General features: G+C 60.5%; 52 protein-coding genes and 1 pseudogene (2 of these 53 cut by a window edge). 28 read left to right on the top strand and 25 right to left on the bottom strand.

Going from position 1 to position 57,671, the window contains the following annotated elements:
• The 7 genes from fghA to N1937_RS25755 form a co-directional block, all read right to left on the bottom strand.
• Positions 1-45, bottom strand: partial view of an S-formylglutathione hydrolase gene (gene fghA / locus N1937_RS25785; RefSeq protein WP_170259551.1) — the 5' end (the start) only. The gene continues 792 nt to the left of window position 1, outside the view; 45 of the gene's 837 nt are visible here — the first part of the coding sequence; its start codon is at positions 43-45; the stop codon falls past the left edge of the window.
• Between the two features lie 3 nt (positions 46-48).
• Positions 49-1,176 (bottom strand): S-(hydroxymethyl)glutathione dehydrogenase/class III alcohol dehydrogenase, encoded by a 1,128-nt coding sequence (locus N1937_RS25780; protein ID WP_260059212.1) that lies wholly within the window; start codon positions 1,174-1,176, stop codon positions 49-51.
• Positions 1,177-1,324: 148 nt separating this feature from the next.
• Positions 1,325-2,020, bottom strand: a complete 696-nt coding sequence (locus N1937_RS25775) for a dimethylsulfoniopropionate lyase (RefSeq protein ID WP_260059211.1) — start codon at positions 2,018-2,020, stop codon at positions 1,325-1,327.
• Between the two features lie 15 nt (positions 2,021-2,035).
• The gene (locus N1937_RS25770; RefSeq protein WP_260059209.1) at positions 2,036-2,965 is read right to left on the bottom strand and encodes an electron transfer flavoprotein subunit alpha/FixB family protein; all 930 of its coding nucleotides are present in this window, start codon (positions 2,963-2,965) and stop codon (positions 2,036-2,038) included.
• Between the two features lie 25 nt (positions 2,966-2,990).
• Entirely contained in the window at positions 2,991-3,752 is a 762-nt protein-coding gene (locus tag N1937_RS25765; RefSeq protein WP_260059208.1) for an electron transfer flavoprotein subunit beta/FixA family protein, read from the bottom strand.
• A 19-nt stretch (positions 3,753-3,771) separates the two neighbouring features.
• Positions 3,772-4,377 (bottom strand): dimethylsulfoniopropionate lyase, encoded by a 606-nt coding sequence (locus N1937_RS25760; RefSeq protein ID WP_260059206.1) that lies wholly within the window; start codon positions 4,375-4,377, stop codon positions 3,772-3,774.
• Positions 4,378-4,425: 48 nt separating this feature from the next.
• Positions 4,426-6,462: an NADH:flavin oxidoreductase gene (locus N1937_RS25755; RefSeq protein ID WP_260059205.1), complete on the bottom strand. Its 2,037-nt coding sequence runs from the start codon at positions 6,460-6,462 to the stop codon at positions 4,426-4,428.
• 145 nt (positions 6,463-6,607) lie between these two features.
• Here N1937_RS25755 and N1937_RS25750 point away from each other — a divergent pair, with 145 nt between their 5' ends.
• The 6 genes from N1937_RS25750 to N1937_RS25725 all read left to right on the top strand — a co-directional run bounded on the left by N1937_RS25750 (position 6,608) and on the right by N1937_RS25725 (position 13,366).
• Positions 6,608-7,237 carry a TetR/AcrR family transcriptional regulator gene (locus N1937_RS25750; protein ID WP_260059204.1) on the top strand — a complete coding sequence of 210 codons (630 nt, stop codon included), beginning with the start codon at positions 6,608-6,610 and terminating at the stop codon, positions 7,235-7,237.
• Positions 7,238-7,248: 11 nt separating this feature from the next.
• Complete coding sequence (locus tag N1937_RS25745) at positions 7,249-8,043, top strand: pyrroline-5-carboxylate reductase family protein (protein WP_260059203.1); 795 nt, start codon at positions 7,249-7,251, stop codon at positions 8,041-8,043.
• 67 nt (positions 8,044-8,110) lie between these two features.
• Positions 8,111-9,112, top strand: coding sequence for an ABC transporter substrate-binding protein (locus N1937_RS25740; RefSeq protein WP_017967582.1), 1,002 nt, complete (start codon positions 8,111-8,113; stop codon positions 9,110-9,112).
• 207 nt (positions 9,113-9,319) lie between these two features.
• Positions 9,320-10,207: an ABC transporter permease gene (locus N1937_RS25735; protein WP_170256650.1), complete on the top strand. Its 888-nt coding sequence runs from the start codon at positions 9,320-9,322 to the stop codon at positions 10,205-10,207.
• Positions 10,200-11,279: a quaternary amine ABC transporter ATP-binding protein gene (locus N1937_RS25730; RefSeq protein WP_260059202.1), complete on the top strand. Its 1,080-nt coding sequence runs from the start codon at positions 10,200-10,202 to the stop codon at positions 11,277-11,279. The genes N1937_RS25735 and N1937_RS25730 overlap by 8 nt, the downstream gene beginning before the upstream one ends.
• 1,085 nt (positions 11,280-12,364) lie before the next feature.
• Complete coding sequence (locus N1937_RS25725) at positions 12,365-13,366, top strand: AraC family transcriptional regulator (RefSeq protein WP_260059200.1); 1,002 nt, start codon at positions 12,365-12,367, stop codon at positions 13,364-13,366.
• A gap of 51 nt (positions 13,367-13,417) precedes the next feature.
• Here the strand turns inward: N1937_RS25725 and N1937_RS25720 are convergent, their stop codons facing one another.
• The 7 genes from N1937_RS25720 to N1937_RS25690 form a co-directional block, all read right to left on the bottom strand.
• Complete coding sequence (locus N1937_RS25720) at positions 13,418-13,702, bottom strand: hypothetical protein (protein WP_260059198.1); 285 nt, start codon at positions 13,700-13,702, stop codon at positions 13,418-13,420.
• Positions 13,699-15,984 carry an FdhF/YdeP family oxidoreductase gene (locus N1937_RS25715; protein WP_260059196.1) on the bottom strand — a complete coding sequence of 762 codons (2,286 nt, stop codon included), beginning with the start codon at positions 15,982-15,984 and terminating at the stop codon, positions 13,699-13,701. Before N1937_RS25715 ends, N1937_RS25720 begins: the two co-directional genes overlap by 4 nt.
• An 81-nt stretch (positions 15,985-16,065) precedes the next feature.
• Entirely contained in the window at positions 16,066-17,994 is a 1,929-nt protein-coding gene (locus tag N1937_RS25710; protein WP_260059195.1) for a diguanylate cyclase, read from the bottom strand.
• 236 nt (positions 17,995-18,230) lie between these two features.
• Positions 18,231-19,670 carry a coniferyl aldehyde dehydrogenase gene (locus tag N1937_RS25705; RefSeq protein ID WP_260059193.1) on the bottom strand — a complete coding sequence of 480 codons (1,440 nt, stop codon included), beginning with the start codon at positions 19,668-19,670 and terminating at the stop codon, positions 18,231-18,233.
• 21 nt (positions 19,671-19,691) lie between these two features.
• Positions 19,692-20,798, bottom strand: coding sequence for an NAD(P)-dependent alcohol dehydrogenase (locus tag N1937_RS25700; RefSeq protein WP_260059192.1), 1,107 nt, complete (start codon positions 20,796-20,798; stop codon positions 19,692-19,694).
• A gap of 57 nt (positions 20,799-20,855) precedes the next feature.
• On the bottom strand, positions 20,856-21,680 hold the full coding sequence (locus N1937_RS25695) for a p-hydroxycinnamoyl CoA hydratase/lyase (RefSeq protein ID WP_260059707.1): 825 nt from the start codon (positions 21,678-21,680) through the stop codon (positions 20,856-20,858).
• Between the two features lie 56 nt (positions 21,681-21,736).
• Positions 21,737-23,323, bottom strand: coding sequence for an AMP-binding protein (locus N1937_RS25690; protein ID WP_260059190.1), 1,587 nt, complete (start codon positions 23,321-23,323; stop codon positions 21,737-21,739).
• Positions 23,324-23,522: 199 nt separating this feature from the next.
• Between N1937_RS25690 and N1937_RS25685 the strand changes: the two genes are divergently transcribed.
• The 10 genes and pseudogenes from N1937_RS25685 (at position 23,523) to N1937_RS25640 (ending at position 34,482) form a co-directional block, all read left to right on the top strand.
• Complete coding sequence (locus N1937_RS25685; protein WP_170259533.1) at positions 23,523-24,008, top strand: MarR family winged helix-turn-helix transcriptional regulator; 486 nt, start codon at positions 23,523-23,525, stop codon at positions 24,006-24,008.
• 212 nt (positions 24,009-24,220) lie between these two features.
• Positions 24,221-26,893, top strand: a complete 2,673-nt coding sequence (locus N1937_RS25680) for an HsdM family class I SAM-dependent methyltransferase (RefSeq protein ID WP_260059189.1) — start codon at positions 24,221-24,223, stop codon at positions 26,891-26,893.
• A gap of 102 nt (positions 26,894-26,995) precedes the next feature.
• Complete coding sequence (locus tag N1937_RS25675; RefSeq protein ID WP_260059187.1) at positions 26,996-27,133, top strand: hypothetical protein; 138 nt, start codon at positions 26,996-26,998, stop codon at positions 27,131-27,133.
• A 3-nt stretch (positions 27,134-27,136) separates the two neighbouring features.
• Positions 27,137-27,853 (top strand): hypothetical protein, encoded by a 717-nt coding sequence (locus N1937_RS25670; protein WP_260059185.1) that lies wholly within the window; start codon positions 27,137-27,139, stop codon positions 27,851-27,853.
• 415 nt (positions 27,854-28,268) lie between these two features.
• Entirely contained in the window at positions 28,269-28,934 is a 666-nt protein-coding gene (locus N1937_RS25665; RefSeq protein WP_260059184.1) for a molybdopterin-dependent oxidoreductase, read from the top strand.
• A complete protein-coding gene (locus tag N1937_RS25660) occupies positions 28,888-30,294 on the top strand; it encodes an adenylate/guanylate cyclase domain-containing protein (RefSeq protein WP_260059183.1) in 1,407 nt (468 codons plus the stop codon). Before N1937_RS25665 ends, N1937_RS25660 begins: the two co-directional genes overlap by 47 nt.
• A 625-nt stretch (positions 30,295-30,919) precedes the next feature.
• Positions 30,920-31,868 (top strand): IS630 family transposase gene (locus N1937_RS25655; RefSeq protein WP_085991549.1). Its coding sequence is split into 2 segments (ribosomal slippage): positions 30,920-31,255 and positions 31,257-31,868, totalling 948 coding nucleotides; the frame shifts between segments, so codons are not numbered across the junction.
• Between the two features lie 81 nt (positions 31,869-31,949).
• On the top strand, positions 31,950-32,285 hold the full coding sequence (locus N1937_RS25650; protein WP_260059182.1) for a DUF2958 domain-containing protein: 336 nt from the start codon (positions 31,950-31,952) through the stop codon (positions 32,283-32,285).
• Between the two features lie 377 nt (positions 32,286-32,662).
• Positions 32,663-33,047, top strand: a pseudogene (locus N1937_RS25645) (site-specific DNA-methyltransferase); the annotation flags it as partial.
• A gap of 1,036 nt (positions 33,048-34,083) precedes the next feature.
• Entirely contained in the window at positions 34,084-34,482 is a 399-nt protein-coding gene (locus N1937_RS25640) for a hypothetical protein (protein WP_260059181.1), read from the top strand.
• 418 nt (positions 34,483-34,900) lie between these two features.
• On the opposite strand, the gene N1937_RS25635 is transcribed toward N1937_RS25640, so the two are convergent.
• Positions 34,901-35,800 carry a helix-turn-helix transcriptional regulator gene (locus tag N1937_RS25635; protein ID WP_260059180.1) on the bottom strand — a complete coding sequence of 300 codons (900 nt, stop codon included), beginning with the start codon at positions 35,798-35,800 and terminating at the stop codon, positions 34,901-34,903.
• A gap of 248 nt (positions 35,801-36,048) precedes the next feature.
• Between N1937_RS25635 and N1937_RS25630 the strand changes: the two genes are divergently transcribed.
• The 10 genes from N1937_RS25630 to N1937_RS25585 all read left to right on the top strand — a co-directional run bounded on the left by N1937_RS25630 (position 36,049) and on the right by N1937_RS25585 (position 46,573).
• The gene (locus N1937_RS25630) at positions 36,049-37,512 is read left to right on the top strand and encodes an aldehyde dehydrogenase (RefSeq protein WP_260059179.1); all 1,464 of its coding nucleotides are present in this window, start codon (positions 36,049-36,051) and stop codon (positions 37,510-37,512) included.
• Positions 37,513-37,578: 66 nt separating this feature from the next.
• The gene (locus tag N1937_RS25625) at positions 37,579-38,898 is read left to right on the top strand and encodes an ABC transporter substrate-binding protein (protein WP_260059178.1); all 1,320 of its coding nucleotides are present in this window, start codon (positions 37,579-37,581) and stop codon (positions 38,896-38,898) included.
• A gap of 6 nt (positions 38,899-38,904) precedes the next feature.
• Positions 38,905-39,660, top strand: a complete 756-nt coding sequence (locus tag N1937_RS25620) for an ABC transporter ATP-binding protein (RefSeq protein WP_260059177.1) — start codon at positions 38,905-38,907, stop codon at positions 39,658-39,660.
• The gene (locus N1937_RS25615) at positions 39,657-40,385 is read left to right on the top strand and encodes an ABC transporter ATP-binding protein (RefSeq protein WP_260059175.1); all 729 of its coding nucleotides are present in this window, start codon (positions 39,657-39,659) and stop codon (positions 40,383-40,385) included. Before N1937_RS25620 ends, N1937_RS25615 begins: the two co-directional genes overlap by 4 nt.
• Positions 40,382-41,296, top strand: a complete 915-nt coding sequence (locus N1937_RS25610; RefSeq protein WP_162116215.1) for a branched-chain amino acid ABC transporter permease — start codon at positions 40,382-40,384, stop codon at positions 41,294-41,296. Before N1937_RS25615 ends, N1937_RS25610 begins: the two co-directional genes overlap by 4 nt.
• Positions 41,293-42,330: a branched-chain amino acid ABC transporter permease gene (locus N1937_RS25605; RefSeq protein ID WP_260059173.1), complete on the top strand. Its 1,038-nt coding sequence runs from the start codon at positions 41,293-41,295 to the stop codon at positions 42,328-42,330. Before N1937_RS25610 ends, N1937_RS25605 begins: the two co-directional genes overlap by 4 nt.
• 40 nt (positions 42,331-42,370) lie before the next feature.
• Complete coding sequence (locus tag N1937_RS25600) at positions 42,371-43,156, top strand: coniferyl-alcohol dehydrogenase (protein WP_260059172.1); 786 nt, start codon at positions 42,371-42,373, stop codon at positions 43,154-43,156.
• A 24-nt stretch (positions 43,157-43,180) separates the two neighbouring features.
• The gene (locus tag N1937_RS25595) at positions 43,181-44,626 is read left to right on the top strand and encodes an aldehyde dehydrogenase (RefSeq protein WP_260059171.1); all 1,446 of its coding nucleotides are present in this window, start codon (positions 43,181-43,183) and stop codon (positions 44,624-44,626) included.
• A 364-nt stretch (positions 44,627-44,990) separates the two neighbouring features.
• On the top strand, positions 44,991-45,338 hold the full coding sequence (locus tag N1937_RS25590) for a DUF488 domain-containing protein (RefSeq protein WP_260059170.1): 348 nt from the start codon (positions 44,991-44,993) through the stop codon (positions 45,336-45,338).
• Positions 45,339-45,619: 281 nt separating this feature from the next.
• The gene (locus N1937_RS25585; protein ID WP_260059169.1) at positions 45,620-46,573 is read left to right on the top strand and encodes a sulfonate ABC transporter substrate-binding protein; all 954 of its coding nucleotides are present in this window, start codon (positions 45,620-45,622) and stop codon (positions 46,571-46,573) included.
• Between the two features lie 66 nt (positions 46,574-46,639).
• Here N1937_RS25585 and N1937_RS25580 read toward each other — a convergent pair whose 3' ends face one another.
• The 6 genes from N1937_RS25580 to N1937_RS25555 are packed head-to-tail and all read right to left on the bottom strand — an operon-like array spanning position 46,640 to position 51,698.
• Entirely contained in the window at positions 46,640-46,963 is a 324-nt protein-coding gene (locus N1937_RS25580) for a YciI family protein (protein WP_260059168.1), read from the bottom strand.
• Positions 46,960-47,808 carry a dioxygenase family protein gene (locus N1937_RS25575; RefSeq protein WP_017967613.1) on the bottom strand — a complete coding sequence of 283 codons (849 nt, stop codon included), beginning with the start codon at positions 47,806-47,808 and terminating at the stop codon, positions 46,960-46,962. The genes N1937_RS25580 and N1937_RS25575 overlap by 4 nt, the downstream gene beginning before the upstream one ends.
• A 19-nt stretch (positions 47,809-47,827) precedes the next feature.
• Positions 47,828-48,886, bottom strand: coding sequence for a maleylacetate reductase (locus N1937_RS25570; protein WP_260059167.1), 1,059 nt, complete (start codon positions 48,884-48,886; stop codon positions 47,828-47,830).
• Between the two features lies 1 nt (position 48,887).
• Entirely contained in the window at positions 48,888-49,868 is a 981-nt protein-coding gene (gene tsdA, locus N1937_RS25565) for a gamma-resorcylate decarboxylase (protein WP_017967615.1), read from the bottom strand.
• A 47-nt stretch (positions 49,869-49,915) separates the two neighbouring features.
• The gene (locus N1937_RS25560; protein ID WP_017967616.1) at positions 49,916-51,148 is read right to left on the bottom strand and encodes a flavin-dependent monooxygenase; all 1,233 of its coding nucleotides are present in this window, start codon (positions 51,146-51,148) and stop codon (positions 49,916-49,918) included.
• 10 nt (positions 51,149-51,158) lie between these two features.
• Positions 51,159-51,698, bottom strand: a complete 540-nt coding sequence (locus N1937_RS25555; protein ID WP_017967617.1) for a flavin reductase family protein — start codon at positions 51,696-51,698, stop codon at positions 51,159-51,161.
• Positions 51,699-51,898: 200 nt separating this feature from the next.
• Here N1937_RS25555 and N1937_RS25550 point away from each other — a divergent pair, with 200 nt between their 5' ends.
• The gene (locus N1937_RS25550; protein ID WP_017967618.1) at positions 51,899-52,351 is read left to right on the top strand and encodes a MarR family winged helix-turn-helix transcriptional regulator; all 453 of its coding nucleotides are present in this window, start codon (positions 51,899-51,901) and stop codon (positions 52,349-52,351) included.
• A gap of 181 nt (positions 52,352-52,532) precedes the next feature.
• On the top strand, positions 52,533-53,834 hold the full coding sequence (locus N1937_RS25545) for an MFS transporter (protein ID WP_260059164.1): 1,302 nt from the start codon (positions 52,533-52,535) through the stop codon (positions 53,832-53,834).
• A gap of 192 nt (positions 53,835-54,026) precedes the next feature.
• Here N1937_RS25545 and N1937_RS25540 read toward each other — a convergent pair whose 3' ends face one another.
• The 4 genes from N1937_RS25540 to N1937_RS25525 form a co-directional block, all read right to left on the bottom strand.
• Positions 54,027-54,926, bottom strand: a complete 900-nt coding sequence (locus tag N1937_RS25540; protein WP_260059162.1) for a carbohydrate ABC transporter permease — start codon at positions 54,924-54,926, stop codon at positions 54,027-54,029.
• 11 nt (positions 54,927-54,937) lie between these two features.
• On the bottom strand, positions 54,938-55,870 hold the full coding sequence (locus N1937_RS25535; protein ID WP_260059161.1) for a carbohydrate ABC transporter permease: 933 nt from the start codon (positions 55,868-55,870) through the stop codon (positions 54,938-54,940).
• Between the two features lie 85 nt (positions 55,871-55,955).
• Entirely contained in the window at positions 55,956-57,260 is a 1,305-nt protein-coding gene (locus tag N1937_RS25530; protein ID WP_260059160.1) for an ABC transporter substrate-binding protein, read from the bottom strand.
• Positions 57,261-57,407: 147 nt separating this feature from the next.
• Positions 57,408-57,671, bottom strand: partial view of an ABC transporter ATP-binding protein gene (locus N1937_RS25525; protein ID WP_260059159.1) — the 3' portion only. 804 nt of this gene lie beyond the right edge of the window; the window shows 264 of its 1,068 coding nt (coding positions 805-1,068); its start codon lies off the right edge, out of view; the stop codon is at positions 57,408-57,410.

Genomic DNA, 57,671 nt, shown 5'->3' with positions numbered 1-57,671 from the left:
GCCCTGGGTGCCGCCATGAGAATTTTCGGTCGAGATCGTCTTCATCGCTCAGTACACGACCACGCCGCGGATGCTTTCGCCCTTGTGCATCAGCTCGAAGCCCTTGTTGATGTCTTCGAGCGGCATGGTGTGGGTGATCATCGGATCGATCTGGATCTTGCCTTGCATATACCAGTCAACAATCTTCGGCACATCGGTGCGGCCGCGCGCGCCGCCGAAAGCGGTGCCCATCCAGTTGCGGCCGGTCACCAGCTGGAACGGACGGGTGGAGATTTCCTGGCCGGCGCCGGCCACGCCGATGATAACCGACTTGCCCCAGCCGCGATGGCTGGCTTCCAGCGCCTGGCGCATCACCTTGGTGTTGCCGGTGCAGTCGAACGTGTAGTCGGCGCCGCCGATCAGGTCGCCGTGGCGCTTGGTCAGGTTGACGAGATAGGGCACGATGTCGTCGCCGACCTCCTTCGGATTGACGAAGTGGGTCATGCCGAACTTCTCGCCCCAGGCCTTGCGATCAGGGTTGATATCGACGCCGATGATCATGTCGGCACCAGCAAGCTTCAGACCCTGAAGCACGTTGAGGCCGATGCCGCCGAGGCCGAAGACGATCGCCGTGGCGCCGATCTCGACCTTGGCGGTGTTGATGACCGCACCGATGCCGGTCGTCACGCCGCAGCCGATGTAGCAGATCTTGTCGAACGGCGCGTCCGGGTTGACCTTGGCAAGGGCGATCTCCGGCAGCACGGTGAAGTTCGAAAAGGTCGAGCAGCCCATATAGTGATGGATCTTGTCCTTGCCGATCGAGAAGCGCGAGGTACCGTCCGGCATCACGCCCTGGCCCTGGGTTGATCGAATCGAGGTGCAGAGATTGGTCTTGCGGGAAAGGCAGGAATAGCACTCGCGGCATTCCGGGGTGTAGAGCGGAATAACGTGGTCGCCCTTCTTCACCGAAGTGACGCCGGGGCCGACATCGACGACGATGCCGGCGCCCTCATGGCCGAGAATGGCCGGGAAGAGGCCTTCGGGATCGGCGCCCGACAGGGTGAAATCGTCGGTGTGGCAGATGCCCGTCGCCTTGACCTCGACCAGCACTTCGCCGGCCCGGGGGCCCTCGAGCTGCACGGTCATCACTTCGAGCGGTTTTCCGGCCTGTGTGGCCACGGCGGCGCGAACGTCCATTTTGATATCCTTCCTGTCAAATTGAATTCTGATGCTGCATATTCGAAGGGGCCAGCTCTCGCCGATCTGCTGCTGCTTCACCGCGAGACTTCACGCTCTCGCGTTCGGCTTTTCGTTCATCTCAGGCTCGCTGTTGCCAAGGACCCTATCACCTCTCCCGCTCAATCTGGCACCAGACCGCCAGCAGCGGCCGGGCTGTGCATCTTATCGCGAAAGATTCGCCGGCGTCGTTCGCAAAGACCGTACCGACACCAGCAGAGAACCACTCGGAATCGCCAAGGCGGATTTCACCCGGCGAAAGCAGGATGAAGGCTCGGGGCTGCGTCTGAACATGATCGGGAAATCTTGTATAGCGATCCATATAGATCACGCCGACCCTCAGATCGGCGCGCTCCTCCATGCCGCCGGGGCCGACCATGACTGCATGGGAATGCGTATCGCCGAAATTAAGGCTTGCAAACGGACCGGAACGGCCGCGTCTCCAGAGCAGCTTGTCGGCGAGACTACGGAACTGGCTGGCGATCGCCTCGTATTTCTGTCCCGATTTTGCAAGATGGCCGATCGCGTCATCCAGCCCTTCCGGCGCGCCGGGAAGAGGCCCGCCCTCCGGACGCACCTTGCCGGTCTTGAGCAGCCTCTGGAGGACCTTGCCCGCGACGAAGCTGGCGACGGCAGGAGCCTCCGCCGACAGCATCAGGCCGCCGATGTCATTGAGAAATTCCTGCAGCGGCCGAGAGCGCCTCTCTCTGCCGATGTCGTGCAGCCGGATGTATGCCGGCTTCTCGTCATCGTTGAGAAGAAGGTCGGCACCAGGTTTGATTGGACGTCCCACGACGCGCGCCACGTTCGGTCTCCCCCGCTAGAGCGCCTTTTGCAATTCCGGTAAGACATCGAAGAGATCGGCGACGAGGCCATAGTCGGCGACCTGGAAGATCGGCGCCTCCTCGTCCTTGTTGATGGCGACGATCACCTTCGAATCCTTCATGCCGGCCAGATGCTGAATGGCGCCTGAAATGCCGCATGCGATATAGAGATCAGGCGCCACCACCTTGCCGGTCTGGCCGACCTGCCAGTCGTTCGGCGCATAACCGGCATCGACCGCGGCTCTGGATGCGCCGACGGCGGCACCGAGCTTGTCGGCGAGCGGCAGGATGACTTCCCTGAACTTTTCCGCCGAGCCGAGCGCCCGGCCGCCGGAGATGATGATCTTGGCCGAGGTCAGTTCCGGCCGGTCTGAGGCCGACAGCGCATCCCTGACGAAGGTCGACAGCCCCGGATCGGATATCGCCGGGATCGCCTCGATCGTCGCCGAACCACCCTCCGGCGCAGAGGCGAAGGATGCGGTACGCACGGTGATCACCTTCTTGGCGTCCGTTGCCTGCACCGTCTGAATGGCGTTGCCGGCATAGATCGGCCGCTTGAAGGTGTCGGACGAGATCACCTCGATGATCTCGGAGACCTGGGCAACGTCGAGAAGGGCAGCGACGCGCGGCAGCACGTTCTTGCCGACGGAGGTGGCGGCCGAGATAATCGTGTCGTAGCTGCCCGCGAGCGAAACGATCAGGTCGCCGAGCGGCTCTGCCAGATTGTTGGCGAGTTCGTCGCTTTCGGCGAGCAGCACTTTCGAGACGCCGGCAAGCTTGGCGGCGGCGTCGGCAGCGGGCTTGGCAGCCTTGCCGGCAACCAGCACATGCACGTCGCCGCCAATTTTGGAGGCCGCCGTCAGCGCCTTGGCGGTCTGATCGGACAGGCTGGCATTGTCGTGGTCAGCCAGAAGAAGAATGGTCATGATATTGGCTCCTGTTCCCAGCTGATTACAGCACGCCGGCTTCGTTTTTGAGCTTGTCGATCAGTTCGGCGACCGACTTGACCTTGACGCCGGCCTTGCGGCCTGACGGTTCCTCGGTCTTCAACACTTTGAGATGCGGTGTGGTGGAGACACCGAAGTCGCCGGGCGTCTTCTTGTCGAGCGGCTTCTTCTTCGCCTTCATGATATTCGGCAGCGAGGCATAGCGCGGTTCGTTCAAGCGCAGATCTGATGTGACGACCGCCGGCAGCTTGATCTCGATCGTCTGCAGGCCGCCATCGACTTCGCGGGTGACGGTTGCTTTGCCCCCAGAACCAGAGGCTTGGATCTCGATCTTCGAGGCGAAGGTTGCTTGGGCAATTCCCATCAGTGCTGCCAGCATCTGGCCGGTCTGGTTGCTGTCGTCGTCGATCGCCTGCTTGCCTGATATGATCAGCCCCGGCTGTTCGGCATCGGCGACAGCCTTGAGGATCTTGGCAACGGTGAGCGGCTCGATCTGATCGTCGGTCTCGACCAGGATCGCCCGATCGGCACCCATCGCAAGGGCGGTCCGCAGCGTCTCCTCGGCTTTGGCCGGACCGATCGACACCACCACCACTTCCTCGCACTTGCCGGCTTCCCTCAGCCGCAGCGCCTCTTCCACCGAGATCTCGTCGAACGGGTTCATCGACATCTTCACATTGGCGAGCTCGACACCCGTGCCATCCGGCTTCACCCGGATCTTCACGTTGTAGTCGACAACCCGTTTGACTGGGACGAGAATTTTCATGGGCAACCCCCCTATACTTCTAAACTGCTGGCCGTTCGGCAAGTAATACCCAGAAGGCAAAGAACGGCGTGTCGACCGACCTCATGGCGTGTTTGATGCCAGGGATATTGTAGAAGGATCCGCCGATTCCTGGCGAAAACCAGTCACGCTCCCCCTGCTGGAACTCTCCCTCGGAAAGCACGAGATAGACTTCCTCGGGCGCATGATCGTGATCCGGATAGCGCACGTGAGGCGCCATCAACGTCACGCCGATCCACAGGTCGCTCCGCTCTTCCAATCCTCCCGGGCCGATAATCATGGCATTGGCATGCCCATCGACAAAATTGTCGCTGGCCGTGTGGTCATACTTGGTGCGCCGATGCCATTCAAGCATTGGCTCGACGCCTTTGAACCCCTCGATCAAACGCGTCAGCGAAGGATAGGACGTATCGAAGGAAAGCGCCACATCAAGCTGAGCACACACGGGCAATCGGCTTCCCGGCCCCGTACGCGCGATCCCTGGGCGCTCCAGCGCCGCAAAAATCTGACGAACCGAACGGCGGGCTTCCGGGGCCTTGGCGAACTGGTCGAAAGCCGCGAAAGCCGCATCCAGGAAGATCTGGAGGCTTTCATTGCGTAACCTCATGTCATCACCTCCCGAGACGATCGACCAGCAAGCGGTCCACTGTAGCGATTAGATATCTTTCGCGATGCGCAGCCCGTCATAGACGGCCGCATGCGTGTTGCGTGCGGCGACCGCATCGCCGATCCGGAACAGCTGGAACTTGCCATCAGGATTGCGAATGACGGACTGAGGTTCTCCGGAAAGAAGCTGGTCGTGCGACATCTCGCCGAGATTGCTCGAGCTGGGTTTCAGTTCGAAATAGAGCTCATCGAGCGGAATGGTCCCATGATTGACGACGATCTGGTCGAAGCTGTGCTGCTTGGCAATCCCGCCGTAATCGCTGCCGATATGGGCGACGAGCTGGTTGCCGCTCTTCTCGACGGCCTCGAGACGATAGGTGACGGTGAAGGTCACGTCGTGCTTCTGCAGGGACCGCATATAGGGCACCAGATTCATGGCCATGACCTCGGGCGCGAAGGACCGGTCCGGCGTCATGATCTCGACCTTGGCGCCTGCCTGGGCGAGGAACTCCGCTGCCTGGAGGCCGGCATGGTCGCCGGCATCGTCGAAGATCAGCACGTTGGTTCCAGGCTTCACGTCGCCGGAGATGATGTCCCATGACGAGACCACCAACTCGTTGCCGCTGGCGAGAACCTCGGTATGCGGCAGGCCGCCGGTCGCGATGATGACGACATCGGGGTTCTCGGCTCCGATCGTGTCCGCTTCGGCCCAGGTGTTGAAGTGGAAGGTGACGTCGTATTTCTCGCACTGGCTCATGCGCCAGTCGATGATGCTGATCATCTCCCTGCGGCGCTCGCTTTGGGCGGTGAGGCGGATCTGACCGCCGGGATTGTTCGCCGCTTCGAAAACGACGACTTGGTGGCCGCGTTCTCCGGCGACGCGCGCCGCTTCCAGACCGGCCGGGCCGGCGCCGACGATGACGACCTTTTTCTTGAAGTCGGCCCTCGCCACGATGTGCGGCATGGTCAGTTCGCGGCCGGTGGCGGCATTGTGGATACAGAAGGCGGCGCCGCCCTGGTAGATGCGATCGAGACAGTAATTGGCGCCGACGCAGGGACGAATATCGTCTTCGCGCTTTTCGATGATCTTGCGGACGATGTGCGGGTCGGTCATGTGGGCGCGCGTCATGCCGACCATGTCGACCTTGCCGGAGGCGATCGCGTGGCGCGCGGTGGCGACGTCAGGGATTTTCGCCGCATGGAAGGTCGGGAAATTGGTTGCGGCGCGAATTTCGCCGGCGAAATCGAGATGCGGTGAATTCGCCATGCCCTGGATCGGGATCACGTCGGTCAGACCCGCATCGGTATCGATGTGGCCGCGAATGACGTTCAGGTAATCGATGAGGCCGCTTGCCTTCAGACGCCTGGAGATTTCGATGCCGTCGCCCTTGCCGGTACCGCCGGGAAGACATTCGTCGGCGGTATAGCGCACGCCCAGAATGAAGTCGTTCCCCACCCTTTGCCGGATCGCCTTGAAGACGTCGAAGCAGAACCGCAAACGGTTATCGAGCGAGCCGCCATAGGGACCGTCAAGCTCATTGGTGAGCGGAGACGTGAACTGATCGATCAGGTGGCCGTAGGCTTCCAGTTCGACACCGTCCATGCCGCCTGCCTTCATGCGCTCCGCAGCATCGGCGAAATCCTTGATGATGCGCTCGATGTCCCAATCTTCCATCTTCTTCGGGAAGGAGCGGTGGGAAGCCTCGCGATGATGCGACGGCGCCACCACCGGCAGCCAGTCGCCCTTGTCCCAGCGCGTGCGCCGGCCGAGATGGGTGAGCTGGATCATGATCGCCGCACCCTCTTCATGCACGGCGTCGGTCATTTCCCTGACCCAGGGCACGATCTCGTCCTTATAGGCGAGCAGGTTGTTGAAGACCGGCGGGCTGTCCCTGGAAACCGCGGCCGAGCCAGCCGTCATCGTCAAGGCCACGCCGCCCTTTGCCCGCTCCACCGTATAGGCGCGATACCTCTCCTTTGGCATGCCGTCCTCCGGATAAGCCGGCTCGTGGGAGGTCACGATGATACGGTTGCGCAGCGTCAGATGCTTGAGCTGATAGGGCTGAAGAAGGGGATCGTTCGACATAGGCCGTGGTTCCGGATTAAAATATCTAAGGGACGCTAAGCATAATGTACATATGTGTCAATATCGAAAACATCAGGGTCGACGCTTTCGACACTAATGTACATTTTTCTTGCGCGCAGCTTCACAATTTGATAGGAGATGATCCATGGATCAGGCTTTGAATGATACAGGCTGGCGCGGATCACAGGAGGGATGGCTGGAAGCAGCATACCACTCGCTGCTGGATTCCGGCGTGGATTCGGTGAAAATTCTGCCGCTGGCGAAGAAGCTCAACCTCTCGCGCACGAGCTTCTACTGGTTCTTCAAGGACCGGGAGGAACTGCTGGCCGAGCTCGTGGCGCGCTGGCGCGACAAAAACACCGGCAACATCGTCAAGCAGTCCGAAGCCTATGCGGAATCGCTCGCCGAGGCGATGCTCAACGTCTTCGATTGCTGGCTCAACAATGATCTGTTCGACGCCAGGTTCGAATTCGCCGTGCGCAGCTGGGCGCTGCAGTCCGACGAGATTCTTGCCGAGGTCCGGAAAGCCGATCAGCTCCGACTTGATGCGCTCAAGCGGATGTTTATCCGGTTCGGGCTGCCAGAAGCGACATCAGATGTCCGAGCGCGAACAACGTACCTCGTGCAGATCGGATACATCTCTATGCAAGCCAAGGAGGAACTCGCCGTCCGCATGAAACGGATTCCCGAATATATCGCCATCTACACCGGCGAAGTGCCGCAGCAGAGGGAGCTCGATCGCTTCTTCTCCCGGCATGGTTATAGGCCGGGTTAGGGAAGGCCGGGATGAGCGTTTCCTTGAGGATCGGAATCATTGGCGGCGGCGGCTGGCTTGGCGGAGCAATCGCCGGCTCGATCCTTGGTGCCGCCCTGGTCGAACCTCGAAACCTCTCCCTCTCTTATCGCAGCGAGCAGCCGCGCCGCTTTCCGAATTCTTTCCTGACCACCGACAATCAGGCTCTTGCCGACCGTTCGGACGTGATCCTTCTCTCCGTCCGTCCTGATGACTGGCATGCTCTTGATGTCGATGCCGGTGGCAAGCTGGTCATCTCGGTCATGGCGGGCATCCGCCTGGACGCACTTTCCGAGCGCCACAACACCGGTCGCGTCGTCCGCGCTTTGCCGAACGCCGCCGCCGAAGTCGCCAAATCCTATACGCCGTGGATTGGCGCGAGCAATGTCACCGAAGACGACCGGGCGCTCGTCCGCGCGATTTTTCAGGCATGCGGATCTGAGGACGAGGTCGCAGGGGAAAGCGACATCGATTACCTCACCGGCCTTTCCGGGTCCGGGCCGGCTTTCCCGGCGCTGCTCGCCGCCGCCATGATGCGCGACGCCGTCGCAAACGGCCTGCCGGCGGAGATTGCGCGCCGCGCCGTCAACACGGTGATCACAGGCGCCGGCCGCTTGCTGGAGCGCCGCGACGAATGTCCCGATGACGTCGTTCAAACCTTTGTCGGCTATCGCGGCACCACTGCGGCGGCCATCGAAGGCATGCGCGCTGCCGGGTTCGACGCTTCGGTCGCGAAGGGACTATCGGCGGCATTCAAGAAATCGGTGAGTATGGGAGAGGCTTCCTGACAACCGTTGGAGCGGGTCCTGCGGCGCCCCGCTTAGCAAAACCGGCCGCTAAACAGAGGGAACGAGAATGAAAAAACTACTCGCATCGACATGTCTGACGTTCGGCCTGATCGGCGGGGCGTCTTTCGCCAGCGCCGCCGAATGCGGCACTGTCACCATCGCCAGCATGAACTGGCAGAGTGCGGAGGTTCTCTCCAACCTCGACAAGTTCATCCTGAACGAAGGTTACGGCTGCCAAGCGGAAATCACCGTCGGCGATACCGTTCCGACGATCACCTCGATGGCTGAAAAGGGCCAGCCGGATATCGCGCCGGAAGCCTGGATCGACCTGCTGCCCGATGTCGTCAAGAAGGGAACGGAAGAAGGCCGGATCGTCCAAGTCGGCTCTCCGCTGCCCGATGGCGGCGTGCAGGGCTGGTGGATTCCCAAATATCTGGCCGACGCCCATCCCGACATCAAGACCATCGGCGACGTGCTGAAGCATCCAGAACTCTTCCCCGCTCCCGAGGATCCGAAGAAGGGCGCGATCTACAACGGACCGCAGGGCTGGGGCGGCACCGTGGTGACCACACAGCTCTACAAGGCCTTCGAAGCCGACAAGGCCGGCTTCACCCTCGTCGATACCGGCTCGGCTGCCGGCCTCGATGGTTCGATCTCCAAGGCCTACGAACGCAAGGAAGGCTGGGCCGGCTATTACTGGGCGCCGACCGCGCTGCTCGGCAAATATCAGATGGTCAAGCTGGAAGCCGGCGTGCCGAACGACCCCGCCGAATGGAAGCGCTGCAATACCGTTGCCGATTGCCCCGATCCGAAGCCGAACGCATGGCCGGTCGACAAGATCGTCACCCTCGTTGCAAAGCCTTTCTCGGAAAAGGCCGGGCCCGAGGTGATGGACTATCTGGCGAAGCGCTCCTGGAGCAATGAAACGGTCAACAAGCTGATGGCCTGGATGACCGACAACCAGGCGACCGGCGAGGACGGCGCCAAGCACTTCCTCAAAGAAAACAAAGACCTCTGGACCAAGTGGGTTTCGCCTGAGGCAGCCACGAAGGTCGAAGCTGCGCTCTAGAACAGGATGATTTCAGGCCTGTTCGGCCTAAAATCTGAATCCTGTTCTAAGTTAAATAGTGAGAGCATGATGTCTGCGGAAACCGCTCACACTTTTCGGCATCATGCTCTAACGCCGACGACTGCGGTGCGCTTAACGCGCACCGCCTCTCGCTGCCGATAAAATCAAAAAGACTGCCACGGCTCTTTGAAGAAAAAGGGGAACCGAATGGAATGGTTTTATAAATTCCCGCATATGGATGACGACGCACTTCGCAATCTGAAGAAGGCGATCGATGACGGCTTTCGCGCATTTACCCGCAGCTATGGCGACGCGATCGAAAACCTCTTCTCCCCGCTGCAGCATTTCCTGATCGCCGCCGACCGCTTCATGACGCAGACGCCGTGGCCGATCATTACGGCAATCATCCTTGTCATCGCATGGTTTGCGAGCCGCAGCCTGAAGATCGTCTTCGGCTGTCTCGTGACACTGCTGCTGATCGGCTATTTCGACATGTGGGACGATACGATGCGGACGGTGTCGATGATCTTCGTCTGTACCGTGCTCTCCATCGCCATCGGCATCCCGATGGGGATCTTGATGGCGCGTTCCGACCGGCTGCAGCGCGTTATCAATCCGATCCTCGACGTCATGCAGACCATGCCGAGCTTCGTCTACCTCATTCCTGTGGTCATGCTGCTCGGCATCGGCAAAGTGCCGGGACTGATCGCCGTCGTCATCTACGCCATTCCGCCGATGATAAGGCTGACCGACCTCGGCATCCGCCTGGTCGACAAGGACGTGCTCGAGGCCGCCGATGCTTTCGGAACGTCGAGCGCGCAGAAGTTGTTCAAGGTTCAGTTGCCGCTGGCGCTTCCCACCATCATGGCCGGCATCAACCAGACCATCATGATGGCGCTGGCCATGGTGGTCGTCGCTTCGATGATCGGCGTCCAGGGCCTTGGCCAGCCGGTTCTGAAGGCCATTGCCAACCAGTACTTCACCTTGGGTATTTTCAACGGCCTTGCCATTGTCGGCATTGCCATCATCTTCGACCGGGTCAGCCAGGCGTATGGCAAGCGGCTCCAGAAGCATCGGGAGATCGTCCATGGCTGATCAACGTTTCGGCGGCATCAAGATCCGCCACCTCTACAAGATCTTCGGTCCCAACCCTGCCGCTCATGTCGATGCCGTCCAGAAAGGATTGTCGAAGACCGAGCTCAACGAAAAGCACGGCCACGTGCTCGGCCTGAAAGATATCAATCTCGAGATACCCTCGGGCCGTATCCAGGTCATCATGGGTCTTTCGGGTTCGGGCAAGTCGACGCTCATCCGCCACATCAATCGCCTGATCGATCCAACCGCCGGCGAAGTGCTTGTCGACGGCGTCGATGTCGTAAAAATGAACGAGACCGAATTGCGGACGTTTCGCCGGCACCAGACGGCCATGGTGTTTCAGAAGTTTGCGCTTCTGCCGCACCGAAATGTTCTCGACAATACCATCTTCGGCCTCGAAGTGCAGGGCATGGAGCGCTCGAAAGCCACCGACGTCGCCATGGGCTGGCTGGAGCGGGTCGGCCTGAAGGGCTTCGAGAGCAAATATCCCAACCAGCTATCGGGCGGCATGCAGCAGCGCGTCGGGCTGGCACGAGCCCTCTCGAACGATGCGCCGGTTCTGCTGATGGACGAAGCCTATTCGGCACTCGACCCTTTGATCCGTACGGATATGCAGACGGTCCTTCTCGACATTCAGAAGGAGATCAAGAAGACCATCGTCTTCATCACCCACGATCTCGACGAAGCCCTTCGGCTGGGCGATCAGATTGCGATCCTGCGCGATGGCGAAGTCATCCAGCAGGGCACCAGCCAGGACATCGTTCTGCGTCCGGCCGACGCCTACATCGCCAACTTCGTCAAGGAGGTCAATCGCGGCCGGGTCATCCAGGTCGATGCCGTCATGACATCCTTGCATTCCGGTGCGGTGCCAGGCGGATTGACGATTGCATCAGGAACGACCGTCGAAGAGGCCGTCCGGATGCTGGCATCGGCGCAGGACAACGATGCGAGGGTGATTTCGCCATCCGGGGAAGCATTGGGCCTTGTCACCTTCCGCCAGCTCGCGGGTGCGATGGTGAACTCGCAGGAGGCAGCTCCCCAACGCGATAGCGCCCTCTCGATCGCGCTCTGAAGCTGCGCTTGCGGCTGTCTCTCCGTTTCGTTGGCGACACCGATACCTGGCAGGTCGCCATCTCCGGAATTGGGAAGTCGGCCGCCTGGTGATTGGGGCGGGACGAGGGCTGGCGCTCGCTGACGATGAGCAACTGATGACGATTCTCTCGCCCGATCCCTTCCGAGCGCGGCGGCCGGCAGGCCGCACCGCGGAAGATACGGCTTGAGGCGAGTGCTTGCGTATACATTTTGCGCAGGAGCAGTCCAGACTGCGTAGCGAAAAGCCGATCGGGCGACAATATCGGCGCCTGACAATTGCTCCGTGGCTGGAGAATAATAAGATCATTCCTGACCAAGACCATGATGGTTTGCGGTCTCTAAGCCAAAAGGCCCGTCCATCCGTCGCCCCCAGAAGGATGGAAGGGATCATACATACGCACCCCATCCCGTGCGTATGCTTGCATGCCTGTCAGCCTGCCGAAGGCTCCTTAAACGGTCCACTATAAAACCTTCGGCAGGCGACTGCGCGGCTCTCGGATGGGAATTCCTACAAACTTCAGATGATGAGCGCGTCTCGGCAAGGTCGGGGCAGTTGAACCTGTGGCGTGGTGGCTACAGCTGCAAAATCGCGTCTTCAGCGCAATCCATTTACCAGCGGACTGCCGTCATAACCGGTAGCGCAAATCTTGCCAATCGCCGCACGTTCTGTCAGTTCCTGCCGTCTCGCAAAAACATCTGAGCTCTGCCGGAGCAATCGATAATGCAGTTAAAGGGTTGGTTTTTTTGACGCTTGCCACGCCCGAATTCGGGCTGGATCGGCTGCCGAAAGCCGCTGATCCGAGACCGACCACGCGGAAATCCACCTGCTCGGCGGCAAGCCGCTTCACTATAAGTTACAATCGTCTAATATACAGGCGAGCTCCGCCCATCCGCACCGTCTGCTGGCCCTGATGAAGCCCCGCGACGGCGGATGCATGACGACCGGCAAGACTGGCAGAGGTAGGCGCGCCGATCCGGCGCCCGCGCGGATCGCGCATCACACTGGCATCTCAGGGCGGTCAAGAAGGGCATGTCGAAACAGCCACATCGAACAATGGGAGCAGCATGACAGAAAATAGCACTGCCCCATTCTCATTTCGATTTAGCGGTTCGTCCTTCGACAACATGGTCGAAACGCTGGGGGGTGCTTTTGGCGCGTTTGATGCCGAGCCTGTCGGCCGCGCCCAGGACTTCCATTGGGGACTGGATTTCTCCGTCTGTGACAAGGCCGTTCTGCTGACGGGTTATCATGAGGCGGAGTTTCAGTTCAATATCGAGCCGACCGTCGATACGTCGGAGTATCTGTCGATTGTCGTGCCGCGCAGCGGCGGCATGGGGGTAACCTATGGATCGTCCCGCATTGCCGAGGCCGGGCAAGGAAAATTGCTTCTCTATAACAATTTCGAACCCGACAGCGTCATCATGCATGGGCAAGCGAACGTCATCGACGAGTTGCTGATCAACTGGCCCGTCATCCTCCAGACGATCGGCCAGACATTCGAGATGCCGTTCAGCGGCTCCCTCGACCTACTGCCGGAACTGGATCTGTCCAAGCCCGCCGGGCGGTTGATCGGCAACCTCACGGAAACGATTATCTTAGGCATGCGCGACGATGGCCCCTTGCTGCAGTCGCCGATCGCCATGGCGCATATGACGCAGGCGCTGGCCGATCTGGTCGTGCGCCTGGTGCCGCACCGGCTGTCGCATTTCCTGGAGAATGGCCCGTCCCTGATTGCCCCCCGGCACGTCCGCAGGGCGATCGAATTCATGCACGCCAATATCGAGCAGCCGATCACCATGCTGAAGGTGGCCGAAGCGGCCGGCGTATCCAGCCGGGCGCTCGAAACCGGTTTTCGTGCATTCAGGGGAACCTCTCCCGCCGCCTATCTGCTGACGCTTCGGCTGCGCGCCGCGCGCCAGGATCTCATCGATCCCGAGAGCAGGGAGACCATGAAGGCCATCTGCCTCAAATGGGGCTTCTTTCATTTCGGCCGGTTTTCCGCAGTCTACAAGACGACATACGGAGAATACCCCTCCGACACCAGGAAGCGCGTGATCGGTCGATAATGGCCTCAGCTTGCGGCGAGTACGCAGATAGCCGGCGCTGACACAGTGTATTTACGCCTCGTCCCGCGGCGGCAACGTGTAATGCACTCTCATGGTCCTCGGATCCCGCTTCACGATCCGCAGCAGGCCTTCGCGCTCCGCCAGGCCGTTGAGTTCCCTGAGCACGAGAGAATGCGCGATCCCCAGCTTGCGCGCAAAGGCGCGGCTGTCACGCGCAATCCCCAACTCCGCGGCGACAAGGAGACCGGCCTGTATGGATGTCAGCCTGATATCCCTGTCTTGCGCCGCAGCGACGAGGGCAAGAAAGCGATCGGCCTCTGACGCCTCCTCGCTCACGCAGCTTTTCGCCGGCGGAAGGAAACCATGATGGATTTCGAGGTCGGCGTATCGCTTTCCCGACCGGCGCTGCCGAGCGGCACGAGCACGTTCAGTTCGGGATAATAACCCGCTATGCTTCCCCGCGGAATATCATAGGGCACAAAGCGGAAATTCTCAGCGATGCGCTCGATATCGTCATCATGCTCGCCGACCACGTCGACCCGGTCACCGGCCCTGGCATTTATCGCCGTCAGGTCGGCCGGATGAATGAAGATGACCTGCCGCTCCCCGTAGACGCCGCGGTATCGGTCATCGAGACCATAGACGGTCGTATTGTATTGATCGTGTGACCGGAACGTCTGCAGGGCGAAACGCCCCTCGCCCTTTCGCGCCCGCTGATGCACCGTCTCTCCCGGAAGCGGATCAGATGAGAACGACGCCTTGCCTGTCGGCGTATCCCACTCCCTGTGGGCGGCGGTGTTGCGCAGGTGGAAACCGCGGGGCTTGCGCAGGCGCGTATTGTAGTTTTCGAAGCCTGGAATGGTCGCCTCGATATGATCGCGGATGCGGTCGTGGTCGTCGGCAAGCTCCGCCCAGGCGACCACGGCGGAGCCGACCGTTGCCTGTGCAATGCCGGCAATGATGGCGACTTCGGAGAGCAGATGCGGCGAAGCCGGTTGATTGATGCCGGCGGAACCATGCACCATGCTCATCGAATCCTCGACGCTTATGAGCTGTGAGTTGCCCGCCGCGTCCTCGGTGCGTCCGAGGCACGGCAGGATGAAGGCCGTCTCGCCGGGCATCACATGCGAATGATTGGGTTTGGTCGCGATATGCACCGTCAGTTTCAGCCGCCGCAGTGCCTTTTCAACGAGGGCGCTGTCGGGCGTGGCGCGGGCAAAATTGCCGCCAAGCCCGATGAAGGCCTCGGCCGAGCCGTCAAGCATTGCTCCGATCGCGGCAAGGACATTGTGACCATGTTCGCGGGGAACGGTAAAGCGGAAGTGCTTCTCCAGCGCATCGAGAAAATCGTCCGCCGGCTTTTCGTTGATGCCGACGGTGCGGTCACCCTGCACGTTGGAATGGCCGCGAACGGGGCAAAGGCCGGCACCGGGCTTGCCGATATTGCCGCGCAGGAACATGAAATCGGCGATCTCGCGGATCGTCGCGACGGAATGCAGATGCTGGGTCACACCCATTGCCCAGGTGCAGATCACCCGCTCGGCGCTGATATAGACATCGGCCGCCCGTTCGATCTCCTGCCGGCTCAGTCCCGATTGGTCCTCGATCTCTGCCCAGTTCGTCGCCGCGACCGCTGCCCGGTATTCCGCAAAACCCTCGCAGTGTTCGGCAAGAAATGCGTGGTCGAGAACGGAAGGCAGGCCGGCGGCGACGGCTGCTTCTTCCGCGGCCAGAACGGCCTTTGCCATCCCGCGCACCGCGGCCATGTCGCCGCCGAGTTGCGGCTGCAGATAAAGGCTGGCGATATCGGTCGAACCGCCGCGCAGCATCTCGACCTTGTCCTGCGGGTCGGAGAAGCGCTCCAGCCCACGTTCGCGGATGGGATTGAAGACGACGACGCGCGCGCCGCGGATCGCCGCCCGGCGCAAGTCGCCGAGCATCCTCGGATGGTTGGTGCCGGGGTTCTGCCCGATCACGAAGATCGCGTCGGCCTCCTCGAAATCCTCCAGCAACACGGTGCCCTTGCCCACACCGACCGCCTGACGCATGGCGATGCCGCTTGCCTCGTGGCACATGTTGGAGCAATCGGGAAAATTGTTGGTGCCGTAGATACGCACGAACAGCTGGTAGAGGAAGGCGGCCTCGTTGCTCGCCCGGCCCGACGTATAGAATTCCGCCCGGTTGGGATGATCGAGGCCTGTCAGAATGCTGCCAATTTCGGCAAAGGCATCCTCCCACGCGACCGGCAGGTAACGGTCGCTCGCCGCATCGTAGCGCATCGGGTGCGTGAGGCGGCCATTGAGTTCCAGTTCATAGTCCGTCAGCTGGCGAAGCTGCGATACCGTATTCTCCGCGAAGAAGGCCGGAGTTGCCCGTTTCTCCGTTGCCTCCCAGGCGACGGCCTTTACGCCGTTCTCGCAGAACTCGAACGACGATCCGTGCTCCGGATCGCCCCAGGCGCAGCCCGGGCAATCAAACCCATCCGGCTGGTTCGCCTTCAGCATCGTCCGCGCCCCTGAAATGGGCGTGCCGCTTTGAAGCAAACGCTTGCCGCAGCTCTTCAAAGCGCCCCAGCCGCCGGCTGCCGCCGATTTCTTACCAATGAATTTTGTGTCCATGCGCCCTGTATTGTCGAAGCGGGGAAAACATCAAGGGCGCACGAACGATGGCTCGATAGGAAAAACCTATCAAGGATCCGTCTACCCGACGTCCTTCATGGCGTGCCGCTCCTCGGGCGAATGTGCCAGGATGCGATTACGGCCTTGCGTCTTGGCGTCGTAGAGCGCGGCATCGGCCTCGGTTAGGAGGCGGTTCGGGTTGACCCTCAAGGTGGCTCCCGTCGCGCAGGATATGCCGATGCTGGCGGTCACCCGGCCGAATTCGCTGCCGGAATGAACGATATTCTCCTGGCTGAGGAGACGGGCGAATTGCTCGGCAACGATCATCGCGCCTTTCGCACTGGTTGCAGGCAGCAGAACCACGAATTCTTCTCCGCCGTAGCGCGCGACGATATCTGCCGGGCGGCTGACCGACTGGCGCAGGCACCTGCTGACGACACGCAGGCATTGGTCTCCGGCGGGATGACCATAGGTATCGTTATAGGCCTTGAAGCGGTCGATATCGACCATCAGAAGGCTGAACGGCGTGTTTTTCCTGGCGCTGCCTGCGGTTTCGCGCGCGAAAGCTTCGTCGAAGGCCCGGCGATTGACCATGCCGGTGAGCCCATCTGTCTCGGCGAGGTTCTTCAGCTGCTCCGCCGACAGCCTGAGCGCGATTTCCGCCTGCTTCGTCGCCGTGATGTCTGAGACAACGGCCATCGCCGTGCCGTCTTCCGCTAACCTTGTCCGGATGCTGCGCCAGTCGCCATTGTGAAGCTGAACCTCTTCGTCCTTGTTGCTGTGCAACGTAGCACTGACGGACCTGATCCACTCTTCGCGGTCATTATCCGGGATACCCGTGCGCTCGCCGGTTTCGGCAACGCGGCGAAGGATGTCGCTGATATGAGCGCCAACCACGCGGGCGTCTCCGGATAGCGGAAAGGCGGCGCGATACTGGTCGTTGCAAAAAACGAGAAAACCCTTGCTGTCGTACATGGCGATGCCATCGGACATGCCGGCCATCGCATGTGACAGCAGGTTCTTGCTCTTGCGCAATTCCCGCTCCAGAGCAGTCCGCTCCGTCACGTCACGCGTGACGCCGGCAAGGCCGATCACCCGTCCCTGCCTATCCTTCAGCGGCACCTTGGAGGCGAGCAGGTATCTGTCTTCGACACGCTCGACGGAGTCGATCAGGGGCACCCCGGTGTCCATGACCTGCTGTTCGAGATAATAAAATTCTTCGGCGCGCGGCCGCGACAGAAGATTGAAATCCGACAATCCGGTCATCTCCGCCGTGGTTCTGAAACGAAAAAGGCGGATCATATTTTCATTGACGGTGATGAACCGGCTGTTTCGGTCCTTCACGTAGAGATAGTCGGGCGACTGCGAAAACGCGGTCACCAAGATGCTTCGCTCGAGATCCCATTGCTGCGTCTTCAACAGAACGAAACCACACAGCACCGTCGCCAGGCAATTCAATACCGTCATCGGCAGACCGATGATGGCCAATACGCGGGCATGCACCAGGGTGGGAAGCACCGCCATCAAGACGATCAGTGCGGCGCCGAGCGCGAGGCTCAGCATCGCAACGTCCATAAGCTGGGGAGATCTCTTCCGGATCCAGACATTGACAGCCAGGCCGATCCCGGTCGCGACAGCAATTGCGATCAGGCCATCGATCATTGCCGTGCCGCCCACACAGAAGCGGAAAGCCAACGCCAGCGCCGCCGCAAAAGCCGCTGCGACCGGTCCGCCAAACATGCCTGCCAAAGCAAGCGGCGAGAAGCGCATGTCGATATAGATGCCGGGATTGACTTCGACGGCCAACAATATCGATCCGACGGAAGCGCAGCCGGCCACAATTCCGAAGGCGATTTTTTCCTGTGTGACCGAACGACGCTGAAATTGGATCGAGAAATGCGCCCAGAGCGAAATCGCCAGGCACACGAATGACAGGTTGCCACCGAATTGCGTCCAGATGCCATTCACTGCGTTGGATCCACCTTCCAATACGTCATCCGAACCAATCATAAGGCAATACTGGTTTGAGCTTCGTTAAGTCGCAGGACTGTCAGCCTATATTCGTCAGTAGTTGCGTCTGCAGGTCGGTCGGCAGCAATACGGCGATAGGAAAGCGGCGTCCGCGGCGACGATGAGGTATGGCACGCAGGCCCTGCTGCCAAATTTGACGACAGCGGATCACTCGCAAGCAGCCACCCATGCCGTCAGCAGCCGCGCTGCCGACGGCATCGTCCGCCACTTCTCTTCTACTTGCAGATCGCCGCCGCCAAGAAGCCGCGCATCGCCTCGCCATAAGGCGGCCGCATCATGTATTCCGCTTCCACCATCCTGCTCTGGTGATAGACGGCGCGCGGATGCGAGAAGGCGAGGAAGCCGAACTTGCCGTGATAGGCGCCCATGCCCGAATGACCGACGCCGCCGAAGGGCAGGCCTTCCGCCGTGACGTGGCTCATGCAGTCGTTGACCGTCACCCCGCCGGAGGTCGTATTGTCGAGGACGTGGGCCTCCTCTTGCTGATCCTGGCTGAAGTAATAGAGAGCGAGCGGGCGCGGCTTGGCATTGATACGATCGATGACGTCGGCGATATCGCGATAGGGAAGGACCGGCAGCACGGGTCCGAAGATTTCCTCCTGCAGCACGCGCATCCCTTCCGTCGGATCGAGGATCAGGGTCGGAGGCATGCGGTGGGCCGACTGCTGGGAGAAATTCTCTGCCGCCGGGTTGATCTCGACAATCCTCGCGCCCTTGGTCCTGGCATCGTCGATCAGGCCCTGGATACGGGCGTGATGGCGGGCATTGACGATCGAAGTGTAATCAGGATTTTCCTTCAGCGCCGGATACATCGCGCCGACCGCCGCGACCGCGTGCCCGGCAAAGGCCTCGACGCTTTCCTCGGGCACATAGACATGATCCGGTGCCAGGCAGATCTGGCCGGCATTCAGCGTCTTGACGGTCATGACGCGGCGCGCCGCGTCGGCGAGGTCGGCCGAGCGGCCGACGATGACCGGCGACTTGCCGCCGAGCTCAAGCGTCAGCGGCGTCAGGTTTTCCGCCGCCGCGCGCATGACATGATGGGCGATCGCGGTTCCGCCGGTGAAGATCAGATGGTCGAAGGCAAGTGATGTAAAGGCCGTGCCCGTCGCCGGTCCGCCCTGAACGACAGCGATTTCCGTTTCGTCGAAGGAGCCGGCGATGAGTTCCGCCATCAAGGCGGCAGAGGCCGGCGTCACCTCAGACGGCTTGATCATGGCGCGGTTGCCGGCGGCGAGAATGCCGGCAAGCGGCGCAAGGGCGAGCTGATAAGGGAAGTTCCACGGGCTGAGGATTCCGATAACCCCCTTCGGCTGGTATACCACTTCGGCCACCGCGTCCGGGAATAATGCCTCATGCTGCTCGGGCTTCAGCCATTCGGCAAGATGTGCCCTGGCATATTTGAGCGAACCGACGCAGGTAAAGACGTCGAGGAGCAGGCTCGCTTCGACGCTGCGGCTGCCGAAATCGTCCGACAGGGCAGCGGCAATCGCATCCTTATGGTCGACGAGAAGGGCGATGACGCGGTCGATGCGATCAATGCGGGTCTCAATGTTTGGCGGCCCTTCCCTCAGGAAAGACGCCCTTTGCCGGCCAAGCAGCGCCTTCATGACATCGGGGCTGGTATCGGTGGCGATTTGGGTGACGGTGTTCATTGTTTCCTCCCTTGAACGGTGTCAGAGGGCCGGCTGACGCACGACCGGTTTCAGCACGATGCCCTTTTCGGAATCCTCCACCGCCTGGTTAATGTCGGCGAAGTCATAGAAGGTGATGAGCCTGTCGAAAGGGAAGCGGCCCTGCCGATGCAGATCGATCAACAACGGGATCAGCACGTCGGGATTGGAATCGCCCTCGACGATGCCGCGGACCCGGCGCCCGCCGGACAGGATATGGGTGAGGTCGAGCGTCAGCGTCGCGCCATGCGGCGAGGCCCCGACGATGCCGCAGGTGCCGCGCGGCGCCAGCACCCGCACGCACTGGTCGATGACGACGGGCACGCCGGAGGCATCGATCGAATAATCGACGCCGGCGCCGGTCAGCGCCATGATCGCCGCAACCGCGTCGCTCGCCTTGCCGTTGACGATGTCGGTCGCGCCGAGTTCCGCGGCAAGTTCCAGCCGCGTCTCGTTGACGTCGACGGCGATGATCCGCGAAGCGCCGACGATCCGCGCCGCCATCACGGCGGCAAGACCGACGGAGCCCATGCCGAAAACCGCGAGCACTTTTCCCGGCTCGACCTTCAACGCGTTCATGACTGCGCCGGCGCCGGTCTGGATGCCGCAGGCAAGCGGCCCGAGCAGCGCCAGATCCGCATCCCCAGGCACTTTCACGATATTGCGTTCATGGCACAGCGCGTGGCTGGCAAAGGAGGATTGTCCGAATATATTGCCGTGAACCGGCTCACCCTCGCATGAAAGCCCGCTCGAACCATCGGCGCGCGTCCCGAAGAAATTGCGCGGGAAGAATTCGTGGCAATAGGTCTCCTGGTGATCGTTGCAGCTCGGGCAATGACCGCAGGAATTGAAGGTCATGACCACGTGATCGCCGGGCTTGACCTTGGCAACGCCCGGCCCGACGCGCTCGACGATGCCGGCGCCTTCATGGCCGAGCACGACCGGCTGCGGCACCGGCAGATGCTGGTCGCGCATGACGATATCGGTGTGGCAAACCCCTGTCGCCACGACGCGAACCAGGATTTCACCCTCGCGCGGCTCCTCCAGATCGAGCTTTTCCAGCGAAAATGGCGTATGCGGCGCACGCGCCACCGCGGCATGGATCTTCATTGCTTTCCTCCTCCCGATGATCGGCTCGCGAATGGCCCCGGCGAACCGGGCTCGTCCTCAGCGGCCGCGCTTGTAGGCGCCGAGCCCCGGTTGATAGGTCTTGTCGTCGAGGAACTGTTTCAGCCCCTCGTCGCGCCCCTTGGTCTTGTCAAGAAACAGCATCTGCTCCAGCTTGGCGTAGATGTAATCGTCGGCGAGATCCCAGGGCAGGTCGCGCACGCGCTTATAGGTGTCCTTGGCAGCCTTCAGCGTCACCGGGTTCTTTTCGAGCAGGCTGACGCAGATCTTGCGGACCCGGGTTTCTAGCTCCGCCAGCGGCACGGCCTCGTTGACGAGACCCATTTCCGCGGCCTTGCGCCCACCGAACAGTTCGCCGGTCATGATGTAATAGAGAGCATCGCGATGGCGCATCACTTCGGCGACCGCGCGGGTGACGTTGCCGCCCGGCAGAATGCCCCAGTTGATCTCGGAAAGGCCGAAATTCGCCTCCTCGGCGGCGATGGCGAGATCGCAGGAAACGAGCGGCGTGAAGGCGCCGCCGAAGCACCAGCCGTTGACCATGGCGATCGTCGGCTTTTCGAAATACATCAGCCGGCTCCACCAGCCGCCGGACTGCCGCCGCGCCTTCAGCGTCGCGCTGCGCGGCTTGTCGTCATTGTCGCGGAAATATTCCTTCAGATCCATGCCGGCCGACCAGGATTCGCCGGCGCCGCGCAGGACGAGGACGCCGCAGCGTTCGTCGCCCTCGAGCTCGTCGAGCACCTCGAGCATCCGGGCATTCAGGGCCGGGTTCATCGCATTGCGCTTTTCCGGGCGGTTGAGGGTGACGAAGGCGATGCCGTTATCGAATTCGACCAGAACCGGCGATTGCCTGTCAGTTATGTTCTCTTCAGTCATGAGGTTACTCCATGGGTTTCGGCGTGAGTGCCCGGGCCGCTTCACAGGGCCCGTCGTTGAAGGGTTTCGTCGGAATGGAACTGGCGCAGGACATGTTTCTGCACCTTGCCGGAGGCGGTGCGGGGAATGGCCTCGACGAAGAGGATGCGCGCCGGACGCTTGAAGGCGGCGAGCCTTGCCGCGCAATGGCCGGCGATCTCGTCGCCCGTTGCCGCAGCCCCCGGTCGCAGCACGACATAGGCGAGGCCGCATTCGCCCCACTTGATGTCGGGAATGCCGACCACCGCCGCGTCGAGGATATCGGGATGACTTGCGAGCGCTGCTTCGACCTCGGCGGGATAAACATTCTCGCCGCCGCTGATATACATGTCCTTCAGCCGGTCGACGATGCGATAGAAGCCGTTCGCTTCACGCCGCCCGAGATCGCCGGTGCGGTACCAGCCGTCGGTGAAGGCGGCAGCGGTTTCCTGAGGCTTGTTCCAGTAGCCCGGCGTCACCGCCGGCCCGCGCAGCCAGAGTTCGCCGATCTCGCCTTCATCAACCTCGCGGCCATCCTCGTCGACGATACGAATGTCGAGCAAGGGCGCGGGAAGACCGACGCTGCCGGGATTGTCCTGCACGGCGCGCCGGTCGATCGGCACGTGCAGCACCGTTCCGGCCTCGCTCATGCCGTAACCGTTGACCAGTGCCACGCCGTCATCGAGATAGCTTTCGATCAGCGCCTGCGTCAGCGGCGCGCCGCCGACGAAGAGCGCATGCAGGCCGGCGAGCGCCGCGGCGCTATAGGCAGGATCGTCGCGCAAGGCGAGCGCGATCTGCGGCACGGCGAAATAATGGGTGACGGCACGCTGCCGGTCGGCAAGGGCGGCGAGTGTGCGCGCCGGCGTGAAGCGGTCGGAGACGACAAGCGTGCCGCCCAGCATCAACGTGGTGCGCGCCACCGCGATCAGCCCGATCGTATGGAAGAACGGCAGATCGCACAGGGCAACGGATTTTGGCCCGATCTCTCCGACGACGGAAAAATTGATGGCGGCAAAGAAGGCGTTGCGGCGGGTGATGACGACGCCTTTCGGCTGACCCGTCGTGCCCGAGGTGTAGAGAAGGACGCAAGTTGCGTCGGCATCGGCGGGCAGCGGAGCGGCTGGTACGCTCGCCTCGATCCGCGCGGCGAGCCCGGCCGGACCGTCGGCCGTCGATATCACCGCCATCTCAGGATCAGCGCCCGCAAGACTGGCGACGGTTGCCGCGAACTCCTCGTCATGAACGAGCAAAGCCGGCGCGCAATCGGCAAGGATCGGCCGAAGCTCGGCGGCGTTGAGCCGCCAGTTGAGCGGCACGTAGATGGCGCCGGCCCGCTGGCAGGCAAAGGCAAGCACGATCGAATCCATCGAGTTGCGCGCCAGCATGGCGACACGCGCCCCATCGCGGCGCACTCCGAGCACATCGCTCAGAAAGCCGGCGCAGCAGGCGATCCGCGCATCGAGCTCGGCATAGGTGAGCTGCCGGCCGCTGGCGATCTCGAACAGAGCTGGACGGTCCGGTGCGACGCGGGCGCGGTAAAGGATCGGATCATCCGTCACCAGCCCGCAATCCGCCGACGAAGCCATCCCGGAAAAGGAATGCGCCATGTTCTCCTCCCATGCCCACCGCTCCCCGCGGCAGGCATCAAATTTGTATGCAACACATACTAATATCTTTTTCCCATGATGCAAGAGGCGTTCAACACAAATCCGTTCGTTCGAAGGAGCACAGGGAAATCCGCACTACGGATATTGACTAACCTGCTGATTTTGATGGTTATGACCCTGGATGAGGCGAGAACGAACGATGAGCACCAAACCACCGCAGGACGATTTCGAGGGCGACGATGCGCCCGCGACGCCGGGCCTCGACGTCGGCCGGCTTGGCGACCTGCTGGGATTTCATCTGCGCATGGCCCATGTCGCAGTCTATCGCGACTTCGCCGAAACCATGGCGGCGCTGGCGCTGACGCAGAAGCAGCTGGCGGTGATGGAACTCGTCGCCGGCAATCCCGGCGCATCGCAGATCGACCTTGCCAATACGCTCGGCACCGACCGGGCGACGATGATGGCCCTCGTCAACCGGCTGGCAGCCCGCGACCTGATCGAGCGCCGGCCCTCCGCGGCCGACCGCCGCCGCCAGGAGCTTCATCTGACGAAGGCGGGAGGCGCAATGCTCGCCCGGGCGCGTGAACTGATCGATAGGCACGAGCAGCGTTTCATCGAGCTGTTTTCGCGCGAGGAACTGGATGCGCTGCTGACGGCGCTGAAGCGGATATACAAGGGGAGCTGAAGCCCGCCTTCGCTTTTCCCGGCGAGCCGGGTTCAGACCCACTTGCAGCGGAGAAGCGTCATGAGCCTGAGCTACGGACCTTGCGGTGCCGCACATTAAGCGCCGCAAGGACAGCCCCGCATGCCCCGGGAGCCGGGCGACGGAAATACGGCTTGGTTGCACTGAATCAGCACATATGTCATTGGAGTGACGGCGCAAATGGACGTCCGAGAATGGCAGGAATTCAGGAATTTGCCGAGACGGAGATAGTTACGGTGAGGGCGGAAAACCCTGTAAACTGGCTGATCGAGCTTTCCGACGAGGACACCAAAAGCAGCATTGACGGGCTGATTCTGGTGAATGAATTCCGCGCACTAGAACTTCCGCCCGAACAATATGAGATGATGGAGAAGGCGGAGAGTTACGAGGCGCATTCGGTCTTTTTCGAGGCCAGTCGGAACAACCGATCGCAGGTAGCTCAGGCCTTCATTTACGTCAGTGATCATCCCGGTGCGAGCGATGAATTCGCTCTCCTGCACAAGAGGCTGTGGAGCTGGGGAGGCGTTCCCCTACTCTATCGTAAGACACCCGGGAAAGTGGAGTTGTTCCGCTGCGCCAGCAAGGCAGACTTTGACCAGAGCAGCGAGATTCCCAAGTATCGTGCCTATGATACGCTGACCGTCGCCGCCGACATCGCGAACGCTGAAAGCGCCACGGCCGCATGGTGGGATTTCGGCCGCCTGCGCAATGGCACCTTATGGGACGATCCTACCGTCTGCGAGCACCTGCTGTCGGACACGGCGTCGGCGCATCGGCATCTAGTCAGCAATATCTTCGGTCTCTACAAGAAGATTAAGGCGGGTGCGCTACTCAGCGAAAGCCTGCAGCGCCGGTTGCTGATCCTGTCGCTGCTGATCGCGTATCTTGACGAGCGCAACGCACTCGAGACCGACTATTTCGCGCAGTTCCAACCCGGAGCGACGACCTTTGCCGAAGTAATGCGCAGCGGTCTGGCTCTGGTCAAGCTGCTGGCGGCCCTCGAAAAGCGCTTCAACGGCCATGTGTTCGAACTCGATGACGATCTCCGCGCGGAACTTGTCGAAAGCACGCAGCTTGGAGCCTTCGCCGATCTCATCGAAGGGCAACAGGATGCGCATGGCCAAGGAAGCTTCTGGCGGCTCTACTCATTCCGTGACCTGCCAGTAGAACTGATCAGCAACATTTATCAGCTGTTTGTCGAGGACAAGGATAGCTCGATCTACACGCCGCCGGCGCTTGTCCGCCTGATGCTCGACGAGGCCTTGAGCTGGGAGCGCATTGATACGCTGGTCGAACGCGACGAGATCATTCTCGATCCAGCGTGCGGTTCGGCAGTCTACCTAGTGGAGGCCTATAAGCGCCTAGTCCTTCACTGGCGGATGCGAAACGGATGGGAAAGACCCACGACTGCAGTTTTGAAGGCGTTGCTCGCCCGCGTCCATGGTGTCGATCTGGAACCAGGCGCGATCAAACTCGCCGCTTTCAGTCTCTGCCTTGCGCTGTGCGAGGCACTCGAACCCGAACATATTCGCAAAAGCGTCCAGTTGTTCCCCGAACTCGAGGGCGAGACTTTGCATTCCAGTTGCTTCTTCGAGGCACTCGAGCGAGGACTGATCACGAAGGATGTCGGCGTGATAGTCGGCAATCCGCCATTCAAGTCCAAGCTTTCAACACCAGCAGCATCGCGCGCCGCTGCTGCCTTCAAGACAGCACTCGGTAGCAAGTTGCCCGATGACCAGCTTGCTTACCTATTCCTCGTTTATGCGAAGGGCCTTCTCGCGGAGCGTGGGGTCATCAGTATGATCCAACCGGCCGGATTCCTCTACAACCTGAACCCCGAAGCGATACGTCGGCATCTTTTCAGGAATTGGGATATTCGCGAGATCCTCGATTTCGTGTCGGTCCGAGGATTGTTCTCTAAGGGAGATGCTGACACGAAAATCATCGTCGTCATCGCCGTAGCGGGCGAACTCGACCCCGCTCGGAAGGTCCTGCACGCCATATTCCGCCGCAGCGGCAAGGCGGATGCGGAGCAGAGCTTCGACATCGATTATTACGATATGCACTGGCTTTCCAGAACCCCGGATTTGGCCGATCATCGCACATGGCGCTCCGGGCTTCTCGGCAACCAGCGCGTCGCCGCCTTCGTCCAGCGATTGACAAAGATGCGGACGCTGGGCGTGTTCGCAAAGGAGAAAGGTTGGGTGTTCGGCCAAGGCTTCATGACCGGCAACAAGGCTCATCGGCATTCACTCGACCATATCTGGGGCAAGAAAATGGTGCCCCCAGGCGCAATCGGCCCGTTCGGGATCGACAGAAGCAAAGTGACGGACGCGCCGCAGGTTCCGATCTCGGACGCGAAGTCCGAGCAGGCATTTCAATCGCCGCTGCTCCTCGTCCGGAAGCACCAGGATCTCGACCACGGGGTGTGGACCGACGGCTATATGACCTTCGCAGATGAGATCGTTGGCTTCTCGGGGGCAGAAAAGAGCGCCGAGTCGCTGCGCCAGGTCGCGGAGTTTCTGTCGGCCAATCGAGATGCGCTATCGGCATACGTCGCCGCAACCAGCTTCAGGCTGTATAATAAGAAGGCGACGGTGACGAGCACTGGCGATATTCTCGACCTTCCGTTTCCAGAGACGGGAGATCTCGCAGTGAGCCCCAGCGAATCCATTTTAGTTCAAGATATTGTGAAGTTTCAGCGCGAACTCATCCGAATGGGCGACAAATCGTTCGCGCTGAAAAGCACCGGCCATAGCGCGATGCCCGAATTCAACGAGACGCTTCTCGCTTCGATTAATCGGTTTTACGGCGACAACCGGCTGATCGCACATCCACACCAATCCTGGCCTGGCATCATATGTTAGCCCTATTCGTTTGGCCCGACCGAAATCGACTGGTCGGACAGCGATAAACTACGCGGACGGCTCGACGTCCTCATCCGGGAGCAACGCAGCGAAACAATCTCGGTGACCCGGATTGCCCGGATCTATGACGATAATCTTCTTTTCCTGATCAAACCCGACAGGCTCCGCTTCTGGATGCGGTCAATCGCTTTGCGCGACGCCGACGAGGTGCTCGCCGATCTTCGCGCGCAGGGTTACTAGTTCATGCTGGCGGACCGGGGGGCGGAAGGGGCGGTAGTACAGGGTCTGAGGGCAGGACTCCACCTGCCCGCGACCCAACTTCGAAAGCTGGTGGCCTTTATCGGGACCGCACTGCCATTCTGGCGAGACGATGATCTCCGCAGGCCGGAGACAGCCGAGGACGCTCTCTCCGACCAACTCTGCGACTTCCTCAACGACGTGGCGCGAAACTCACCGGGTCTAGATGCCTTCAAGTTCCAGCGCGAGACGCGCGACGATAGCAAGGGCGGGCGTAATCTGGACATCGCTGCAAAGCCGAGCGGATGCTCGATTTGGATCGGCGACCGACATTATTCACCCTATGATATTTTCCTGCCGATCGAGTGCAAGCGCCTTCCCACCCCTGCCGCCAAAAAGCGCGATCCACGCGAGTATCTTTTCAGTAGCAGCAGTTCGACCGGGGGCGTCCAGCGTTTCAAGAGCGGCGCGCATGCCGCCAATCATGGATTTGCGGCGATGATCGGATATGTCCAGGATCAGGATATTCCACATTGGCAACAGGAACTCGGTAAGTGGATCGACGAGCTGTCGACATCGGCCGCGCCATTATGGAGCGCGAACGATCGCCTCGAACTGGAGCGTCATGACAAGGGCGGACGCCAGGCGATCTTCAATTCCAACCACGCCCGCGCCAACGGTCTCAGCGATATCGCAATGAGTCATCTCTGGATCGAAATGTGAGAGCGCCCCGGGGCGTAGATTCAAGAGGGACGAGGCCGCGGCCGGGATTGCCTAGTTTATTTTAGCCGATGCTTGCCTGGAACGAGCGAAGTGCAGTGTTCGAGCGTATGCATTGAGAAGCCTCGTTGATGTTCCATCGCTGATCCATATCTGCGAGCAATTGTTGAGACGTCGAACGGCCGCTTTCAGGTGCATCCGCGGAAACGCTGAATGGCTAAAATGAGGGCGCAAAGCGGTCAAGACCGCCGTCGGCGCCTTTGCTGCCGTTCGAGGTCGATCCGACGAACGTGCGGTATGTGCTAGAATGCGGCCCGAAGGCGGAATGCGACGGACGCACTGCGAGGGGCGGTGTGATGTACCGGAATTCGCGCGACCGAGAGCCGACGTTGTGCTCTTGAAAGGGGAGACGAGGACGATGCCGACACCAGAGCAACCCAGTCTAATAGTTCGACAGAAATCCCCACAGAACAACGAGTTTCCGTTTGCGTCGCTCTCCGATTGGCTGATCCCAACCGAGCTGTTCTTCGTGCGAAACCATTTCCCGTCGCCGCACCTCGATGCGCGAGACTGGAGATTGCGCGTTGGCGGGGCGGTGGAGCGGCCGATCGAACTTGACCTCGACAGCATCAAGGCGATGCGGAGCACGACTTTCACCGCCGTGGTCGAGTATGCGGGGAACGGGCGCGTCTACTATGAGCCGCCGAAGGAGGGGTTGCAGTGGCAGAACGGAGCCGTCGGCAATGCCGCGTCATGTCCGCTTTGCAGCAACAGCGACGGGTGGCTCGATGACCATTATGGGGCGCAAACCGGAAGCACTGATGCCGTCATTGGTTCGAAGCACTCACGTTTTGTCATTGACCATGTTGCGACGAAGGGGTCGGGGATCGTTGGCTGCGGCGCTCTACAAATGAACAATCCAAGTCGCTTGGGCAGCAGACAGCTCCCAGCCTATAGATTTCTATTACGACACTCCCGTGATATGATCCCGGTCCTGGCGTTGTCCGCCGTGGGTTCTGCACACGGAGACTTGTCTCATGAGCGAAGTGGACGTCCTTTTTGCCTCCCTGCGACAGGCGGCTGACCCGCAGACGGTCGAGTGCATCGAAAACGTCGTCATGCACGGCTCGGATCGCGAGCTCAATCGCATCAATGCGCTCGCTTTCGCCGATGAGCACCATCTCGACGAAGAGAAAACCATCGCCGCGTTTCTCCATGCAGCCCGCATAGGCGCATTCGAAATGACCTGGAACGTCCTTTGCCCAGGATGCGGCGGCGTCCTCGACAGCGGCGCAACCCTCAAAAACGTCGTCCACGAGACGTACCATTGCGCGCTCTGCGCGGCCGGATACGAACCGACCCTCGACGAGATGGTCGAGGTCACGTTTACGGTCAGTCCGCGCGTGCGCAGGATTGCCGCCCACGATCCCGATCGGTTGTCGCCGCTCGAGTACTACCGCCAGATCTTCTTCAGCTCCGGCGTTGACCTGCCTGACGATCTCGAAGCGAGGCTGGCGCGCATCCAGCTGGAGATGATCGAGCTGGATCCGGGCGAGAAGGCCTTCGTCTCCCTGCAACTGCCGGCGCAATTCGTCATCATCTTCGATGCGGTCACACACTCGGCGCAGTTCATCGACGTGCAGGGAGAGCCCACCGACGAACGTCAGAACCTCTCGATGATCATCAGCCGGACGCATGCGCTGAACGAAACGCTGACCCTGCGTCCTGGCTCACTGCGGCTGACCCTCGAGAACCACACCGATCGCAGGGTGGTGCCGAACGTCTGCATCGCAGGCGATGACCTGCACGACCTCTTGGGCCGCAGGCGGCCTTTCCTGACGGCCAAGCGTCTGCTGACGAACCAGAGCTTCCGCGACATCTATCGGACCGACACACTCGACGTCGACCAGCGCCTCAAGATCACCAGCCTGACCTTCCTCTTCACTGACTTGAGGGGCTCGACCGCGCTTTACGAGCGCGTCGGAGATCTTGCCGCCTTCGATCTGGTGCGAGCGCATTTCCGGGTTCTTCACGAGATCGTCGCCACAGAGGCCGGAGCGGTCGTCAAGACCATAGGCGATGCGGTGATGGCGACCTTCCCGAGCCCGGACCGCGCGGTGGCGGCCGCACTCAGGATGCGGGAGGCGATGCTTCGGTTGAATGCCGAACATGGCAGTGACGATCTCCTGTTGAAGATCGGCATCCATGAGGGGCCGTGCCTCGCGGTCAACCTGAACGACCGGCAGGACTATTTCGGCCAGACCGTCAATATCGCCTCCCGCGTCCAGGGCCTTGCCGATCCCAATGTCATCATGACGACGGAGGCGATCGTTGGGGATGCCCAAGTTTCAGAGATCCTCCGCGACAGCGGCATCTCATCGGTCTCCCGGATGGAGGAACTTCAGGGCATCGGGCGGGAGGTGAGGATTTTTGCGCTGTCGTGAGTTTGGGGTGTTCTTCGAGGTCAAGCTAGGTTGAGCCGTTTGCGCTGACGGTCCGAAGCGGGCAAAACGGTGGGCAGGGAGGGAGGAAGCGGAGCCATCGGGGCAAGCCTAGATTAGAAACGAAAACAAAGCCTTATTGGACTTTCTGGTACGTTTTCGAGCTTGTTCCTGTGTACGCTAACCGAGAGAAATGTCAACATTTCACACCGTCGCATTACTCAGTGAGGCGAGCGAGACTGGAGAGATTTGAATTTTCTCAGCAACTCCCGAAAAGCCCGGAAAATAAGGCTACTAGCACCGTCCGATTGGTCTCGGGTGTACCAATGTTGTGGACCGGTTTTAAACGAATGGCTGCGCACGGTTGTCAACAGTCTAGCGAACCATTTTTGACGCTTTGAGGCTGCGTGGAAGCGTTGCATTCGAGCCTTGACCTCTTCGACCCTGCAAGCACCTCACCCCGTTTCTTCCCGAGGCCCTCTACATCGGTCGGATTTGCCGCTGATGGACAAGCGCAAGCGTGCTTATAGTATCCGGCTAGAGCGGTTCATCGCTTCTCGGAATCGCTAGATTCTCGAATCAGCAAATATGTGATTCCTGATGGGTACTGGAAAGGAGGCCAGTATCCATGACACGACCATATTCCAATGATCTTCGTGAAAGAGTTGTCGCTGCAGTTGCGGCCGGTCAGAGCTGCCGGGTGGTGGCGGATCGGTTCGATATAGCTGTTTCCTCTGTGGTGAAGTGGTCGCAGCGTTATCGAACGACGGGCAGCGTTACGCCTGGGAAGATGGGCGGCCATCGCCGGCGGGTGCTGGAGCCGCATCGTGCCTTCATCATCGAGCGGATTGAGAAGACCTCGCATCTGACGCTGCATCGTCTGAAGGACGAACTGGCGGCGCACGGCGTGACAGTCTCCCACAACGCCATCTGGCAGTTCATGCGTCGCGAAGGCTTCAGCTTTAAAAAAAACACTATTCGCCCTTGAGCAAGGCCGTGCCGATATCGCCCGGCACCGCAGGCGCTGGAAAGCCTGGCAAAGCCGTTTCGACCCGAGTCGTTTGGTCTTTATCGACGAAACTTGGATCAGAACCAACATGACGCCGTTGCGGGGCTGGGGGCCAAAGGGCAAAAGGCTGCACGGCTTTGCCCCGCATGGCCGCTGGCGAACGCTGACCTTCCTCGGCGCGCTCCGCTGCGATCGGCTAACCGCGCCCTGCGTCTTCGACGGCCCGATCAACGGCGAGTGCTTCCGCGCCTATGTGAGCCAGCAACTGATTCCTACCCTCAAATCCGGCGACATTGTCATCGCCGACAATCTCGGTTCTCACAAATCCAAAGCAATCCGGGATGCCATCAAGGCGGTCGGGGCAAGGCTGTGGTTCCTGCCGAAATACTCGCCCGACCTCAATCCGATCGAACAGACATTCGCCAAAATCAAGCATTGGATGCGCGAAGCTCAAAAGCGAACCAGCGAGGATACATGGCGCCATCTCGGGCACCTCGTCGAAACCATCAAACCAGACGAATGCGAAAACTACTTCCGCAATGCAGGATACGCTTCAGTCAAAACATGAACCGCTCTAGCCTCTCCTGAATCCGATGTTCCTAAGGTTCAGAACGGTCGCGAGGTGCGACTGAGAACAGAGGCCAAGGAAATGCTGCTGACTCGCGAATTCAAGAACCATCTTCGTCATAACGCCGAACTTTCTGAAAGCCCCGAACGCGACCACAAGCCCGTCGTCAAGCTCTTCACGCCCGATGCAAATGCAACATGGCTCTTCTCCGAGCTTGCGGCAGACGGTGATACCTTGTTTGGGCTTTGCGACCTTGGCCATGGTTGCCCCGAACTTGGCTACGCAAGCCTCTCTGAAATTTCGACCCTACGAGGGCGCTTCGGCCTTCTGGTCGAACGCGATAACCATTTTAGAGCCGACAAGCCATTGTCGGTGTATGCCGATGCGGCTCGCATCCATGGCAGGATCGTCGCTTAGTCGGCGATCCACCTCGCAGCTTCCCCTCTCGCTTTCAGCGCTGTAGCCATACCCAACGAGTCGCGAAGTCCGCTCCTGGCAAACTCCTGGAGGACGGGATGCAAAATCGGGCGGTAGTCGGTCCCGACGCTCACAAGCATCTCCTGCGGCTTCCTTACTTCCGATTTCAGCATGCGCGAATTCCCGCGCTGCGGCTTTTTGCCGTCGCTATGCTCAGCGCTCCGATATGCTCATTTATGGTTTTACTAAGGTCCGGTTTCAGCGTGAACTCAGGCAAGCCGAGGTGGCGGATTGCGTCATGCAATGGGTTGCGTTGCCGCCGCAATCTTTGATCTAAAGGGAAATCAATTAGAGAGAGTAACTTTGAGGGTGATTCTGTGGCGCGACTGACAGAACAAGAACAGCAGGAAATCATTCGCTTCATTGAGGCCGACAAGCCCTTGCCGGAAAAATACCGCTTCCTGCTTTTCGACGACAAGCGCGAGGTGGAACTTGTCTGGAATGGCAAGACCAATGAGGTCTGCAATGTCGTTCTCCCCTTTCAGACTATTGAACAGGTAGACGAGCCTCGGGCGGAAAAGCCCGAAGATACGGCCGCGCAACACGATTTGTTTTCGACGGACAGCCGAGGGCGGCAGCTTAAGGGATGGACTAACAAACTCATCTGGGGCGATAACAAACTCATTTTATCGTCATTGAAAAGGGCCGCTCCGCGAGGAAATCGAACGCCAGGGCGGTTTGAAGCTCATCTATATCGACCCCCTACCGTAGGTCGTTTCCATTGGAAACGCTGATCTAAAGAAGATTCACAGCAATTCAGCAGCTTGCTAAAAAAGGTGCCAAATCTCGACAGTGCGATTTGGAAGAAGCTCGAAAAAGTAGCAGGACCGGCGGCACTCCTGCCACAGACGTTCGATCATTTGGAACGATATCTAATGCCGACCAATCCATAACGGTAGGTTTTTCATGCCCGTTGCCTACATTAGATTGTTTTGATAAACTTCGCCTCAATTAGTAGATGTTTACTCGTGACCTTCGGTTATGATTTGGCCCGTTAGTCCTCTCACGGCTGGCGCGTTTTTAGTATTAACTAATTATAACTCATCGTATTCCCCCGAATTTTCTTTTCTACCAGCCATTACAGATATTGGTATATTTATAATATTATAGTATTGTAATGTCCGCGTGTATAATTGCACGTTTTTTCTGGGGGACGAACGATGAACGATCAATCTTCTAAGGTCTCATCAGGGCTTGAAGCTGATGGAGTAGGCAAAACAGCTGACGATGCCCTAGTTGTAAAGCAGGGGCAGTCTCCTGGTCTGCTTACGACATGTCGATTCATCAATCGACGTAACGGACCGTGCACTGTATCGGTTTGGTATTCAACTGGTGGCGTAAGCAATGCAACTCTGCAATATCAAGGTGACTATTGGGACCTCCATGTCAGAAATGGCGACTGCTATTGCTGGGATTGGAACGGGCCTTGTTCTGCGAATTGCAGCCTGACCTGCGCTCCTGGCAATACTTACTACGTTGGGTAGCTACGCGTATCGCGATAGAATGGTGCTAGCTTCGGATTAGACAATTCGAAGCTAGCTGTCCAAGTAGCCTATGGCAGTGCATGGTGCGATACGCCCGGGACGCAAGAGATTTTGCGATATGGACGACGAAGGCTGCGGCGATTGTAGCTGTGAATCAAGCCATACATGTGGACGCGATGGCTTCGTCCAAAAACATGGGTCAGTTTGCGAAAATGAACTGCAAACAATGAAGGTCTGCTTGAGGGAGGCGTCTCATGCGAAAAGCTCTATTCATGGTTGTTACTGCATTCCTTTTTGGACCCTCTGCTCACGCGGCTGACAGTTTGATATGCGGACCCCCGTATGGCAAGACAAATGGCGCTCCAATTGGGAATGCGCTCAAGGATGTTAAACCCTCAACTGCGGCAGACCTATGTGCCGCAATACCTAGTGGAAGCGAAGTGGATAGTTTGCGTTGCACGACGAAAACCGCCTCAGAGCATGGTTATTTTTTCGGATGCCAAATCGGCACCAGTTGCCATGACAGCGGAACATTTGCTTCTCCGGTGCGCAGTAAACTGAAAGATTTGGATAGCATTTGTATCCATTATGAAAATAAAGGTTCGCAGGTTCACAATACGTCGCTATTCATCAAAATCAAAAAACGATCATGATGCCTCTGGCTCGGCTGCTATATCAGCCTGTGCGTGTGAGCAAGGCGACAAACTGCCGACCAGGGGTATCGTTAGGCATTTCGTTAGATGGAAAATTTCTCGAAACGTTTGCAGACGCGCCCATTTGGGTCATGTCTGATTGAGGTGCCAGAGCGCTAGAAATAAGGCTTTCGCGCCGCTGACACAAATGCCCGGTAGGGCATAGCTTAACGTACATGGCAACCTTACATGGTTTTCGGTGACCGTTAGGATTAATATCTGTTTGGGCGACACCATTCAGCGGACAGAACCTTCACGGTCGCTGATTGAGCGTGCACAATTGGCGCATTGCAGTCCCACGCCGGCTTGGAATTCCGTGTCAGGCATGATTTGCGATCCAGGACAGAAAAATTCCAACTTTACCCAATGTGCCCCGAGCCTAAGGCCAATCCGCATAACCCGAGGACAGCATGCTGTTTTCCGAGCCTGCCGAAGCGCGGGCGATCTCGCGGTAGCTGGCGGGGGAAAGGCCGGTCTTGCGCTTGAAGAAATGGCTGAAATAGGTCGGGTCGCGGAAGCCGAGGCTGTCGGAGATTTCCTGGATATTGCGGGCCGACCGCTCCAATCTCAGCTTTGCCTCCTGCACCACGCGTTCGTGCAGAAGCTGGATCGGCGAGCGGCCGAGCGCCCTTTGGCAGGTGGAATGCAGCCGGTCGGCTGTGACGCCCAATTCTGCGGCATAATCGCTGATCGGCCGGTGCTGGCGGAAACCGGCCTCGACCAGTTGCCGATATCTCTGCAGGATCGATCCCACTTCGCCCTGTCCGCGCTGCTCGCTTCTTTCGCCATCGGAGCCGCGCCACAGCGCCATCAGGATGAGCCTGATATAGGCGGATGCGACCATCCAGGAGGAGCGGGAGGGATCGCCCAGTTCCCGTACGAAGCCGGAGATCAGCGGGCTGATTTCGGTGACCGTCAAGGGATCCAATGCCTCGACCAGCTTGCGCTGTTCGGTGAAAATGCGCAGCGAATAGGATTCCACCTTGTCGCCGATCGCATCGACCATGATCTGCGGCGAAGCGCCGACCAGATGGGCCGCGGTTCCGGCCGATATCGACAGGTCGCATCGCGCCTGCGGCGGCAGGAAGGCAAGCAGCGGTCCGTGCAGCGGCCGATGTTCGCCATTGCCGAAATGAAGCTCCCCACTCCCCTCCCCAAGCAGAAGGAAATGATGGAAATCGGCATAGAGTCCTTTTTGAAAACGGATGCGTCGGTGCGACAGCGACGGAGCGTGCCACTCGCCCCTGGCATAGTGATGAATTCCGCCGTTCGTCGCCAACGCTTCTCCTCCATCCCCACGCCAAACAATGCAGTAATCGCCGGATAATTACAATATTAACCCAATAAATCGCATTCCATCCGCGCCAGATCGGCGTAACCTCTTCTCCATCAGCCTTTGGGAGGAGGCTCTTCAACAGATGCAGGAACGGTCAGGCGGCCCTCGTGGCGCCGCGTCCGCTCGTTTTCTCCCATGGCAACGACGCAAACCGGCATGTGGCGCCAACATGTGGCGCCAATACGGGACGAATGGGTGAAACAGTGTTTTCGGCACAGCTGATGATCAACAACGAGGCGATGGATGCTTCCGAAGGGGCCACCTTCGAACGCATCGATCCGTTGACCGGCGATGTCGCAACGATCGCCTCGGCAGGATCGATTGCCGACATGACGCGGGCAGCCAATGCGGCAGCGGCGGCCTTTCCGGACTGGTCGCAGACCGGCCCGGGCGAACGGCGCAGACTTCTGAATGCCGCAGCAGACATCCTGGAGGCCCGCACCCCCGAACTCGTTGCCGCCATGACCGGCGAAACCGGCGCCACCGCGCAATGGGCGGCGATCAATTGCGGCCTCGGCGCGGATATTCTTCGCGAGGCGGCGGCGATGACCACGCAAATATCCGGCGAGCTCATCCCTTCCGGCATTCCGGGAAGCCTCGCCATGGCGGTCCGCCAGCCGGCAGGCGTCTGCGTCGGCATTGCCCCCTGGAATGCGCCTGTTATCCTCGGCACCCGCGCCGTCGCCATGCCGCTTGCCTGCGGAAATACGGTCATCCTGAAGGCTTCCGAACTCTGCCCGAAGACCCATGGCCTGATCGGCGACATCCTGCGTGACGCCGGCTTTCCGCGCGGCGTCGTCAATGTCGTTTCCAATGCGCCGAGCGATGCAGCCGCCGTCGTCGATGCGCTGATCGCCCATCCCGCTGTCCGCCGCATCAACTTCACCGGCTCCACGCGTGTCGGCAGGATCATCGCCGAAACCGCGGCAAGGCATCTCAAGCGCTGCCTGCTCGAACTCGGCGGCAAGGCGCCGTTCATCGTCCTTGCCGATGCCGATATCAATGAGGCCGTCAGTGCGGCCGCCTTCGGCGCCTTCATGAACCAGGGTCAGATCTGCATGTCGACCGAGCGGATCATCCTGATGGACGAGATCGCCGACGGCTTCGTCGGCAAGTTCCGCACGAAGGCCGCAACCCTCGTCGCCGGCAATCCCAGGGACGGCAACACGCCGCTCGGCACGCTGATCAACGCCGAGGCCGTCCGCCGCATCCGATCGCTCGTCGATGACGCCCTGCAGAAGGGCGCGGTTCTCGTCTGCGGCGGCCAGGCCAACGGCACGCTGATGGACGCGACCGTCATCGATCACGTGACGCCTGCTATGCGGATCTACCGCGAGGAGAGTTTCGGGCCGGTCGCGGCGATCGTCCGGGTCGGCAGCGTCGACGAGGCTGTGACGGTTGCCAACGACAACGAATACGGGCTGTCGGCCGCCGTCTTCAGCGCCGACGTCAATGCAGCACTTGCCGTCGCCATGCGGCTCGAATCCGGCATCTGCCACATCAACGAAGCGACCGTTTCCGACGAGCCGCAAATGCCCTTCGGCGGCGTCAAATCAAGCGGCTACGGCCGCTTCGGCGGCAAGGCGGCAATCGATGAATTCACCGAGCTCAGATGGATCACCATGGCCTCGGGAAAACGGCACTACCCGATCTGAATAGATCGGCCGACATGAACACTGGGAACGGGCTGGGAGGCCCGATCAAGAGGGAGGAATGATTTCATGAACGGCATTTTCCGCAACGGCAAATTCAACGCGGCATCGCTGAGCCGCCGCTCTTTCATCGCATCGACCGTCGCGGGCGGTGCTGCGCTGGCGCTTTCCGGCCGCACGGCCTTCGCTCAGAGCGGCGATACGTTGAAGGTCGGCTTCATCAGCCCGCGCACCGGCCCTCTCGGCGGCTTCGGCGAAACGGACGGCTATGTGCTGGAACTGGCGCGCAAGGCGCTGGCGAACGGCCTGCAGGCGGGCGGCAAGACCTGGAAGGTTGAGATTCTCGACCAGGACACCCAGTCCGATCCCTCGCGCGCCGGCCAGTTGGCGAAGGACCTGATCAACAACCAAGCGATCGACCTGATGCTCGCCGTCTCGACGCCCGAAACCATCAATCCGGTGGCCGATGCCTGCGAGGCAGCCGGAATTCCCTGCCTTTCGACGGTCATGCCCTGGGAAGCCTGGTATTTCGGCCGCGGCGCCAAGCCGGGCGCGCCCTCGCCGTTCAAGTGGACCTATCATTTCGGCTTCGGCGTCGAAGAGTTCCACAAGGCCTATGTTTCGCAGTGGAACCTGATCGAGACCAACAAGAAGGTCGGCGTCATGTATCCCAACGACGCCGACGGCAATGCGATCCGCACGCATCTGGCGCCGGCGCTCGCCAAGGCGGGCTTCACCATCGTCGATCCCGGAGCCTATGAAACCGGAACCACCGACTTTTCCGCGCAGATCGCTCTCTTCAGGCAGGAGGGCGTGGAGATCTTCAATTCGTTCCCGATTCCGCCCGACTTCGCCGCCTTCTGGCGCCAGGCCGCACAGCAGGGCCTCACCCAGCAGATCAAGATCTGCCAGATCGCCAAGACCGGCCTGTTTCCCTCCGACATCGAGGCGCTCGGCGATCTCGGCCTGAACATCGGCAGCGCCGCCTACTGGCACAAGGCCTTCCCCTACAAATCGACGCTGACGGGCGTCTCCGGAACCGAACTCGCCGACGGCTATGAAACGGCCAGCGGCAAGCAGTGGACGCAGCAGCTCGGCGCCAGCCTTGCGCTTCTCGACGCCGGCTTCGATGCGCTGAAGGCCAGCACCGACGTCAAGAGCAAGGAGGCGGTCGTCAAGGCGATCAGCACGCTGAAGACCACCACGATCGCCGGCAAGGTCGACTTCACCAGCGGTCCCGTCGCCAACGTCTCTCCCGGGCCGATCATCGGCACGCAATGGGTGAAGGCGCCGGAGGGGTCGAAATTCGCGCTGGACTACGTCGTTACCGAAAACGCCACCGACCCGAATGTGCCAGTCGGCGCCAAGCTCACCGCTTATAACGGATAACGTACAGTGCTGCAGCGGGAAGCTCAAAGACGGCCGGGGGAAGCCTTTCTCTCGGCCAAAGGGATCCACAAGCGGTTCGGCGCGCTGGTGGTGCTGGAGAATCTGGATTTTTCCATGGGCGATGGCGAGGCGATCGGCATTGTCGGGCCGAACGGCGCTGGCAAGACCACCCTGCTCAGCGTGCTCGCCGGCGCCTTCCCGCCGAATGAGGGAAGCATCACCTTCGACGGCGTCGACGTCACGCGCCGGACGGCGGCGGAGCGCTGCCGGTCCGGGCTCGTCCGCACCCATCAGATTCCCAAGCCCTTCGGCGGCATGACAACCTTCGAAAATGTCTTCGTCGCCGCATCGCACGGCAATGCCGCAAGCCGCGACGAGGCCTATGCGCGCGTGGTGGATTCGCTTTCGCTCTGCGGCATGCTTGGAGTCGCCAACCGCCCGGCCGACACGCTTGGCCTGCTGGACCGCAAACGGCTGGAGCTTGCCCGTGCGCTTGCCACGCAGCCGAGGCTGATGCTGCTCGACGAGATCGGCGGCGGCCTGACCGATGGCGAGGCGAGCGAGCTGGTGGAAACCATCCTCGAATTGCGCCGCCGCGGTATCGGCATCGTCTGGATCGAGCATATCGTTCATATCCTGCTGCAGGTAGCGGAGCGGCTGATCTGCATGGACGCCGGCAGGATCATCGCCGATGGCGAACCGAAAATGGTCATGAACGACGCGGAGGTGGTCAAGGCCTATCTCGGAGGGACACCCGCATGAGCCTTCTCTCCATCCGCGACCTCGACGTTCGCCACGGGTTGCTCCAGGCGGTGCGCGGCGTCAGTTTCGATCTTGCCAAGGGCGAGGTGCTGGCGCTGGTCGGCGCCAATGGGGCCGGCAAGACGACGCTGCTCAGATCGATCGCCGGCGCCCATCTGCCATCCTCCGGCCGCGTCCTCCTCAACGATGAAGATCTGGCCGCCGTCCCGTCTCACAAGCGGATCGCCAAGGGCATCGCGCTGGTGCCGGAAGGCCGGCGCCTGTTTTCACAAATGACGGTGGAGGAAAACCTGCTTCTCGGAAAGAGCTCCGGCCGCAAGGGCGAGTGGAGCATCGACCGCGTCCTCGACGCCTTTCCGAACCTGAAACCCCGCCGTCACGCCAAGACCGGACATCTCTCGGGCGGGGAACAGCAGGCGACCGCCATCGGCCGGGCGCTGATGAGCAATCCCGATATTCTTCTCCTGGACGAGGTCTCGCTCGGGCTTTCGCCCCTGGTCGTCGATCGCGTCTACGCCCAATTGCAGGCCTTGCTCACCTCGGGAACGACCATCGTGCTCGTCGAACAGGATCTCGCCCGCGCCATGAGCGTCGCAAGCCGTGTCATCTGCATGCTGGAAGGGCGTATCGTCCTCGACCGGCCGGCCGCCGACGTCACGCGTGCGGCCGTCACCCAAGCCTATTTCGGATTGCACCGGGCAGCCGGCGAAAGGAGCGCATCGTGATCAACACCCTGCTCCAGGGCATCCTGCTCGGCGGTTACTACGCCGTTATCGCCTGTGGACTGTCCTTCATGTTCTCGGTCATGCGGATCATCAATCTCGCGCATGGCAGCCTGGCGGTCGCAGCCGCTTACGGGCTGTGGCTGCTCGCCGCCAAAGCCGGCATTCCGCCCTTCGCCGGCCTGCTGATCGTGCTGCCGGTCATGGCGGCCGCCGGCTGGCTGCTGCAGCGCTTCATTCTGGAACGCAGCGCCCGCGGGGGCACGCTCCTGCCGATCCTGACGACCTTCGGCCTGTCGATCGTCATCGACAACCTGCTGTTCGAGCAGTTCGGCGCCGACACCCGCTCGCTCGCGCCGTTCATCGGCAACCTGTCCTATGCATCATGGCAACTGCCGGGCCACATCTACGTCGGCAAGCTTGCCATCATGATGATGGTGACGGCAGTCCTCATTCTCGGCGGGCTGCAGTTGTTCCTGAGCCGCTTTGCGCTTGGTCGCGCGATCCGCGCCACGGCGGAAGATCCCGACACTGCGGGGCTGGTCGGCATCGACGCCCGCAGGGTCAACGCCGTCGCCACCGCGATCACCATGGTAACGGTCGGGATCGCCGGTGCGTTTCTCGGGATGCGGGCAACCTTCAGCCCCTATGCCGGCGGCCCGCAGCTTCTCTTCGCCTTCGAGGCGGCCGTCATCGGCGGAGCCGGATCGCTATGGGGCACGCTTGCCGGCGGCATCGTTCTCGGTCTTGCCCAATCGCTCGGCGCGCAATTGCATCCGCAAGGCTTCCTGATCGGCGGCCATGCCGTGTTCCTGCTGGTGCTTTTCGTCAGGCTGTCACGGTCCGGCATGCCGATCTTCGACAAACTCGGCGCACGTTTCAAACTGCGCACCCGTCTCCGGAGCCCGACATGAGCCCCAACGCTTCCCTTGCCTCCAACGGAATATCCATAGAACGCTGGACGAAGTCGTCGCGGGTGGCGCTTGGCTGCATGGCCGCGGTGCTCGTCCTGCTGATGTTTGCCCCCGCAGCGCTCGGCGCCGGCGCGATCGACCGGATGACGGCCCTGTTTATCTATGTGATCCTTGCCGCCATGTGGAATGCGCTTGCCGGTTTCGGCGGGCTGGTCTCGGTCGGCCAGCAGGTGTTCTTCGGCCTCGGCGCCTATTTCACCATCCGGCTGGCGGATGCCGGGCTCAATCCCTTCGTCGCGGTCTTTGCCGCCGCGATCGTGACCGGCGCGCTGTCGATCCCGCTTTCGCTGTTCATGCTGCGCCTGAAGGGCGGCGAGTTCGCGATCGGCATGTGGGTGATATCAGAGCTCGCCCATCTGCTGGTCAACCTCGACCGGCTGATCCAGGGGGAAACGGGCACCTCGCTGATCTCCCTCAACGTCTATGATAGCGGCACGCGGCGGGCGACGATCTACTGGCTCGCATTGACGGCCATGGCCGCCCTGCTCGGCGCGCTCTTCATGCTAATGCGCAGCCGTGCCGGCGCGGCCATGCAGGCGATCCGCGACAATGAGGAGGCGGCGACCTCGGTCGGCGTGCGGGTGATTGCAACCAAGAGGCTGCTCTTCGTGCTTGCCGCCTTCGGCATCGCCGTTGCCGGAGGCTTGTGGCTGGCAACCGCCACCACCTTCCAGCCGAAGACCTATTTGAGCGTCCAGTGGACGGCCTACATGATCTTCATGGTGCTGGTCGGCGGGATCGGCAAATTCGAAGGCGCGATCCTCGGCGCCATCCTGTTCTTCGTGATCGAGACCGTCTTCGGCGCTGCCGGCGTCTGGTACCTGATCGGCCTCGGCGCTACCGCTTTGATATTCTCGCTCTACCTGCCGCGCGGCCTTTGGGGCGAAATCGAGCGCCGCTTCGATTTTCAACTTCTGCCCGTCGGTTACCGGCTGAAATTGCCCGGTCCGACCAAGATCCAATGGAAAGAATGAGCCGGCTTGCCTCCGGGCCCTCTCGCGAAAGGTGACATTCATGCTTTTTGGTAAAACAATCCTGGTGACCGGTGTGGCTTCCGGCATCGGCGCCCGCACGGCTGAGCTGGCCGGCCAGATGGGTGCCGAAGTCATCGGCGTCGATGTCCGCGAGCCTGCCAGTGGAAGTGCCGCCTTCATCAAGGGTGACCTCTCCACAGCATCAGGCGTTGCCGAGATCGCGGCACGGCTTCCAACCCGCCTCGACGCGCTCGCCAATGTCGCCGGCCTTTCCGGCAGCAGCGGCGTCGCCTCGACGCTTGCCGTCAATTTCTATGGGCTTCGTGCCCTGTCGGAAGCCTTGGCGCCCCGCCTGCGCGAAGGCGGCGCCATCGTCAATGTCGCCTCGATCGCCGGCTACGGCTGGCGCGCCAATCTCGAGCGGGCGAAATCGCTGACATCAATCGAAGGCTTTCCCGAGCTGGCGGCAATCGTCGCTGAGCACGGCCTCAAGGATGAGGAAGGTTACCCGCTCTCCAAGGAGCTGCTGCTGCTCTGGACCATGCAGGCAGCCCATCAGCCATTGTTCAAGAACCGCGGGATCCGGGTCAATGCCGTCAGCCCCGGGCCGGTGGAAACGCCGATCCTCAAGCAGTTTCGCGCCGTGCTCGGCGATGCCAGGGTTGATAGCGACATCACCCGCGTCGGACGCGCCGGCACATCCACCGATATCGCGCCTGCCATCCTCTTCCTCTGCTCGGATGGCGCGCGCTGGATCAACGGCACCAATCTTGCCGCCGACGGCGGCCTCGAAGCTTCCATCAACGCCGAAGTCCTCGGCTTCTAGTTCTTGTCCCAAGGAGACCCTCCGATGAATATTTCCCTCCTCATCAACGGCGCAGACCGCGCGGCCTCCGGCGGCCGGACCTATGACCGCATCGATCCCTTCACCGAGAAGCTCGCAAGCCGGGCCGCCGCAGCAGGCCTGGAGGATGTTGCCGCAGCCGTCGATGCAGCCAGCGCTGCCTTCGGCGCCTGGTCGAAGACCGGCCCCGGCCAGCGCCGCGCGATCCTGATGAAGGCTGCCGACATCATGGATTCCAAAGTCGCCGAGTTTACCCGGCTGATGATCGAGGAGACGGGCTCAACTGCGCCCTGGGCCGGCTTCAACGTCATGCTCGCCGCCAATATCCTGCGCGAGGCCGGCGCCATGACGACGCAGATCGCAGGCGAAATCATTCCTTCCGACAAACCCGGCACGCTTGCCATGGGGGTCCGCCAGGCTGCCGGCGTCTGCCTGGCGATTGCTCCCTGGAATGCGCCGGTCATCCTCGCCACCCGCGCCATCGCCATGCCGATCGCCTGCGGCAACACCGTCGTCCTCAAGGCATCCGAACAATGCCCCGGCACGCACCGGCTGATTGCCACCGCGCTGACCGAAGCCGGCCTGCCGGCCGGCGTCATCAATGTCATCACCAACGCGCCGGAGGATGCGCCTGAGATCGTCACCGCGCTGATTGCCCATCCGGCCGTCAAGCGCGTGAACTTCACCGGCTCGACCAAGGTCGGCAAGATCATCGCCGAGACCTGCGGCAAATATCTGAAGCCCGCCCTTCTCGAACTCGGCGGCAAGGCGCCGCTGGTTATCCTCGACGATGCCGATATCGACGGTGCCGTCGGTGCCGCCATTTTCGGCGCCTTCATGCACCAGGGCCAGATCTGCATGTCGACGGAGCGGATCATCGTCGACGAGACGATCGCCGATCAGTTCGTCGCCAAACTGGCCGCCCGCGCCAGCCAGCTCCCGGCCGGCGATCCGCGCGGCCACGTCGTCCTCGGTTCGCTGATCAGCCTCGACGCGGCGAAGAAAATGGAGGAGCTGATTGCCGATGCGACGGCCAAGGGTGCAAAACTCGTGGCCGGCGGCAAGCGCTCGGGCACCGTGGTCGAGGCGACGCTGCTTGATCACGTTACGCCCGAGATGCGCGTCTATGCGGAAGAGTCCTTCGGCCCGGTCAAGCCGATCATTCGCGTCTCCGGCGAGGAGGAAGCCATCCGCATCGCCAACGACACCGAATACGGCCTGTCGTCGGCCGTCTTCAGCCGGAATGTCCAACGGGCAATGGCGGTTGCGGCACGGATCGAATCCGGCATCTGCCACATCAACGGCCCGACGGTGAACGACGAGGCGCAAATGCCCTTTGGCGGCGTCAAGGGCAGCGGCTACGGCCGTTTCGGCGGCAAGGCGGCGATCGCCGAATTCACCGACTTGCGCTGGATCACGGTCGAGGATTCCGCCCAGCACTATCCCTTCTGAGCCGGTTTGACAGGCTTCGCCGTGCCACGACGCCATTGCGGTCGTGGCACGGCCTATGCACAGACCGCAAAAGAGATTTCGCACCGCCCTTAGATCAGGATGATTTTAGGCCTGATCGGCCTAAAATCTGAATCCTGATCTAAATCAAAGAAATAGAGCATGATGTCGCCCGAAAACCGCGCACACTTTTCGGCATCATGCTCTAGGAAGATGCTTCAGCGGTCCGATATGGCGTGGGCCCGCGAAATAGCGCCGCGCCTGTTTGAAAAGGTTCCAGGACCTGTTCTCGGGCTCCAATCCGGAACCAAAACTTGTCACACGTATTCGTTCGAGAATGGGTTTCGATCTTGTGGCGGGCGAGCAAATGGCTTTGCACATCAAACGAATTTACGAGCCGAAAGACGATAAGGACGGCATGCGCATCCTGGTCGACAGGCTATGGCCTCGCGGGTTGAGCAAGCAGGATGCAGCAGTCGATATCTGGCTGAAGGATATCGCGCCAAGCCCGGCGCTACGCCGTTGGTTCGGCCACGACCCCGCCAAATGGACCGAGTTCCAGCGCCGCTATCGAGACGAGCTGGAAAAGAATCCGTCCGCCGTCGAGGAACTGAAACGCCAGATTGGGCAATCGGACGCGACGCTTCTCTACGCTGCGAAAGACCTGCACCACAATCACGCTATCGTTCTGCAGCACTTCGTCGGCGAAGGCTGACACGTCGGTGTGGTCGCATGGATCTACGAAAAATTCGCTCAGTGGAGCGATATCATATCGCCGGACTGCAGCCGATGGTGGAAAGCTCTGTTCAATCCTCAATCTCCTGAAACCGCGGAAACGACGTGCGCGGGGAACTGAACCAGCAGGCGCAGTTCTTTTTGCTCGCTGCCGGGACAGAACAAAAAAGCGAATCCCGGAGAAGCGGGCTCAGGAGCACGTATAATCTAGTAAAAATGTAGAGACACTTTAATTTGGCGTGATCTTATTCGGAGGGTATGATGAAGATCACAAGACGAGCTTTCACGGCACTGGCCGCAGGTGCCATCGCGACACCTTTGACGCATGTCCGGCCGGCTGGCGCGGCTGACAAGATCGTGCGTATCGGCTACCAGAAATATGGAACTCTGGTGCTTCTCAAGGGCAAAGGCTTGCTGGAGAAGAAACTCAAATCCATCGACTATACGGTTGAATGGACCGAATTTTCGGGCGGTCCCCAGCTCCTCGAGGCCCTGAACGCCGGTGCTGTCGATTTCGGATCGACCGGCGAAACGCCACCGATCTTCGCCCAGGCCGCGAACGCTCCGCTTGTCTATATCGCACATGAGCCGCCCGCCCCGCGCGGCGAAGCCATATTGGTCCCCAGGGATAGCCCGATAAAGTCGGTCGCGGAGCTGAAGGGCAAGAAGGTCGCCTTCAACAAGGGCTCGAACGTGCATTACCTGCTCGTTAAGGCACTCGAAGAGGCCGGCTTGACCTATGAGGACGTGGAGCCATCCTTCCTCGCTCCAGCCGACGGCCGCGCAGCTTTCGAAAAGGGCGCAGTGGATGCATGGGTCATCTGGGATCCCTTCCAGGCAGCTGCGGAAGTGGCGATCGAAGCGAGAGAGCTCAGAAACGGCGAGGGCATCGTTCCCAATCACCAGTTCTATGTCGGCACGAATGCGCTGGTTGACGGCCACGCCCAGGCGATCGATGTCTTGATCGACGCCATTTCCGAGATCGACGAATGGACCAAATCCGACACCGCGGCTGCGGCTGCAGAGCTATCACCGTCGGTCGGCATCCCCGAACCTGTCCTCGTCAAGGCGCTCGAACGTCAGTCCTATGGGGTCAAGAGCCTGGATGACTCTGTCGTCGCGCAGCAGCAGAGCATCGCCGACACCTTTTTCAAACTCAAGCTCATTCCCAAGGAGGTGACGATTGCGGACGTTGTCCGCAAGGGCAAGGCGTAGTGCTCATCGACGTGGAAGACGCGGATGTCCACCTGCAGAGGGAAGGTAGCATGATGGTTCCACTGGTCAGCTTGAGCAATCTGTCGACCGAGGCATCCCCCTCGCCAGAAGAAGCCCCAAAGTGGGCCGCCATTCGAATACATCGATGCTGCGGTAAACACCGGAGCGGACGAAGGGATCTTCAGCACTGAACGCCTCGAACTCGGCGAGCGTTTCGACTTCCGCGATCACGACGGCGGTCGAACCCTTGCCCTCCGCCGGCGGTGCAGAAGGTCCGGAAAGCAAGATGCGGATCGCCGCGCCATTCAGATAGGCCTTGTGTTCCTCGAGCAATCGGGAACGCTCGCCAGCCTTGCCGGGGTCGGATAGCGCATAGCGAGCAACGATCATTGTCTATTCTCCCCTGGCGTCAGCACGAAATCGAAATCGGAGCGCCAGACCGTCGCACGATCGACACGCTCGAAAGGCGCGACCAGGCTGCTTTTCACACCAAACACCGTATCGGATTCCAGATAGGGATCGTCGCCGACAAAAGTGTGGGTTACGAGCTTCTGATAAGCTGAAGCCGTGATCAGGTAATGGGTATGGGCAGGACGGTAGGGATGGCGGCCGAGGCACGTCAACATCTGGCCGACCGGGCCGTCATCCGGGATCGGATAGGAAACCGGCTTTATGCCGACGAAACTATAGGTGCCATCTGCGCCGGTGACGAAGATGCCCCGGTTGTTCCACTTCGGCTGGATATCCGGCTGCTGGACGTCGTAGAACCCATCGGAATTATCCGACCATACATCGATCCGGGCTCCCTCGATCGGATTGCCGTCAAGATCCAGCACTCGGCCGACGAAGAGACAGCTCTCGCCTTTGCCATCGAGTGAGATGTTTTCGCCCATCTGCCGTACAGGCGCCCCTTCGACATGGAACGGACCGAACACTGTATTTTCGGTGGCGCCTGGCGGACGCCGGTTGTTGATCGCATCCACCAGCATCGAGAAACCCAGCGTGTCGCTCAGCAGGATGAACTCCTGTCGCTCGTCATGGCAGAGATGGCCGGTTCGGGTCAGGAAGCCTATGGCCAGCTCCCATTCCTCCGGGGTCAGGCTGATATCCTTGGCAAAGGCATGCAGGTGCTTGACAAGCGACGCCATGATTTCGGCCAGACGTGGATTAATGTCCTGCCCCATCCGCGAGTTGACAGCTTCCGCGGATCTCTCTTCGCTGAAATATTCAGGCACGTGGCCATCCTCCTAAGCGTTAACGTGGCCGCGCGCCCTCCCAGGCGCTCTGCAACAAGGCCCGGATCGCTTCCCGTTCGATGGGCCGCGGGTTCCAGTAAGGGTTCTGCTCGGCGAGTTCCGCCGCACGGTCCAGATCGGCTTCCTTCATGCCCAGATCTCGCAGCGCCATGGGGGCGCCGATCGAAGCAGCAAAATCATAAAGACCGCCGCCCAGCGAGCCGCCGAAAAGATAGGCAGCGGGCTCTAGCGCATCCATTGCGGCCTCCGCGTTATAGGCAGCAGAATGGGGAAGAATGATCGCATGGGTTTCCGCATGCGGCAGATCGAAGCTACCGCCCAGCGTATGGCAAAGCTTGTGATGCAAGGCCATTCCAACCGCTCCGAGCACCGTGCCGCACAGCCAGGAGCCGTAAAGCGCTTCGCTTCGCGACTCGATATCCCCAGGTGCATTGACGATTTGAGGTAAAGCCTGCTTCAGCGCGCGCAGGCCCTCGACCGCCATCATCGACGAAATGGGATTGCGGTCCCGTGCGTAGAGACCTTCGACCGCATGCGCCATTGCATTCAGTCCGCTGCTGACACTCATGTTGACCGGCAATCCCAATGTCAATTCGGGGTCGTAGATCACCACTTCGGGCAGGATGCCGGCCCCGCGGACCGTGGTCTTCTGCCCGTTCTCGGTCTGGCCGAGGATCGGTGTAACCTCCGACCCCGCATAGGTCGTCGCTACCACGATTTGCAGAGCGTCGTTGCGATAGGCGATTGCCTTGCCGAGACCGATCGTCGATCCGCCGCCGATCGCGACGACGCAATCGGCACCGGCTGCGTTATATGTCGCCATCGCGCGCTCGGTCACATTGACCGGCGTATGCATCGTCGCATGGTGGAACAGTCCCGCCGCAAGCGGGCCGAGAGATGCAGCGATCCGTTCAGCTTCCGCTTTCTGGTGCGGGGTCGATAGGATCAGGGCGCGCTTGCGGCCCTGCCCAGTCATTGCATCGGCGAGACGGTTCAACGAGCCGCTCCCGAAGAAGATCTGGGCCGCGCTGCCCGTGTATTTGAAAGGTGCAACCATGCTATCGATCGAGTTTGAAGAGTGAAACCGCGTTGGTGCGACCAATCTTCAGGCGGTCGGCTTCGGAGATGGTCGTGCTGTCGAACCAGTTTGCAGCATGGTCGACGTTTTCGAATGGCCAGTCTGTCGAGAACAGAATTCGGTCCGCTCCGATTTCCAGCATTGCATCGATAAGCGATTGCGTGCGGAAGTTTCCCGACGTCGTGATATAAAAATTCTCGTTGAAATAATCGGCAATCGGGCGTTTGGCCGGATAGTTCTTCTCCACCTTGACCCACGCATTCCGGTTGTCGATGCGCCACATCATGTATGGCAGCCCCTCGCCCATGTGACCAACGATGATCCGCAAAGCCGGATGCTCGTCAAACAGCCCGGATCCCATCAAGCGCAGCGCATGAACGGCGGTCTCCTGGGCGAAGGCCCATGTCGGGCCCATCAGCCAGGAATGGCCAGCATAGATCCGGCTGTCCTCCGGCAGCGGGTTGCGCGGATGCAGATAGAAGGGAACGTTGAGCCTTTCGACTTCGGCCCAGAATGGACGATATTGCGGCAGGTCGTAATATAGCGGCGTCGTTCCGTCGCCTTCCTGGGAGAAGCCATTGACCAGCGCGCCGACGAAACCCATCGTCGTCACGCAGCGCTGCAATTCCTGCGCAGCTGCATCCGGATCCTGCAGGGGCAATGCTGCAAATCCCAGGAAACGGTTCGGGTTCTTGACGCATTGCTCCGCCAGAAAGTCATTGGCGCGTCGGGCAATATCCAGGGCCTTTGCCTTATCCGGGATTGCTTGGACAGCCGGAGCGTTCAGCGACAGGATCATCTTCTCGATGCCGTGGGCATCCATCAACCGCAGACGCTTGTCGTGGATATCCAGGAGACGGGCTGACAGTTCCGTCCAGTAGTCGCCCGGCACGAATCCTGCCGAATCCTGCAGCGTCTCGGGGATGGCGAAATGTTCTTCAAGCGCGATCTTGCCTTGCACGATATGATCTCTTTCCTGTCTTAAATCGAAATACTGCGGATGGCGGATCAGAATTGTCCCTTGGGCGGAAGGCCGAGCAGTTGCTGGCCGGCCATGGTGCCGACGGCATCCCAATTCATGGAAATATGGCGTCCGACGGCATTTGCATCACGCCATGCCCGCTGGACGGGGTTGGACATCTGGAGGCCGAGGCCGCCTGTCGATGCATTGAGTGCCTCCACGGCCCGAAGGGCCAGGCTGACCGCAAAGGACTGGCTGCGGCGGGCGAGAATGCGATCTTCTTCGGTGATCTCGCCGGTGCCATCCTCGCGGGCCTGGGCCAGTTGCTGCGCCCGGGCAATATCCCGCAGAATGATTTCGCGGGCGGCATCCACGGATGCGGAGGCTTCCGCCACGCGAAGCTGGATCGTCGGAAATTCAGCAATCTTGTTGTTGCCGCCGGCCACTGCACCGCGTGTCACACGGGCCCCCATGTGGTCGATGTAGCTCTCCAGGGCGCCCTTCGCCGCACCGACGGCTGCGCTGCCGAGGCAGAACGGAACCCCCATGAGCAGCGGAATGTTGAAAAGGCCGATACCCTCGTAGCCACGTCCGCCCGGCGTCCTGCCGGAGGTCGCATCCGGAAAGCTCAGAATGCGGTATTCCGGAACGAAGACATCCTTGAGGATCAGGCTTTTTGAGCCGGTGCCCGCGAGGCCCACCACATCCCAAGTCTCGTCAATGGTATAATCGCTGGCAGGAACCAGAAGGAACGCCGGAAGAGGACGTTCCCCCTCGCGATTTGGCGGAATGATTGCCGCACAGAGCGCCCATTGCGCGTTTTCACATCCGCTCGCAAAGGCCCAATCGCCGGATAGCCGGAAACCACCCTCGACGCGTTCCGCCATGCGGACCGGCGCATAGGAACCGCAGAGCAGCGCATCCGGATCGCTGCCCCACACGTCCTGTTGAACCCTTTCATCGAACATGGCAAGCAACCATTGATGCGCGGAAAGAAGACCGGCAACCCAGCCGGTGGAGGCGCAGGCCGCCGACAGTTCGATATTTGCATCGACAAGCTCGGCAAAGGATCCTTGGTCGCCGCCAAAGCGGGCAGGCTTGACGATATCGAAATAGCCGGCGGAGCGCAGCAGATCGATGGAGCGCGCCGGCACACGGCCGGATTTTTCGGTATCGCGCGCGCCGGCCCGGATTTCGTCCAGTATCGGGGCGATGCGATCTGCAAGGCATGCGGTCTTGACCCGCGCCGAGGCGGGAAACAGGGCGGCTGTATGGTTCATGGAACTACCTTCAGTTCTGGGATGCAGGAAGCGCGTGCTGTGGCGCGCAATATTTCGAATTCTCGTACATCAGTGCGATTGTGTTTTCGGAATGGCGTGTATCCACCACCTGCCCGATGAAGATGGTGTGCGTTCCATAGGGAACTGCGCCCATGCGGCGGCAGACAACAGAGGCATGAGCGGAGCCCAGCACCATCATGCCGCGCTCATGGCGAACCCAATCGGCAGCGTCGAACCGACGCTCAGGCGCAATCTTGCCGCTGAAACCTTCCGATACGGCTGCCTGCCTGTCGGTCAGAATGCTGACTGCGAATTCCGGCACTTCGAGCAGCATGTTATGCAGGTAGGTGCGATTGTTCAGGCAGATGATGAGAGATGGCGGATCCATCGAAAGTGATGTGACGGCGGTCGCCGTCATTCCATGATCCGCGCCGTTGCGACAAGCAGAAATGACCGTCACCGTCGCCGGGAAACGGCGCATGGTCGATCGAAACGCATCGCTGATCGGTGCGGGGGCCGGCGCTATGCCGAGGGCAGCAGTGGCAGACATGATTTCCTCCCGTGTCTCCTTGGCATCTAGATTATTGCATTTGCAACTGTTGTCAACGCAAATTTAACAATCAGCTGGAAAATGCTTGATCTACCCAGCCCTTCTCGGCGACTGAAAGCCAATCGTGTTGTCATCCCGGTAATTTAGGTGCATGTCGGAGAGAGCCCCCAGCAAGCCGAATCCCGCCAGCAGACAGAGACATGTACAAACTTACCGATTCCGTTCCCTATCTTCTCAATCGCGCCGGCGTGCGGATAGCCGAGGTATTCGCGCAGAGAATCGCCGAAGATAATCTCAGCGTGGCGATGTACCGGGTTCTGGCCATGCTCAAGGAGCGCCGGGAAAGCACCCTGGGGGATCTCGCCGACGTCGTCTCTGTCGAGATTTCGACGCTTTCGCGCCTCGTCGGCACACTGGCCAAGCGCAAGCTGGTATCGCGAACACGGCCGGAAGATAACGGCCGCATCGTCATCGTGAAGCTGACCCCCCAGGGCGAGGCGCTGACGGAAAGGCTCATGCCGCTTGCCGTCGAGCTTGAACGCACTGCGGTCCAGGACATGTCGGACGAGGAGGTCGCAGCCCTGAAGAAGGCGCTGCGCCGCATGCACAGCAACCTGCCGGCAATGTCCGGAAAGGGAAAAGTTGCGAGCTGAAAAGTTTGCAGTTGCAAATATTTTATTCGCAAGTATTTAATAGCGTGTCATCGTTGTCTTGACATAGCCCGTTTGCGGGTGAGTCTGGCGCTGGGAGGAACCACGCCGGCAACGATCCAGGAGATTTGTACACGGATCGACGCGGACCTGCCGCTGGCAGGAGCGTACTTCCTGTACGCAAATGTATGGGGAGGGAAAATTGGCCATACAAGATCTCGCTATTATCAATGAACGTGTTCGCAGCCCGAATATCATCATTGCCCTTTGCGGTCTGCTGATCCTGTTCGACGGCTATGACCTGATCGTTTACGGCGCAGTCGCGCCGGCGTTGCTCGGTAAAGCCAGTTGGGGCCTGACGCCGGGCATGGTCGGACGGGCTGCCTCCATCACCCTGTTCGGGATGCTGCTGGGCGCTCTCGTTGCCGGAACACTTGCTGACAGGATAGGTCGTCGCAAGGTCATCATCGGCAGTCTGTTGAGCTTTTCCGTGATGATGATCGGCAGCGGTCTTGCGCCGAACTTTCTCGTTTTCGAGGGAACACGCTTTCTCGCCGGCCTGGGTCTTGGCGCTCTTTTTCCAACCGTAACCGCTTTGATCATCGAGTTTTCTCCGCCGAAGCGGAAGGCAATGGCCTATTCGATTGCTCTTCTGGGTTACCTGGCCGGCGGCATCATCTCGGGCATGCTCGGAATGCTGTTGATTCAGGAATACGGATGGCGGCCACTGATGATTATCGGCGGCGCACCGATCCTGCTTCTGTCTTTCTTCATCCGGCTCATCCCCGAGTCCCCCGAATGGCTGGCAACGAAGAACCGTCAGACCGAAGCCAACCAAATTGCAAACCAGTACGGGCTGCCCAATGCCGTCGCCAGGCCTGCTGCGTTACGCCAGGTCGGCATCCGGTCGCTGTTTTCCGAAGGTCGCCTGCTGCCGACATTAAACGCATGGAGCATCCACTTCTGTTCGCTTCTGCTGACATTCGGCATGGTGAACTGGCTTCCGACCATCATGAACAAGATGGGCTATGACCTCGGTTCTGCTCTCCTCTTCTCCGTAACGCTCAATCTCGGAGCCGCCGTCGGCCTCCTGATCGGCGCAAGGATTGCCGACCGCGGAAATGTCAAAATTGTCGTGGCAGGTATGTTTCTTCTCGGAGCCTGCTCGATCTGGTTGCTGACGCAGATGGATCAGGGCCTCCAGGTCTATGGTCTCGTCGCACTTGCCGGTACGGGAACGATCGGCACCCAGATCCTCGCCAACATTCTCGTTGGAAATCTCTATCCTGTCGAAATCCGCGGAACCGGCCTTGGCTTCTCGCTCGGCATCGGTCGTATCGGCGGCATGATAGGACCGGCTATCGGCGGTGCGGTTCTGGGTGCGGGCCTGGCTCCGCAGTGGAACTTCTACATCTTCGCATCGGTAGGAGCCTTGGGATGCGTGCTCGCACTCATGACGTTGCTATATCGCAAAAAGGCTGATTGACGGCCAGATTGTCGGCAGGTCTGGCATTCAGAACCTGCCGACAATGCAAACCTTGTGAAGCCAAATTCAGCTTGTTTCCAGTAAGCGAGGCTGCTGTACTGGAACGCCGGTCAACAAGCGGCGCGAGCAGACGGTATGGCCGTCCCCATACTGCGGGCAATGCGCCGACCGTCAACAAGATCCAGCCACGTGCTATTCTTTCACTGCACCGGTCATCGATGAGACGTAGTAGTCCACGAAGAACGAGTAGAGGATGACCACCGGGAGCGAGCCGAACAGCGCGCCCGCCATCAGCGATCCCCATTCGAAGACGTCGCCGCGCACCAGTTCGGTCAGCACGCCGACCGGGATGGTTTTGTTTTCCGAGGACTGAATGAAAGTCAGCGCGTAGATGAATTCGTTCCAGGACAGCGTGAAGGCGAAGATCCCGGCGGAAATCAGCCCGGGCACGGCGAGCGGCAGGATGATTTTGGTGAGAATCTGCCATCTGTTGGCGCCATCCACCAGAGCGCTTTCCTCCAGCTCGAAGGGGATCGAGCGGAAATAGCCCATCAGCAACCAGGTGCAGAAGGGAATGAGGAAGGTCGGATAGGTGAAGATCAGCGCCAGCCGCGAGTCGTAGATCCCGAGCTTGAAGACAATGAAGGCAAGCGGGATGAAGAGGATCGACGGCGGCACGAGATAGGCAAGGAAGATCACCAGGCCGACCGAGCGGGAGCCGGTGAAGCGGACGCGCTCGATGGCATAGGCGCCGAAGACTGAGGCCACCAGCGAGAGAAAGGTGGAGCAGACCGCGACCAGCATCGTGTTCCACAGCCAGCCCGGATAGGATGTCTCGAGGAACAGGTATTTGATGTGCTCGAGTGTCGGTCCCACCACCCAGAAGGGGCTGTAGTTGCTGTAGTCGGTGAGCTGCTCATTCGGCTTCACCGCGGTGATCGCCATCCAATAGAACGGGAAGAGCAGCACGAAGACGAAGACGGCCATCGGCAGGTAGAGCATCACGATCCGCCGCGGCAGACGGTTCAGATAGCTCATGCCTTCGGCATTGTCGGTCACGACCTGATCGGCGGCGTTTGAATTTATCGACATCGTTGTTCTCCCTAATCCTGGCCGCCCTGTTGCCATTTGCGCCGCTGCAGGCCGAAGAAGCTGAACATGATCGCGCCGAGCAGGAAGGGCACCATGGCGACCGCGATGGCCGCACCCTCGCCGAGCTGACCGCCCGGAATGCCGCGTTGGAACGATAGCGTCGCCATCAGATGCGTCGCGTTGACGGGTCCACCCTTCGTCAGCACGTAGATGAGCTGGAAATCCGTAAAGGTGAAGAGCACCGAGAAGGTCATCACGACGGCGATGATCGGTGTCAGCATCGGCAGCGTCACATAGCGAAAACGCTGCCAGTTCGTGGCGCCGTCGAGCGAGGCGGCCTCCTGCAGCGACGCCGGAATCGTCTGCAAGCCCGCAAGCAGCGAGATCGCCACAAAGGGAATGCCGCGCCAGACGTTGGCGACGATGACGGATATACGCGCGTTGATCGGGTCGCCGAGGAAGTTGATCGGTCCGCTGATCAGCCCCAGCTGCATCAGCGACCAGGAGATGATCGAGAATTGGGAATCGTAGATCCACCAGAAGGCCAGCGCCGAAAGCACCGTCGGCACCACCCAGGGAAGCAGCACGATTGCCCGGAAGAAGGATTTGAACGGCAGGTGCTGGTTGAGCAGCATCGCCAGCCAGAGGCCGAGCGCGAATTTCAGCACCGAGGCGATGGAGGTATAGAGAATGGTGTTGAAGACCGACAGCCAGAAGACGCTGTCGCCCATCAGGAATTGGTAGTTCTCCAGCCCGATGAAGATGCCGTCGCGGCCGATCCTCGTATCTGTGAAGCCGAGCCAGACGCCCAGCCCTAGCGGATAGGTGAGAAAGCAGACGAGGAACACTGCCGCCGGCAGCATGAACAGGAAGCCGAGCACATTGTTGTTCTGCAGGAGCGAAGAGATCGGCCCGCGCCTGTCCTCCGAATTCGCCATCGACATTGCCTATCTCCCAGATTGCACTTGAACTCCCAGAGGATTTCGCGGCATGCCGAAGCCGGCATGCCACTTTGCTTTGAAGCTCGGCTCAGACGCGATAATAGCGGTTTGCCCGCCGTTCAGCTTCCTTCATCGCATCTTCGGGCGACATCTGGCCGGTGACGGCGGCCGCATACATGTCGACCAGGACGTAGTCGGCCATGGTCGCTGCCGAGGCATAGCCGAGGGGTCCGGCATAGCCGTTCGGACGCAGTTTTTCCGAGGCACGCGCGTAAGGCGCATGGACTGGATCGGATGTCCAGATCGGGTTGTTGGCGAAAGCCTTGAGCGGCTGGCAGCAATAGGCGCTGGAACCCTGGATCCAGGCATTCATCTGGTCGGCTTCCATCATGAACTTGATGTAGGCCTTCGCCGCTTCCGGATATTTGGTGTGTTTGAAGAGAAGCAGCGAGCTCGTCTGGAAAAGCTCGGCGTTCTGACCGACCGGACCGATCGGGAAATTCGTCGTGCGGATGTCCTTGGCAATCTCGGCGAGTTTCGGGTCGTTCTTGGCGGTGTAATAAACCGAGACGCCGTTGGCGATCAGCGACACCTGGCCTGCGAGGAAGGCGCGGTTGTTGTTGACGTCCTGCCAGCTTTCCGTGCCCGGAATGAAGGTGGCATAGAGCTCTTTGGCGTAGTTGATCGAAGCCAGCGTTTCCGGGCTGTTGATCGTTACCTTGCTACCCTCGTCGACCATCTTGCCGCCATGGCTCCAGAGCAGCCAGTGGGCGTAGTTATTGCCGTCGCCGACGGCTTTGCCGTGTGGGAAGCCGGCCGGCGTGCCCTTGGCTTTCATCGCCTTGCAAAGTTCGAGGAAGCCTGCCGTATCCTTCGGGAATTCGCTGAAGCCGGCCGCCTTCACGTGAGTGTCGCGATAGACCACCGCATTGCCGATTGCGGTCAGCGGCATGGCGATGAAGGTGTCGCCGCGCGCGGCATAGCCCTTCAGGCCATCATACCAACCGCCATACTTGTTGCCGAGATAGTTGGCGAGCTCGGTCAGGTCGACCAGCTTGTCGGGATACTGGTGAGCGTCGTCGAACCAGCACATGATGAGGTCCGGGCCGGAGCCGACATTGGCCGCGACGGCCGCCTTTGGGCGGATATCTTCCCAGCTTTCCTTGTCGATGCGCACCTGGACGCCGGTCGCTTCTGTGAACTTCTTGGTGTTTGCCAGCCAGGCCTCCTCGTCGCCCTTGACGAAGGGCGTCCAGCGCAGCAGCCGCAGGCTAGCACCGCTTTCCGGTGTGTAGGTCGGTTCGGCCTGCGCGAAGGTCGGCCGGATGCCGATGCCGGCGGCGCCGGCGACGGCAGCCGAGGCGGCAAGAAAGTCACGTCTCTTAATCCTCATGGTACTCCTCCTCTTCAAAACAGCGGGTGCGAACTCTCCGGCATTCACCTCCCGCTTGGTGAACGACGGTCCTTGCATCCCTGAAACGGGGTGCTGCCGGCCTGCGGGCGACGGGGCTCCTCCGCCCCTCGCAGCCGCCGGACGGCGTCAGTCGGTCAATCTCCGGCCGCTCTCGGCATCGAAGAGATGAACATGCGCGGCGTCGATCGCAACGCGCAGGGTCTCGCCCGGCCGCGCGCTGACGCGTTCGCGGAAGACGCAGCTGAGATCGCTGCCAGCGAGCCTGAGGATGAGATGCGTCTCGTAGCCCGTCGGCTCGATCACCACGATTTCCCCGGGCAGGCCATTGGCATCGAGCAGCATGTATTCCGGGCGAAGCCCGTAGACGAGGTCGCGGTCGATGGCGTCGGC

The sequence above is a fragment of the Rhizobium sp. WSM4643 genome (genome assembly GCF_025152745.1).
Classification (GTDB): domain Bacteria; phylum Pseudomonadota; class Alphaproteobacteria; order Rhizobiales; family Rhizobiaceae; genus Rhizobium; species Rhizobium leguminosarum_I.
This window is presented reverse-complemented; position numbering and strand designations above follow the sequence as displayed.

Bases quoted from the DNA above. Each gene is read 5' to 3' on its own strand.
- N1937_RS25780 (WP_260059212.1), bottom strand. From the start codon at position 1,176: ATGGACGTTCGCGCCGCCGTGGCCACACAGGCCGGAAAACCGCTCGAA.
- N1937_RS25770 (WP_260059209.1), bottom strand. From the start codon at position 2,965: ATGACCATTCTTCTTCTGGCTGACCACGACAATGCCAGCCTGTCCGAT.
- N1937_RS25765 (WP_260059208.1), bottom strand. From the start codon at position 3,752: ATGAAAATTCTCGTCCCAGTCAAACGGGTTGTCGACTACAACGTGAAG.
- N1937_RS25760 (WP_260059206.1), bottom strand. From the start codon at position 4,377: ATGAGGTTACGCAATGAAAGCCTCCAGATCTTCCTGGATGCGGCTTTC.
- N1937_RS25755 (WP_260059205.1), bottom strand. From the start codon at position 6,462: ATGTCGAACGATCCCCTTCTTCAGCCCTATCAGCTCAAGCATCTGACG.
- N1937_RS25750 (WP_260059204.1), top strand. From the start codon at position 6,608: ATGGATCAGGCTTTGAATGATACAGGCTGGCGCGGATCACAGGAGGGA.
- N1937_RS25745 (WP_260059203.1), top strand. From the start codon at position 7,249: ATGAGCGTTTCCTTGAGGATCGGAATCATTGGCGGCGGCGGCTGGCTT.
- N1937_RS25740 (WP_017967582.1), top strand. From the start codon at position 8,111: ATGAAAAAACTACTCGCATCGACATGTCTGACGTTCGGCCTGATCGGC.
- N1937_RS25735 (WP_170256650.1), top strand. From the start codon at position 9,320: ATGGAATGGTTTTATAAATTCCCGCATATGGATGACGACGCACTTCGC.
- N1937_RS25730 (WP_260059202.1), top strand. From the start codon at position 10,200: ATGGCTGATCAACGTTTCGGCGGCATCAAGATCCGCCACCTCTACAAG.
- N1937_RS25725 (WP_260059200.1), top strand. From the start codon at position 12,365: ATGACAGAAAATAGCACTGCCCCATTCTCATTTCGATTTAGCGGTTCG.
- N1937_RS25715 (WP_260059196.1), bottom strand. From the start codon at position 15,984: ATGGACACAAAATTCATTGGTAAGAAATCGGCGGCAGCCGGCGGCTGG.
- N1937_RS25710 (WP_260059195.1), bottom strand. From the start codon at position 17,994: ATGATTGGTTCGGATGACGTATTGGAAGGTGGATCCAACGCAGTGAAT.
- N1937_RS25705 (WP_260059193.1), bottom strand. From the start codon at position 19,670: ATGAACACCGTCACCCAAATCGCCACCGATACCAGCCCCGATGTCATG.
- N1937_RS25700 (WP_260059192.1), bottom strand. From the start codon at position 20,798: ATGAAGATCCATGCCGCGGTGGCGCGTGCGCCGCATACGCCATTTTCG.
- N1937_RS25690 (WP_260059190.1), bottom strand. From the start codon at position 23,323: ATGGCGCATTCCTTTTCCGGGATGGCTTCGTCGGCGGATTGCGGGCTG.
- N1937_RS25685 (WP_170259533.1), top strand. From the start codon at position 23,523: ATGAGCACCAAACCACCGCAGGACGATTTCGAGGGCGACGATGCGCCC.
- N1937_RS25680 (WP_260059189.1), top strand. From the start codon at position 24,221: ATGGCAGGAATTCAGGAATTTGCCGAGACGGAGATAGTTACGGTGAGG.
- N1937_RS25670 (WP_260059185.1), top strand. From the start codon at position 27,137: ATGCTGGCGGACCGGGGGGCGGAAGGGGCGGTAGTACAGGGTCTGAGG.
- N1937_RS25665 (WP_260059184.1), top strand. From the start codon at position 28,269: ATGCCGACACCAGAGCAACCCAGTCTAATAGTTCGACAGAAATCCCCA.
- N1937_RS25660 (WP_260059183.1), top strand. From the start codon at position 28,888: ATGAGCGAAGTGGACGTCCTTTTTGCCTCCCTGCGACAGGCGGCTGAC.
- N1937_RS25650 (WP_260059182.1), top strand. From the start codon at position 31,950: ATGCTGCTGACTCGCGAATTCAAGAACCATCTTCGTCATAACGCCGAA.
- N1937_RS25640 (WP_260059181.1), top strand. From the start codon at position 34,084: ATGCGAAAAGCTCTATTCATGGTTGTTACTGCATTCCTTTTTGGACCC.
- N1937_RS25630 (WP_260059179.1), top strand. From the start codon at position 36,049: ATGGGTGAAACAGTGTTTTCGGCACAGCTGATGATCAACAACGAGGCG.
- N1937_RS25625 (WP_260059178.1), top strand. From the start codon at position 37,579: ATGAACGGCATTTTCCGCAACGGCAAATTCAACGCGGCATCGCTGAGC.
- N1937_RS25615 (WP_260059175.1), top strand. From the start codon at position 39,657: ATGAGCCTTCTCTCCATCCGCGACCTCGACGTTCGCCACGGGTTGCTC.
- N1937_RS25605 (WP_260059173.1), top strand. From the start codon at position 41,293: ATGAGCCCCAACGCTTCCCTTGCCTCCAACGGAATATCCATAGAACGC.
- N1937_RS25600 (WP_260059172.1), top strand. From the start codon at position 42,371: ATGCTTTTTGGTAAAACAATCCTGGTGACCGGTGTGGCTTCCGGCATC.
- N1937_RS25595 (WP_260059171.1), top strand. From the start codon at position 43,181: ATGAATATTTCCCTCCTCATCAACGGCGCAGACCGCGCGGCCTCCGGC.
- N1937_RS25590 (WP_260059170.1), top strand. From the start codon at position 44,991: ATGGCTTTGCACATCAAACGAATTTACGAGCCGAAAGACGATAAGGAC.
- N1937_RS25585 (WP_260059169.1), top strand. From the start codon at position 45,620: ATGAAGATCACAAGACGAGCTTTCACGGCACTGGCCGCAGGTGCCATC.
- N1937_RS25580 (WP_260059168.1), bottom strand. From the start codon at position 46,963: ATGATCGTTGCTCGCTATGCGCTATCCGACCCCGGCAAGGCTGGCGAG.
- N1937_RS25570 (WP_260059167.1), bottom strand. From the start codon at position 48,886: ATGGTTGCACCTTTCAAATACACGGGCAGCGCGGCCCAGATCTTCTTC.
- N1937_RS25560 (WP_017967616.1), bottom strand. From the start codon at position 51,148: ATGAACCATACAGCCGCCCTGTTTCCCGCCTCGGCGCGGGTCAAGACC.
- N1937_RS25555 (WP_017967617.1), bottom strand. From the start codon at position 51,698: ATGTCTGCCACTGCTGCCCTCGGCATAGCGCCGGCCCCCGCACCGATC.
- N1937_RS25550 (WP_017967618.1), top strand. From the start codon at position 51,899: ATGTACAAACTTACCGATTCCGTTCCCTATCTTCTCAATCGCGCCGGC.
- N1937_RS25545 (WP_260059164.1), top strand. From the start codon at position 52,533: ATGTATGGGGAGGGAAAATTGGCCATACAAGATCTCGCTATTATCAAT.
- N1937_RS25540 (WP_260059162.1), bottom strand. From the start codon at position 54,926: ATGTCGATAAATTCAAACGCCGCCGATCAGGTCGTGACCGACAATGCC.
- N1937_RS25535 (WP_260059161.1), bottom strand. From the start codon at position 55,870: ATGTCGATGGCGAATTCGGAGGACAGGCGCGGGCCGATCTCTTCGCTC.
- N1937_RS25530 (WP_260059160.1), bottom strand. From the start codon at position 57,260: ATGAGGATTAAGAGACGTGACTTTCTTGCCGCCTCGGCTGCCGTCGCC.